Origin of the sequence: Streptomyces sp. LMG1-1-1.1, assembly GCF_040815545.1 — a bacterium.
Classification (GTDB): domain Bacteria; phylum Actinomycetota; class Actinomycetes; order Streptomycetales; family Streptomycetaceae; genus Streptomyces.
On the sequence record NZ_JBFPNH010000048.1, the window covers coordinates 1 to 45,239 of the forward strand.

A 45,239-nucleotide genomic window follows, 5' to 3' on the forward strand; every position below is an offset into this window, starting at 1 on the left:
CCTACCCGCCACAAGGGCCGGCAGGACTTTCAAAGGAACCTCGCCATCCGAAGATGGACGGGGTATCAACTAATCTGGCGTTGATTTTTGGCACGCTGTTGAGTTCTCAAGGTGCGGACGCTTCCTTTGTTCCTGTTTCCAGGCCCTCCGGGCGCTTCCTTCGTTTCCGACTCTATCAGATCTTTCCGATCCGATTTCCTCGGTGCTTTCCGGTCCCTTTTGTTTTCACTCCGGGGGCCTTTCGGCGTTTCCGACTTTATCAGAAGATCTGAGTCGGATTTCCCGCCTCCTGAAGAACCGTTAAGGCGCACGGCGGCGCCGGTGGTTCCCGATCTGGCGGAGCCGTAAACGTACTGGAGCGGGGCGCCCCGATGCAAATCGAGGGGCCCCGCTCCGGTGCGGCGCTGGTCAGACCTCCACGACGACCGGGAGGATCATCGGCCGGCGGCGGTAGGTGTCGGAGACCCACTTGCCGACGGTGCGGCGGATCAGCTGCTGGAGCTGGTGGGGTTCGACGACGCCGTCCTGGGCCGACTTGTTCAGGACCTGGTCGACCTTCGGGATGACGGCGTCGAACGCCGAGTCCTCGATGCCGGAGCCCCGGGCGTGGATGTTCGGACCGCTGACGATCTTGCCGGTCGAGGAGTCCACGACCACGAAGACCGAGATGATGCCCTCGTCGCCGAGGATGCGGCGGTCCTTGAGGTGGGACTCGGTGACGTCGCCGACCGAGAGGCCGTCCACGTACACGTAACCCGCCTGGACCTTGCCGGTGATGCGGGCGCGGCCGTCGATCAGGTCGACGACGACGCCGTCCTCGGCGATGACGATGTGGTCCTTGGGGATACCCGTCATGGCGCCGAGCTCGGCGTTGGCGCGCAGGTGGCGCCATTCGCCGTGGACCGGCATGAGGTTCTTCGGACGGCAGATGTTGTAGAAGTACAGCAGCTCGCCGGCCGAGGCGTGGCCCGAGACGTGGACCTTGGCGTTGCCCTTGTGGACGACGTTCGCGCCCCAGCGGGTCAGGCCGTTGATCACGCGGTAGACCGCGTTCTCGTTGCCGGGGATGAGGGAGGACGCCAGGATCACGGTGTCGCCGGGGACGATCCGGATCTGGTGGTCGCGGTTGGCCATCCGGGACAGGGCGGCCATGGGCTCGCCCTGGGAGCCGGTGCAGACCAGCACGACCTCGTCGTCCGGCAGGTCGTCGAGGGTCTTCACGTCGACGACGAGGCCGGCCGGGACCCGGAGGTAGCCCAGGTCGCGGGCGATGCCCATGTTGCGGACCATCGAGCGGCCGACGAAGGCGACCCGGCGGCCGTACTCGTGGGCGGCGTCGAGGATCTGCTGGATGCGGTGCACGTGGCTGGCGAAGCTGGCCACGATGATGCGCTTCTGGGCGTTGGCGAAGACGTTCCGCAGGACGTTGGAGATGTCCTTCTCCGGCGGGACGAACCCGGGGACCTCGGCGTTCGTCGAGTCGGACAGCAGGAGGTCGATGCCCTCCTCGCTGAGCCGCGCGAACGCGTGGAGGTCGGTGAGCCGGCCGTCCATCGGGAGCTGGTCCATCTTGAAGTCGCCGGTGGCGACCGCCATGCCCGCCGGGGTGCGGATGGCGACGGCCAGGGCGTCCGGGATGGAGTGGTTGACCGCGATGAACTCGCAGTCGAAGGGGCCCAGCGCCTCGCGGTCGCCTTCCTTCACCTCGAGGGTGTAGGGGCGGATGCGGTGCTCCTGGAGCTTGGCCTCGATCAGGGCGAGGGTCAGCTTGGAGCCGATGAGCGGGATGTCCGGCTTGAGCCGGAGGAGGTAGGGGACGGCGCCGATGTGGTCCTCGTGGCCGTGCGTGAGCACGATGCCTTCGACGTCGTCGAGACGGTCCCGGATGATGGTGAAGTCGGGAAGGATCAGGTCGACGCCCGGCTGCTCCTCTTCGGGGAAGAGGACGCCGCAGTCGACGATGAGCAGACGGCCGTCGAACTCGAAGACCGTCATGTTGCGGCCGATCTCGCCGAGCCCGCCGAGCGGGGTGACGCGCAGGGCGCCCTTCGGGAGCTTCGGCGGCGCGCCGAGTTCAGGATGCGGATGACTCAAAAGACTCTCCTCACCACGCACGCCACGTGCCGGTGGCACGTGGCGAGCATGACATTCGTGCACTTGCTGTTGTCAGTGTTCAGTTGTGAAGTCCGATGTCAGAGTTCTACCCCGCCGGCGGCCAGGTCGACCTTGAGCTGGTCCGTCTCCTGCGGGGAGAGCTCCACGAGCGGCGGCCGCAGGGGGCCGGCCGGGAGGCCCTGGAGGGCGAGGGCGGCCTTGGTGGTCATGACGCCCTGGGTGCGGAACATGCCGGTGTAGACCGGGAGCAGCTTCTGGTGGATCTCGGTGGCCTTCTGGACCTCGCCGCCCAGGTGGGCGTCGAGGAGGGCGCGGAGTTCCGGGGTGACGAGGTGGCCCACGACGGAGACGAAGCCGCAGGCGCCGACGGAGAGCAGCGGCAGGTTGAGCATGTCGTCGCCGGAGTACCAGGCGAGGCCGGAGCGGGCGATGGCCCAGCTGGCGCGGCCGAGGTCGCCCTTGGCGTCCTTGTTGGCGACGATGCGCGGGTGCTCGGCGAGACGGACGATCGTCTCGGTGTCGATCGGGACGCCGCTGCGGCCCGGGATGTCGTAGAGCATGACCGGCAGGCCGGTGGCGTCGGCGATGGCCGAGAAGTGCCGGTACAGGCCCTCCTGCGGGGGCTTGTTGTAGTACGGCGTGACGGCGAGGAGGCCGTGGGCGCCGTCACGCTCGGCGGTGCGGGCGAGCTCGATGGAGTGCCGGGTGTCGTTGGTGCCGATGCCGGCGACGACGTGGGCGCGGTCGCCGACCGCCTCCAGTACCGCTCGTACGAGCTCCGATTTCTCCGCGTCGCTGGTGGTGGGGGACTCGCCGGTGGTGCCGTTGACGACGAGGCCGTCGTTGCCTGCGTCCACCAGGTGGGTGGCCAGTCGCCGGGCACCGTCGAGGTCGAGTGCGCCGTCCGCCGTGAAGGGCGTGACCATGGCGGTGAGGACCCGCCCGAAGGGGGTCTGCGGAGTGGAGATCGGAGCCATGGGTAACACGCTACTCGCTGCTCAGCGCCGGGTGTCCCCTAGGGGGACACGATAAAGGGAGCCCGGCGCTGCCTGCTCGGGGGTTCAGGCAGCGCCGGGTCCGTTTGATCAGCCTAGATGAACTTCGTGAAACGCCGCAATACGGACACTTCGCACGAGGTGTTCGGACATGTGTGCGTTACGGGGCCACGCGGCCGTTCTTGTTGAAGGCGTCATAGGTCAGCGGCATCAGCCGGGCCCAGTGCGCCTCCATCTTCTCGCCGACCATCTCGATCTCCCGCTGGGGGAAGGACGGGACCGCGGCGAGCTCGTGCTGGGTGCGCAGACCGAGGAAGTGCATGAGCGAGCGGGCGTTGCACGTGGCGTACATCGAGGAGAAGAGACCGACCGGGAGGACGGCGCGGGCGACCTCGCGGGCGACGCCGGCGGCCAGCATCTCCTGGTAGGTGGCGTACGCCTGACGGTACGAGTCCTCCATCGTGCGGCCGACGAGCTCGTGCTGCTCGGGGGTGCCCTCGACGAAGACGTACTTGCCCGGGCGGCCCTGCTGGACCAGCTTGCGGGAGGCGTCGGGGACGTAGAAGACCGGCTCCAACTGCCTGTAGCGGCCCGACTCCTCGTTGTACGACCAGCCGACGCGGTGCCGCATGAACTCGCGGAACACGAAGATCGGCGCGCTGATGAAGAAGGTCATCGAGTTGTGCTCGAAGGGGCTGCCGTGGCGGTCCCGCATCAGGTAGTTGATGAGGCCCTTGGACCGCTCCGGGTCCTTCTGGAGCTCTTCGAGGGACTGCTCGCCCGCCGTGGAGACCCGGGCCGCCCAGAGGACGTCGGAGTCGGCCGCCGCGCTCTTGACCAGCTCGACGGTGACGTCGCTCCGGAAGTCGATCTTCACGTTCTCGATGGTGCTGTCGCTCACCAGCGGTCCTTCCAGTCGGGGTGCAGTCGCCCACTCTAACGACGTCCTACCGGAGGATGAGATTCGGCTGCTTTGGTGAAATAGGGCACCAAACCACCGCTTCTGTCGTCTCTCTCTGTGAAGCACGTCGACGACCGAGGAGAGTGGACCTGATGTTCAGCCGGAAAGAGGCCGTACCGTTCGCGTTCGTCGCGGAGGCCGACCACTTCCGCAGTAACGTCACTCCCCCGCCACGGGAGCGTCCCGGCGCGGCGGAGATCATGGGCCGTACGCTGATCGGACTGACCGTCGTGGCCGGACTCGTCGGAGCGCTGATCTTCGGCATGCCGTCCCTCCAGTCGGGGGACTCGGCCACTCGTCAGCAGCAGTCCGAGGCCTCCGACAACCGCTGAGGTAGCCTCACCGGGCACTGCCCCTTCGAGCGTGCTTGTGAGTGAGGACCTGTCGTGCCCCTGCCCTTCCTGACGGCCGACCGTGCTTTTGACACGACCGACCACGTCGCCCTGCCGTTCGACGATCACGATCAGTGGCGTCGTCCCTACCGGCCGGGGTCATGGCGGGTCGGATCGGCGGCGCTGGCCCTGCTGCTCGCCTCGTTCGTGCTGCTCGCCGCGGTGATCATCGCCGCCGCCGGAGCCGTCGGCGGGTCGCTCGCCACCTTCGGCATCGCCGTGCTCGTCATCGTCGCCGCCCTGCGCATGCTGCGCATGGGGACATGGGTGAGCCGCGCCGGGGTGCGGCGCGTGGGCTTCCTCTCGACCGTCACCGTGCGGTGGGCCCAGGTGATCTCCGTGCGGACCGTCCAGCAGCCGGTGCGCTGGCTGGGACTCCCCCGCACGGTCCAGGGCCAGGCCCTGGTGCTCGACCGGCAGGGCGGTGAGCAGCTGCTGCTGCTCACCGACCACAACGCCGACTTCCTCTCCCGTGTCGAGGCCTTCGACCGGGCGGCCGACACGGTCGAGGCGTGGAACGCCGAGTACGGCGTGGACCCGGCCGCTACGCGCTGACCGGACGCCCCTCGTGGAGCGCGATGGCCCGCTGCATCGCCTTGCGGGCCCGGGGGGTGTCGCGGGCGTCGTGATAGGCGACCGCGAGCCGGAACCAGCAGCGCCAGTCCTCGGGTGAGTCCTCCGTCTCGGCCTTGCGCCGGGCGAAGACCTCGTCGGCCGAGTCCCGGTCGATCCGGCCGCCCTCGGAGCGCTTCAGCTCGTCGACGGGCAGGCCGCCCTCCGCCTCCAGTTCGGTGGCGAGGCGGCCGGCCCGGCGCGCGAACCGGGTGTTGTGCCAGAGGAACCAGCCGCCGACGCCGGGCAGCAGGAACGCCACCGCGCCCATGCCCATGGCGGCCGGCTCGCCCGTGAGGAGCAGCAGGACGCCCTCCATCGCCACCACGCCGAAGACGAGCACGAGGACGGTGGCCAGGAAGACGTACGTGATCTTTCCGCCCATGGCCGTCAGCCCAGGTCCAGGAAGTGCTCCAGGCCGAAGGTGAGGCCCGGAGCGGTGGTCACGCGGCGGGCGCCCAGGAGGATGCCCGGCATGAAGCTGGAGTGGTGCAGCGAGTCGTGGCGGACGGTGAGGGTCTCGCCCTCGCCGCCGAGCAGCACCTCCTGGTGGGCCAGCAGGCCCCGGAGGCGTACCGCGTGCACGGGCACGCCGTCGACGTCCGCCCCGCGCGCACCGGCGAGGGCGGTGGTCGTGGCGTCGGGCTGCGGGGCGCAGCCTGCCTTCGACCGGGCCTCGGCGATGAGCTGGGCGGTGCGGGTCGCCGTGCCGGAGGGCGCGTCGACCTTGTTCGGGTGGTGCAGTTCGACAACCTCGACCGACTCGAAGTACGGGGCCGCGATCTGCGCGAACTTCATGGTGAGGACCGCGCCGATGGAGAAGTTCGGCGCGATCAGGACGCCGGTCCCCGGGGAGGCGGCGAGCCAGCCGTTCAGCTGCGCGAGGCGCTCCTCGGTCCAGCCGGTGGTGCCGACGACCGCGTGGATACCGTGGCGCACGCAGAAGTCGAGGTTCTCCATGACCGAGGCCGGGGTGGTCAGCTCGACGACGACCTGGGCGCCCGCCTCGGTGAGCGCGTCCAGCTCGTCACCGCGGCCGAGGGCCGCGACCAGTTCCATGTCCTCGGCGGCCTCGACGGCCTTGACCGCCTCCGAGCCGATACGGCCCTTGGCTCCGAGGACCGCCACGCGCAGCTTGCTCATTGCAATTCCTTAGGGAACTTGTGGGTCAGGAGACCGCTTGGTGGAGGCGGTCCGCCTGCTTGTCCTTCAGCGGGCCGATCACCGAGAGCGAGGGCCGCTGCTCCAGTACATCGCGGGCGACCTCGCGGACCTCGTCCGGGGTGACCGCCGCGATGCGGGTGAGCATGTCGTCGACCGACATCTGGGTGCCCCAGCAGAGCTCGCTCTTGCCGATGCGGTTCATCAGCGCGCCGGTGTCCTCCAGGCCGAGGACGGTCGATCCGGAGAGCTGGCCGACCGCGCGGGTGATCTCCTCGTCGGTGAGACCGTCGGAGGCGACCTTGTCGAGCTCGTCCCGGCAGATCTTGAGGACGTCGTGGACCTGGCTGGGTCGGCAGCCCGCGTACACGCCGAAGAGGCCGCAGTCGGCGAAGCCCGAGGTGTACGAGTACACGCTGTAGGCCAGGCCGCGCTTCTCGCGGACCTCCTGGAAGAGGCGGGAGGACATGCCGCCGCCGAGGGCGGTGTTCAGCACGCCGAGGGCCCAGCGGCGCTCGTCGGTGCGGGCCAGGCCCGGCATGCCGAGGACCACGTGGGCCTGCTCGGTCTTGCGGTTCAGGAGCTCGACGCGGCCCGCGGTGCGCAGGGTGCGCCGGCCGTCGCGGGGGGCGACGGGGACGGCGTCGGTACGGCCGAGCGCGCCGGCCTTCTCGAAGGCGCGGCGGACCTGGCGTACGACCGTGGCGTGGTCGACGTTGCCGGCGGCGGCGACGACCAGGTGTGTCGGGTCGTAGTGCTTCTTGTAGAAGCGGGCGATCTGGCCGCGGGTGAGCGCGTTGATGGTGTCGACGGTGCCGAGGACCGGGCGGCCCAGCGGGGTGTCGCCGAACATCGTCTGCGCGAACAGCTCGTGCACGACGTCGCCGGGGTCGTCCTCGGTCATCGCGATCTCTTCGAGGATGACACCGCGCTCGGCGTCCACGTCCTCTTCGAGGACGAGGGAGCCGGTGAGCATGTCGCAGACGACGTCGATCGCCAGCGGCAGGTCGGTGTCGAGGACCCGCGCGTAGTAGCAGGTGTACTCCTTCGCCGTGAAGGCGTTCATCTCGCCGCCGACCGCGTCGATCGCGGCGGAGATGTCGAGGGCGGACCGCTTGCGGGTGCCCTTGAAGAGGAGGTGCTCCAAGTAGTGGGTCGCGCCGTTGAGCGTCGGGGTCTCGTCGCGGGAGCCGACGTGCGCCCAGATGCCGAAGGTGGCGGAGCGCACGGAGGGAAGGGTCTCGGTGACGATCCGGAGGCCGCCGGGGAGGGTCGTACGGCGGACCGTGCCGATGCCGTCCCTGCCCGGGAGAAGCGTTTGGGTACGGGCGACGGCCCGCCCCTCCGAAGAGGGGCGGGCCGTCGCGCGGGAACTACGGGACGTCACTTGGCAGCGTCGTCCTTGTCACCCTCGGCAGCGTCCTCGTCCGCGATCACGGGGATCAGGGACAGCTTGCCGCGCTGGTCGATCTCGGCGATCTCGACCTGGACCTTGGAGCCGATCGCCAGCACGTCCTCGACGTTCTCCACGCGCTTGCCACCGGCGAGCTTGCGGATCTGCGAGATGTGCAGCAGGCCGTCCTTGCCGGGCATGAGGGAGACGAAGGCACCGAAGGTGGTGGTCTTGACGACCGTACCCAGGTAGCGCTCGCCGACCTCCGGCATGGTCGGGTTGGCGATGGAGTTGATCGTGGCGCGGGCGGCCTCGGCCTGCGAACCCTGCTGGGCACCGATGTAGATGGTGCCGTCGTCCTCGATCGTGATCTCGGCGCCGGTGTCCTCCTGGATCTGGTTGATCATCTTGCCCTTGGGGCCGATGACCTCACCGATCTTGTCCACCGGGATCTTGACGGTGATGATGCGCGGCGCGTTCGGGGACATCTCGTCCGGAACGTCGATCGCCTCGTTCATCACGTCGAGGATGTGCAGACGCGCGTCGCGGGCCTGCTTCAGCGCGGCGGCCAGGACCGAGGCGGGGATGCCGTCGAGCTTGGTGTCGAGCTGGAGCGCGGTCACGAACTGCTTCGTGCCGGCGACCTTGAAGTCCATGTCGCCGAAGGCGTCCTCCGCACCGAGGATGTCGGTGAGGGCGACGTAGTGCGTCTGGCCGTCAATCTCCTCGGAGATCAGGCCCATGGCGATACCGGCGACGGCGGCCTTGAGCGGCACACCGGCGTTCAGCAGCGACATGGTGGAGGCGCAGACCGAGCCCATCGACGTCGAGCCGTTGGAGCCGAGGGCCTCGGACACCTGACGGATCGCGTAGGGGAACTCCTCGCGGGTCGGGAGGACCGGCACGATGGCGCGCTCGGCGAGGGCGCCGTGGCCGATCTCGCGGCGCTTGGGCGAGCCCACGCGGCCGGTCTCGCCGACGGAGTACGGCGGGAAGTTGTAGTTGTGCATGTAGCGCTTGCGGGTCACCGGGGAGAGGGTGTCCAGCTGCTGCTCCATGCGGAGCATGTTGAGGGTGGTGACGCCCAGGATCTGGGTCTCGCCACGCTCGAACAGCGCCGAGCCGTGCACGCGCGGGATGGCCTCGACCTCGGCCGCGAGCGTACGGATGTCCGTGAGGCCACGGCCGTCGATGCGGACCTTGTCCTTGATGACGCGCTCGCGGACCAGCTTCTTGGTCAGCGCGCGGTAGGCGCCACCGATCTCCTTCTCGCGGCCCTCGAAGGCCGGGAGGAGCTTCTCGGCGGCGAGCTCCTTGATGCGGTCGAGCTCGGCCTCGCGCTCCTGCTTGCCGGCGATGGTGAGCGCCTTGGTGAGCTCGCCCTTGACGGCGGCGGTGAGCGCCTCCAGGACGTCGTCCTGGTAGTCCAGGAAGACCGGGAACTCGCCGGTGGGCTTGGCGGCCTTGGCGGCGAGGTCCGACTGGGCCTTGCAGAGGACCTTGATGAAGGGCTTCGCGGCCTCGAGACCGGCGGCGACGACCTCCTCGGTCGGCGCCTCGGCGCCGCCCTTGACGAGCTCGATCGTCCGCTCGGTGGCCTCGGCCTCGACCATCATGATCGCGACGTCGCCGTCCTCAAGGACGCGCCCGGCGACGACCATGTCGAAGACGGCGTCCTCGAGCTCGGTGTGCGTCGGGAAGGCGACCCACTGGCCCTTGATCAGGGCGACGCGGGTGGCGCCGATGGGGCCGGAGAAGGGCAGGCCCGCCAGGATCGTCGACGCGGAGGCGGCGTTGATCGCGACCACGTCGTACAGGTGGTCGGGGTTGAGCGCCATGATCGTCTCGACGATCTGGATCTCGTTGCGCAGGCCCTTCTTGAAGGAGGGGCGCAGCGGCCGGTCGATCAGGCGGCAGGTGAGGATCGCGTCCTCGGAGGGGCGGCCCTCCCGGCGGAAGAAGGAGCCGGGGATCTTGCCGGCCGCGTACTGCCGCTCCTCGACGTCCACCGTGAGGGGGAAGAAGTCGAGCTGGTCCTTGGGGCGCTTCGAGGCGGTGGTCGCAGAGAGGACCATCGTGTCGTCGTCCAGGTAGGCGACGGCGGAGCCGGCGGCCTGCTTGGCGAGGCGGCCGGTCTCGAAGCGGATGGTGCGGGTGCCGAAGGTGCCGTTGTCGATGACGGCCTCGGCGTAGTGGGTCTCGTTCTCCACTAGTGGTTTCTCCTACGTGTTCGTCTTTGCGTCCTTCGGCCCGTGTGGCCGGGGACGGTGTGCGACGGTGGCGGAGAAGCTCGCCTCGGATGCGGGCCGGTCTTCGATCGAAGCACCCGGGGGTTCGTCCCGGGGGCCACTACCGAGGACCGGCGGCCGGCGCCGGCGGCTTCTCGCTCGTCGTATGGGGTTGTGCGACCAGACTATGCCGGTGCGCACACTTTGCGCACGTACAGCAAAGGGAGCGGCCCCCTGAAAGTGGGAACCGCTCCCTCAACGGCGTGTTACTTGGCGCCGCCGGCCGCACCGCGGCGGATGCCGAGGCGGTCGACCAGCGCACGGAAGCGCTGGATGTCCTTCTTGGCCAGGTACTGCAGCAGGCGGCGACGCTGGCCGACCAGGATCAGCAGACCACGACGGGAGTGGTGGTCGTGCTTGTGCTGCTTGAGGTGCTCGGTCAGGTCCGAGATGCGGCGGGAGAGCATCGCGACCTGGACCTCGGGAGAGCCGGTGTCGCCCTCCTTCTGGCCGAACTCGGCGAAAATCTGCTTCTTCGTAGCGGCGTCGAGAGACACGCGGTACTCCTCGTTGGTCTTCGTGCGCCCACGAGTGCCCCTGGTCTGGTTCTCAGGGGAGCTTCCATGACTCGGAGGCGAAGGTCCGATGGGCGCAGCCTCCAGAGGCATCCGAGTGATCTCGGGGCATTCCGGGAGCGCGTACACAAACGGCCGTCACACAGCGTACCAGCTCGCCGGAGCTCCCCTGGTCGCGATTTCCGTTCGCAGCTATTTGCTGGTCAGCGCGCGGACCGAGGTGAAGACGTCGAGGACGGCGAGGCAGAGCGGCACGAGGGAGAGCAGGACGAAGCCCTCCGTCAGGTCGAGGAGGCGGCCCCAGAAGGGCGAGAGGCCCTTCCTCGGGATGATCAGGCCGATGGCGGTGATCAGCGCGGCTCCGGCGGCGACGGCCGCGGTGAGCCAGATCGTACGGATGTCGAGGCCGCCCCGGTCCCCGTACATGAGGAGGTCCTTGACCAGGTCGGCCGGCGGGTTGAGGGAGAGGCCGAGGACGAGCAGCGCGATGGCGGCGATGCCGGCGACCAGGACGCAGGCGACCTGCGAGGTGTAGCGGAAGAGGCGGGCGCGCAGCAGCATCGCCAGGCCGGCGCCGAGGGCGAGGAGCTGGCCCCAGACGTTTCCGGCGAAGCCGAGCACGGCGGCGGAGCCGACGACGACGGCCGCGCAGCCGCCGACCAGGCCGAGGAGCATCTCGTGGCCGCGGCGGGCCTGGAGGGCGATGCGCTCGCCGTCGACGGGCTGCGCCTCCTCGCCGGGCTGCTGGGCGTCGCCGAGGAACTCGTCGTCGGCGGCGCTGCGCGGGGCCGCGTAACCGATCGGGAGGCGGGCGAAGCGGGCGGAGAGGCCGGGCAGGAAGGCGACCAGGCCGATGGCGACGGGGGCGCAGACGGCGGCCGTCTCGGTGGCGGTGGTCTCGGTGAGGATCGCCAGGAAGGTGGCGAGGGTGCCGACGCCGGCGAGGAAGGTGGCGGCGACGAAGGGCGCGTCCCCGCTGGGGGTGAGCGCGACGAGGGCCACCGCGGCGACGAGCACGGTGACGCAGCCGAGGAGGAACTGGAGGCGTCCGGGGCCCTCGCCGGCGTCGGGGCCGATGATGCCGGAGCCGGCGATGAGCAGCAGCGGCAGGGCTCCGAGGCCGAGGGCGACGGCGGTGGCCCGGTCGCCGTAGACGCGGGCGCGGACGCCGGCGAACGCGGTGAGGAGGAGGCCGGCGGCGCCCGCGATGATCCCCGGGAGGCTGTGCATGTCGTGGCGGACCGGGTCGGCGAACCAGAGGACGAAGCCCATGAGGACGAGGAGCAGCACGCCGCCGAGGAGGCCGGCGCCGCGCAGCAGTTCGTCGCTCCACAGGTGCCGGTCGCGGGTGACGGCGGAGGCGACGGCGTCGGACACGTCGTCGTAGACGGCCGGCGGCAGCGACTGCGCGAAGGGGCGCAGGGAGAGCACCTCGCCGTCGAGGACCTGCTGGGCGGCGAGCGTGCGGGCGCCGTCGAGGACGGATCCGTCGCGGCGGACCAGGTGGTATCCGGTGGGGGTGCCGGCGGCCTGGGTCTGCCCGGTGAGCCGCAGGATCTCCGGGTAGACGTCGGCGACGGCGATGTCCTCGGGGAGCGCGACGTCGATGCGGCTGTCCGGCGCCACGACGGTGACGCGGCAGAAGCCGGTCGCTGCGGTCGTACTCACGTGTGTGGACCCCCTGATTCGCGGATGCGCCCGTCGGATGCGCGGTTGCGCCCGGTCTGATTCGCGGTTGCGCACGATGCGCGCGCCACCCTACCGGGGACGGCCGGTGGGGGCTGCAAGTAGGATCGCCGTCCCATGGGGGAAGTCCGCGCGCTCGGCCGCCGACTGGGGTGCCGGTGCGGATGCTCCCGCCACGAGCCCGCCTCCAACGAGGGATTGATGCGCCGGTGAGCCAGATCGTCGTCAAACGCCCGCCGAGGGCGCTTCCACCGGAAGTGCCCGGCGAGGCACTGGTCCTGGAGTCCCCGCCGGAACTTCCGCGGGGGCAGCAGGAGTCGGCGCTGATGCAGCTTCTGCCGATGCTGGGCATGGGTTCCTCGGTGGTCTTCTTCTTCATGACGCCGTCGCCGATCATGCGGATCATGGGCACACTGATGCTGGCGTCGACGGTCGCGATGGCCGTCGCCCAGTTCGTCAGATTCCGTCGCGGTACGCAGGGGCAAATGTCCGATGTCCGCCGCGACTACCTCAAATACCTCGCCCAGACCCGGCGTACGGTCCGGCGCACGGCGCGCGCGCAGCGGGACGCCCAGCTGTATCTGCACCCCTCCCCCGAGCAGTTGTGGTCGGTGGTGGCCGAGGGGTCGCGGGTGTGGGAGCGCCGGGTCGGCGACCACGACTTCGGGCAGGCGCGCATAGGGCTCGGGGCGCAGCAGTTGTCGACGCCGCTGGTGGCACCCGACACGGCGCCGGTGGACGAGCTCGAGCCGTTGTGCGCGGGTGCGATGCAGCAGTTCCTCGCGGTGCACGGGACGCTGGACGGGCTGCCGATGGCGGTCTCGATGCGGGCGTTCTACCACGTGACGGTGTCGGGTGAGCCGGAGTCGGCGCAGGCCGTGGCGCGTGCGCTGGTGGCGCAGCTGGTGACGCTGCACTCCCCCGACGACCTGATGCTCGCGGTGGTGGCGGCGCGGGCCTCGCAGGAGCGGTGGGACTGGACGAAGTGGCTGCCGCACACGCAGGTGCCCGGCCAGGTCGACGGGGCCGGTACGAAGCGGCTGTTCGGTGACGACCTCGGCGAGCTGGAGAACCTGGTCCGTTCGAGGCTGGACGGGCGGCCGCGGTTCTCGCGGGAGAACCAGCCGGTGCTCGACCAGCCGCACGTGGTCGTCGTCCTGGACGGCGGCATGGTGCCGCCGGACTCGCTGCTCGCGGCGGCCGAGGGCCTCCAGGGCGTGACGATCGTGGAGGTGGTCTCCGGCGACCTCGACGAACCGCGCGGTGGACTGTCGGTGGTGGTACGGCCGGGCCGGCTGCGTCTGGAGTCGGGCGGCGGATTCGCGTACGAGGGGCTGCCGGACGGGATCTCGCTGCCGGCGGCCGAGGCGCTGGCCCGGCAGTTGGCGCCGCTGCGGATGGGTGGCGGGGACGACGACGAGCCGCTGCTCGCCAATCTGGACTTCACGGATCTGCTGAACCTCGGGGACGCCGAGTCGGTGGACGTGGCGCGGACCTGGCGGCCGCGGTCGGTGGCCGAGCGGCTCCGGGTGCCGATCGGTGTCGGCGAGGACGGCCAGCCGGTCATGCTGGACCTGAAGGAGGCCGCGCAGGAGGGCATGGGCCCGCACGGCCTGTGCGTGGGCGCGACGGGTTCCGGCAAGTCGGAGCTGCTGCGGACGCTGGTGCTCGGTCTGGCGGTGACGCACTCCTCGGAGACGCTGAACTTCGTCCTCGCGGACTTCAAGGGCGGCGCGACCTTCGCGGGCATGTCGCAGATGCCGCACGTGGCGGCGGTCATCACCAACCTGTCGGACGACCTGACGCTGGTCGACCGCATGGGCGACGCGATCCGCGGCGAGCTCCAGCGCCGTCAGGAGCTGCTGCGTTCGGCGGGCAACTACGCCAACATCCACGACTACGAGAAGGCGCGGGCGGCGGGCGCTCCGCTGGAGCCGCTGGCCTCGCTGGTCCTCGTGATCGACGAGTTCTCCGAACTCCTCACCGCCAAGCCCGACTTCATCGACATGTTCATCCAGATCGGCCGCATCGGCCGGTCGCTCGGCGTGCATCTGCTGCTGGCCTCGCAGCGCCTCGAGGAGGGCAAGCTGCGCGGCCTCGACACGTACCTGTCGTACCGGATCGGTCTGCGGACCTTCTCGGCGGCGGAGTCGCGGACGGCGATCGGCGTACCGGACGCCTACCACCTGCCCTCGGTGCCGGGTTCGGGCTATCTGAAGTTCGGCACGGACGAGATGACCCGCTTCAAGGCGGCGTACGTGTCGGGGACGTACCGCACCGGCGGGCCGCGGCTGGAGATCGGGCAGCTGCCGGTGGAGCGGCGACCCGCGCTGTTCACGGCGTCGCCGGTGCCGGTGGTGTACGCGGCGCCGGACCCGGCGTACCTGACGGCGCTGCGCGCCGACGAGGACGACGCGCTCGCGGACACCGTCCTCGACGTGATCGTGCGCCGCCTGGAGGGGCAGGGCGTGCCGGCCCACCAGGTGTGGCTGCCGCCGCTCGACCAGGCGCCGTCGCTCGACCAGTTGCTCCCCGGGCTGGCGCAGACGGCGGACCGGGGACTCACGGCGACGGAGTACACGCGGCAGGGCGCGCTCACGGTGCCGCTCGGCCTCATCGACAAGCCGTTCGAGCAGCGGCGCGAGGTGCTCTACCGGGACTTCTCGGGCGCGGCCGGTCACATGATGGTGGTCGGCGGTCCGCAGTCCGGCAAGTCGACGATCATGCGGTCGCTGATCTCGTCGTTCGCGCTCACCCACACCCCGGCCGAGGTGCAGTTCTACTGCCTGGACTTCGGTGGCGGCGGCATGGTGTCGCTCGCGGACCTGCCGCACGTCGGCGGCGTCGCGTCGCGGCTCGACCCGGAGCGGGTGCGGCGGACGGTCGCCGAGGTGATGGGCGTGCTCAACCGGCGGGAGGAGTTCTTCCGTTCGCACTCCATCGACTCGATGGCGACCTACCGGCGCAAGCGGGCCGCGGGCGAGCTGCCGGGCGAGGCGTGGGGCGACGTGTTCCTGGTCGTGGACGGCTGGGGCGGCTTCCGCAACGACTACGACATGCTGGAGCCGATCGTCGCGGACATCGCGGCGCGCGGTCTGGGCTACGGCATCCACGTGGTGATCACCGCCTCCCGGTACATGGAGGTGCGGGCCGCGCTCAAGGACCAGATGCTGGGGCGGCTCGAACTGCGGCTCGGTGACGTCATGGACTCCGAGTTCGACCGCAAGGTCGCGGCGAACGTGCCGACCGGGGTGCCGGGGCGCGGCCAGGTGCCGGAGAAGCTGCACTTCATGGGGGCGCTGCCGCGGATCGACGGGTCGAGCTCCTCCGCCGACCTGTCGGACGGCACGGCGGCGTTCGTGCGGGCGGTGAAGGCGAGCTGGACCGGTGCGCCGGCCCCGGCGGTGCGGCTGCTGCCGCGCAAGCTGCCGGCGGAGCAGCTGCCGAAGGGCTTCGAGTACCCGCAGCACGGCATCGCGATCGGCATCGACGAGACGAACCTGGAGCCGGTGTTCGTCGACTTCGAGGCGGATCCGTTCCTGCTGGTCTTCGGTGAGAGCGAGTCCGGCAAGACGGCGCTGCTGCGGCTCATCGCCAAGCAGCTGTGCGAGCGGTACACGCCGGAGCAGGCGCGGATCGTGGTGGGCGACTACCGGCGGACGATGCTGGAGGCCGTGGCGCCTTCGCACCTGCTGGAGTACGCGCCGATGGCGTCGGCCATGCAGATGCACATGGACGCGATCAACACGGTGATGACGAAGCGGGCGCCGAAGCCCGACATCACGCCGCAGCAGCTGCGCGACCGCAGCTGGTGGACGGGGCCCCAGCTCTTCGTGCTCGTCGACGACTTCGAGCTGGTGGCCACCAACTCGGGGAACCCGCTGGCGGTCCTCGTGGAGAACCTGCCGTTCGCGCGGGACGTCGGCATCCGCTTCATCGTGGCGCGCAGCCAGGCGGGTGCGTCGCGGGCGATGTACGAGCCGTTCATGCAGCGGATGCGGGAGTTGGGCGCGCAGGGCGTGATCCTCTCCGGCGATCCGCAGGAGGGCGACGTCCTGGGCGGTGTCCGGGCGCGGCCGATGCCGCCGGGTCGGGGCACGTTCGTGTCGCGGAAGCGCGGGACGCCGCTGGTGCAGCTGGGCTGGCTGCCCGAACAGCACTGAGGGGAGGGGTCCCTCCCACTACTGTGGGAGGGACCGCCGTACCACCGCGAAGGGAAAGCGCCGATGACCGACGCCCACGAGACCACCGCCGAGAGCGCGGACGCCGCCCGGGCCGCGGAGAAGCAGCGGCAGAAGGACGAGTTGTACGCGCTGGACATCTCCGGCGTCGAGTGGCAGGGGGCTCCGGGGACGAACCCGGACGAGGAGCGGGTGGAGATCGCGCGCCTTCCCGAGGGAGGGGTGGCGATGCGCTCGTCCCTCGACAAGGACACCGTGCTGCGGTACACGAAGGCCGAGTGGGACGCGTTCGTCCTGGGCGCCAGGGACGGCGAGTTCGACCTGCGCTAGGGCGTGTCGTCAAACTCCCGTCGTCGCCCGCAGGGCAGACGGGAGTTTGACGACAGGCCCTCGGGCCTGTCCGGCGGATCGGCGCCGGTACGCGTGAGGGGGCGGCCCGTCGGACGGGCCGCCCCCTCAGGTGTGCGCGGGGTGTCACATCATGCGGAACCGGGCCGCGTTGCCCTTGTCGGTGTCCTGGTAGCCGGCGACCGACTCGTCGAGGAGCTGGGCGATGCGCGCCAGGTCCTGGTTCATGCCGGCCATGTCGCGGGTGAGGCGGTCCTGGCTCTCGCGGTACGCGATCTTCGCCTCGCCCTCCCAGTTGGAGGCGACCCGGTTGACCTCGACCATGAGGTCGTCGAGCTTCTGGGTGAGGGTGCTGGACGTCAGGCGGGTGTCGGCCGCCGCCTGCGTCACGGTGTCGTAATTGACCGCAGTGGTCATGGTATTGACTCCTGAAGTGAGTGTGGCGCGGAGGACTGGTCTGGTCGTGACTCAGATGCCGAGGATGGCGCTCTGGTTGCCGCCGCCGCCGGAGCCGTCGCCGTCCATCGTGCGGAAGGAGCGCAGACGGTCCTCCTCCTCGCGCGTGAACCCGTCGGCGCTCATGCGCATGATCTCCTCGAGCTTGGAGAGCTCGGCGCGCATGCTGCGCAGACGCTGGTTCAGGTCGTTCTGGACCCGGTCGTACTCCTTGCTCGCAGCGCCCTGCCAGCCCGCCTGGACGCGGTCCACCACGCCGTTGAGGGAGGTGATGCGGGCCTGGAGCTCGTCGGAGAAGTCCTGGATCCGGCCGGCGAGCTTGACTTGTTCGGCACTGGTTACGTTCAGGTCTTTCGACATCTTGCCCCTTCTTCCTTCGGCGGCGTCGACGGCCGGGCCGTCGGGCCATCCGGTCGTGATGCGGACGGGAATCTTCTGATGCCGCCCCCGTGCTGGGTTCGCACTGCCGTGCCCCCAGCGGTCACTGTAGCCATTGACGGCGACAGTTCCAACTGCAAAGGAAGGTCCGGATACTTGGCCGGGAGACGGCTCATCGGACCCTCCTTCCGCGGCGGCCGTCGCGGATCACGACGGCCGTTCCGGCGACCACGGCCACCAGAACGCCGCCGATCCCCAACGCGTAGGTGGCGAGCCGTTCGGAGCGCTCCTGGGGCGTCTCCGACAGCGCCAGACGGGCCGCCTCGGGCGCCGGCGGCCGGGGCGGGCCCGGGTCGGGCGTGGGTGAGGCCGGCGGCGCCCCGGGGCCGACGTCGGCGAGCGCCCGCACGGGATCGACGACGCCCCAACCGATGTAGTCGTCACGCCCGTTGACGGGGCGGACGGCGGTCTGCTCGATCCGGGCGACGATCTGGGCCGCGCTCCACTTCGGGTACTTCGCGCGGAGCAGGACGGCGACGCCGGCGACGTACGGGGCGGAGAAGCTGGTGCCGTTGTCGACGCACTGGCCGCCGCCGGGGACCGTGGAGACGATGTCGACGCCGGGGGCGGCGACGCCCACGAAGGTGCCGGCCTGGGAGAACTCGGCGCGCTCGTTGTTCCGGTCGGAGGAGGCGACGGCGAGGACCCCGGGGAAGGCGGCGGGGTAGGTGTTCCTGCGGTTGCCGTCCATGCCGTCGTTGCCCGCGGAGGCGACGACGACGACGTCCGCGCCGATCGCCCGGGCGACGGCCTTGCCCATCGGCGAGTCGGGGCTCAGCGGCTGCGTGGTGTCCTGCGAGATGTTGATGACCTTCGCGCCCTTGGCGACGGCGTGGTCGATCGCCTTGGCCATGGTGTCGGACTTGCCGCTGTTCTTCTCGTCGTTCTGCCGGATCGGGATGACGGTCGCCTCGGGGGCGAGGCCGACGAAGCCGGTGCCCTTGCGGGGTCGGGCGGCGATGATGCCGGCGACCTTGGTGCCGTGGCCGACGTCGTCGACGGTGCCGTCGGTCTTGCCGCGCTTCTCGTCGCCGAAGCCGGGGTTCTCCTTGTCGGGCGTGAGGTAGTCCTTGCCCGCCTTGGCGTCGACGGCGTCGCTCAGCTGCGGGTTGACGTCGTCGACGCCGGTGTCGATGACCGCGACCCGGACGCCCTTGCCCTTGGTGTCCTGCCACAGCTCGTCGAGGAGGACCCGCTGGAGCGGCCAGGGGGTGCCCTCGATCTGCTTCTTCATGGGGAAGGTGCACTCGCCGCTGCCATCGAGGCCGGGGCCGTCAGGGCGCGGCGCGGCGGTCGCCGCGGGCGCGGCGAGCAGGGCGGTGAGGGTGCCCGCGGCGAGCAGGGCCGCCGCGCGGTACGTCGTCGTCACCGGTGCCACCCCTCAGGAACCCTGCGGCTGACGCGCGCTGTTGGTGTCGAGTCGCGGCCCCTTCGACAGGAACTCCGACCATTCGATCGGGACGCGGGCCGGCTTGACCTTCTCGTACCCGAGACGCTTCTGGGCGTCGCTGGGTTCCGGGCGTCCGGTCTCCTTCTGCTCGCCGGCGCCGATCTCGGAGCGGGCGGAGTCACTGTCGCCGTTGGCCTGGACGGCGTACCGCAGTCCGGTGTCGGTGACGAGGAAGAGCGAGCCTTCGGGCGCCTTCTGCTTCCCCTGGACCTGGGTGTAGAGCAGCCCGCTGCCCGGGGTGACGTACGTGCTGGTGCCGCCGGCGGTGATGTCGGCGGGGTACTCGGGGCCGGCCCAGGTGGTGAGGGTGGTGTTGCCCGCCTCGTCGACGCCGGTGAGGACGCTGCACACGGTGTCCCGGGCGCCCGCGGCGCCGGTGACGTCGTTGGCCTGTTCGGACTTCTTCGCCGGCCAGTGCGCGCGCGGCTGGAAGACGGCGGAGTCCGGTTCGAAGTCGGAGGCGTTGACGCTGGTCGGCTTGCCGTCCATGTCGAGCGGGCGGGTCTGCGGGGCGCTGATGAGGAGCCAGGCGGTGAAGTCGCTGACCGGCCGGACCTTGCCGGGCAGCACGACGTACTGCTGGGGGCCCGAGCCGGTCTGGGCGAGGAGGACCATGCCGACCCGGTTCTCGGTCGCGGTCAGGCCGCCGCCGGGGACGCCGGCGGGGGCGCCGACCTCGCCGTCGACGTGCGGGAAGTCGATCTCGTCGCCGGTCTTCAGGGTGGCGAGCCAGTCGTCGGTGACAGGCTGCGGCACCTTGTTGAGCCCGACGAGGGCGGTGAGCAGTCCGGTGGAGTCGGCCTTCACCGGGTACTTGGTGCCGGTGTGGTCGACCAGGAAGCTGGCCTTCCCCGTCTGTCCCTGGACGTACAGGACCTGCCCGTCCTTCAGCTGCCCCTTCCCCTCGGTGCGTTCCCGGTCGCGCTTGGCGAAGAGGAAGGTCGCCTTCTGGACGCTGGCGCCCTTGCCGCCGCCGGGCTGCTCGCAGACGGCCCAGCGCTTGGGCGTGCCCGCGTCGTCCGCGGCGGGCAGGCGGTCGGGGGCGTACGGGATGCCGAGGATGGGGCCGCGCGGCGGTTTGCCGAGGTCGAGGGTCTTGTCGTCGACCTGGACGACCTGGAACTGGTCGGGGTTGAGCAGGAGTCGGGCCGAGGCGAGGTTGAGGACGGGGTGGAGCAGGGTCTTGGCGTCCTTGCCCTTGCCGGTCTGCAGGACGACGTACCGGCTCGTCGACTGCTTGCCGACGATCACCCGGGTGCCCGGGGTGTCCCAGCCCTTGGGTGCGGCCGGGCTGAACATGCCCCACGCGCCGAATCCGGCGAGCACGAGGGCGGCGACGATCACACCGGGGACGATCGCGCGCAGCGGCTTCGGCGCCCCCTCCTCCGTGCCGGAGGGCGAGGGTTGGAGGAATGCCGCCACCGTGCGCTTCTTCGCAAAGGTGTACGCGTTGAGCTCGTCCCGGCGCGATGCCATGAGTCCCCATTCTCGTCAGGCGCAGTCTTCGCGCGGGGATCGGAGGGGTGGCAACCGGGCCCCGGCTGTCGGACCGGACCCCTACTATGCCTGCTGTCCCGTGGGGTTCGTGGGGCGGGTAGGGTGATCCGGCCGCCAAAGCCCTGGCGGGCCAGGGTGATCGGGACGAATTGAGGGGGATTCTCCATCATGGCTTCCGCGACGCGGACGCGGCCCGCCGCGGCCACCGCCTCAGCGCCCCCGTCCACCGGACCCGCCTCCTCGGTCTCGCCGAGGCTCCAGGCACGTCCCGGACACTTCGGGTCGTTCCGATTGCAACAGCTCGTACTGATCGAGGTGGCGGCCGCGTTGCTCGCCGTCGCCTGGGTCGTGGAGCCGATGCTGCTCGTGCCCGCGGGCGTGGTCGCGGTCGTGCTCGTCCTCCTGGCCCTGGTGCGCAGGCACCGGCGCTCCCTGCCGGAGTGGCTCGGCACCTTCCTCGCGCTGCGCGCCCGGTCGCGCCGGGCCGCCTCCTTCACGGTGCCGGCCGGCACCGAACCGGGACTCGCGCCGGTCGTGGAGTGCGATCCGGCGCTGCGGACCTACGCGTACAGCGACCGTGACCGCCGTCCGGTCGGGATGATCGGCGACGGCACCTTCCTCACCGCCGTCCTGCGGGTCGAGTCGGACGGCACGGCGCTGCGTCCGGACCGCGCGGCGCGGCCGCTGCCCGTCGGGCTCGTCCGGGACGTCCTCGTGGTGGACGGCATCCGTCTCGAGTCGGCGCAGATCGTGCAGCACACCCAGCCGGCGCCCGCGCCGCACCTGCCCCCGCAGTCGATGGCGGCGCGCAACTACGGGCCGCTCCAGGCGCAGACGGGTTCGCCCGCGGTGCGGATCACCTGGATCGCCCTCAAGCTCGACCCCGAACTGTGCCCGGAGGCGGTCGCCGCCCGCGGCGGCGGCATGACGGGCGCGCAGAAGTGCGTGGTGCGGGCGGCCGACCAGCTGGCGAGCCGGCTGGCGGGCGCGGGCTTCCGGGCGGACGTGCTGACCGAGCAGGAGCTGACGTCGGCCCTCGCCACCTCGACCTGCGCGAGCCCGATGGCCATCGCGCAGGCGGGCCGGGGCCAGGCGCAGACGCGGCGCACGCAGGAGACCGCGCGGACCTGGCGGGTGGACGACCGGCGGCACACGACGTACTGGGTGGGGCGCTGGCCCCAGCTGGGCGGCCGGAGCGGTGGCGCGGGAGCGTCGATGCCGCAGCTGGTGGCCCTGCTGACGTCGCTGCCCGCGCTCGCGACGACGTTCAGTCTGACGCTGAGCGGCGGGGACCGGCAGGAGGTGACCGTGACCGGGCACGTGCGGATCACCGGGCGCAGTGACGAGGAGCTCGTGGCCGCGCGGCACGAACTGGAGCGCGCGGCGCGCGGGGTGAGGACGGGTCTGGTGCGTCTCGACCGGGAACAGGTGCCGGGCATGCTCGCGACGCTGCCGCTGGGGGGTGCGCGCTGATGTCCACCGCCTCCTTCGGTACGCAGCCGTCCTCCGGCGCTTCCGGCTCGTTCGGTACGCAGCCCGGCTCCGGTGCTTCCGGTTCGTTCGGTACGCAGCCCGGCTCCGGTGCTTCCGGTTCGTTCGGTACGCAGCCCGGCTCCGGCTCCTCCGCTTCCCCGCGTACGGGCCGGGGGACGCGGCCCCGGTTCGGTTTCGGGCTCGTCGGGCCGCGCCGCGACCGGCATTCGGTTCCCCTCGAGCAGCTGGACGCGCTGGCCCTGCCGGTGGGCGACGACGGCATGGTGATCGGTGTGGACGCCGAGAACCGGCCCGCCGTGCTCGGCATCAACCGGCCCGTGCCGTACGACGTCACCCTCATCGGCGGCCTGTGGACCGCGCAGGTCCTCGCGCTGCGGGCCGCCGCGACGGGGGCCCGGGTGGCCGTCGAGACCGGCCGCGCGCAGGCGTGGACGGCCCTGGCGCAGGCCGCCGGCGGCGGGCAGCCGTGCATCGCGCTGCACGACGTCGGCCGGGTGCCGCCGCAGGGCGCGTCGGCGGGCAGCCCGGTGGTCGTGGTCCGGGACTGCGGCATGCGGCCCCCGCGCGGCCGTGTGGTGTCGGCGCCCTGGCAGTCGGTGGTGACGCTGCTCCCCTATCTGAGCCCTGTCGCGCCCCGGCTCCTGGAGAAGTCCTCGCTCGTCGGGATCCAGCGGGTGTCCCCGGACGAGGCGGCGCAGATCGGTCGGATCATGGGCCTCCCCCGTCACGAGTACGAGGCGCTGTCCACGCTCGCGGACGGGGTGACCCTCTGGTGCACGCAGAACGACCGCCAGTTCGTGATGACGCAGGCGACGGACGCCGAGACCGGATTGTTGGGCGGCGCGCGCCGCATGGACTGAGCGGCGACGAAACGGAACGAAGTCGCTCAAATACGTCCGCTTCTGCGGCGTTTTGACATTGTTTTGAACGGTGGGGGTTCTCACTCTGCGGCGCAACCGGGTCACTTGGGGACGTGGACGGGCCGTGGAGACCCGCGGGGAGCGCCCGTCGGGCCTGCCCGGCGGATGCCCGCGCCGATTAGGCTGGACGAGCCCCGCCCACCACGGCACAAGGGTGCTCGACCACACCAGGAGGCAAAGTGAACGGCGATCGCGACGAGGTCCACGGGGGTTGGAACCCGCCCGCCGACGATCAGTCCGACGCGGATCCCGCCGAGATGACGGGTGAGTTCACCATCGACTACACCCCGCCCGCCTGGTACACGCAGAACGCGTCGGGCGGCACGGGGACGGGCGGTGCCACTCCCCCGCCCCCGAGCGGTACGCCGGTCCCGGTGCCCGGGCTCCCTCCCGTCCCCGGAGTCCCCGTCCCCGGAGCCCCCGTCCCCGGCCTTCCGGCGGGCAGCGGCTTCGAACCCGGCTGGAACCAGGCCCCGGCGGCGCCGGTCGCCGTGCCGCCGACCGTCGAGCCGCCGGCCACGCCCGTCGCGCCTTTCGCTCCTGCCGCTCCCGCTGTCGGGCCGCACGGGGGCGCGCCTTCCGCGCCCTTCGGTGGCGGAGAGGTGGAGAGCGGGGCGACCATGCGCTTCTCCCCCGCCGCGCTGAAGCGCGAGATGGCCGAGCGCGCGGGCGAGACCTCCACCGGCGGGACCGACGGTGCGGACGCGCCCGCCGGCACGGGACCCGTCCCGATCACCTCGGCGCCGGAGCCCGGCGAGCCGATCCGGCTCACCTCCGAGGCATCGCTGCCGAACGAAGCCGCCGGCGAGGGCGCCGGCCCCGGCGTCACCCCCGGCACCTCCGCCAACGTCGACAGCGCGTCGGCGAAGGGCGTGGCGGGCGAGCCGGCCACCGGCTCGACCGGCGAGGACATCGCGGCGGAGGGAGTGGCCGACGACGTGGCCGATGGCGACGCCGGTTCGGGCCCCGCTTCGGACTCGGACTCGGACTCGGACTCGGACTCAGGCTCGGGATTCGGGTCTGACGACACCGACCTCACGAGCAACGCCGAAGCGGCCGGCGCTTCCACGGACTCCGCACTCTCCGCAGACTCCGCGGACTCCACGGCGGACGCCGCCGTCGAGTCCGTCACCGACTCCGGGGTCGAGGCGGACGCCGCCGCGGACTCCGACTCCCTCACGGACGCGCCCGACGCCCCCGCTGGTCCGACCGCTCCCGCTGGTCCGACCGCTCCCGCCGCCCCCGGCACGGAGAGCGCGGCGGTACCGGAGGCGGCGGCCGAGACGGCCGTTCCCGCGCCCTTCCCCGTCGCCGAGCCCGTCGACGGTGTTCCGGGCGCACCCGGGGCGTACCCGATCGCCGCGCCGCAGGCCGGTACCCCCGGTGCGGCTCCGGCCCCGGGGCCGTACCCGGCCGCGGCGTCGCACGACGCTCCCCCGCCGCAGGGCTTCGGTCCCGGTGCGGGCCAGGCGCCCTATCCGGGCGGGGCCGCGCCGCAGGGCTTCGGCCCTGGTGCGGGTCAGATGCCGTATCCGGCCGCCGGTCCGCAGGCGGGTCAGGCGGGACAGCCCGGAGGTCACGGTGTGGCGCCCGGGCCGTTCCCGGCTCCCGGGTATCCGGCGGCGCCGGGCGCCGAGGGCAACGCGCCCGGGGCGTACCCGGGTTCCGGCCAGCAGGGCCAGCAGGGGCCACAGGCTCCGCACGTTCCGCAGGGCGGGGCGGGGCTGCCGCCGCTGCCGCCGTCGTTCCAGCCGGCGGCTCCCGGGCCCGCGCAGCAGTGGCCCGCGCAGCCGATGCCGGGCGGACAGCCGGGTCAGGGCGGACAGCCGATGCCGGGCGGACAGCCGGTGCCGCCGGCCGCGCCGCTGCCGCCGACCGCTGGATGGCCGGCGCAGGCGGGTCCCGCCGCGCCCGTCGCACCCACGGCGGCCGCGCCCGCTCCCGTACCGCCGCAGGCGCAGCCGCAGCCGGAGGCGCAGGGTGGGTACGGGTTCCCGCACCCGGGGACGCCGCCGCAGCAGGCGGGTTACGGCTATCCGCAGCAGCAGGCGGGCGGGGACGTACCGCCGCAGGGTGGCTACGGGTTCCCGCACCCCGGGACGCCGCAGCAGGCGGGTTACGGCTATCCGCAGCAGCCCGGGGCCGGTGGGGGCGTGCCGCCGCAGGCTCAGGCGCAGGGTGGGTACGGGTACCCGCAGCCCGGGGCCGTGGCGCCGGGGGCACCGCAGCCGCCGCGGGAGGGGCAGCAGGCCGTCGATCCGCGGACGGGTGCGGCGTGGCCGTCGCCCGTGACGCACGACCAGCGGGAGCGGTCCGTGCCGGGGGCGCCGCTGGGGTACAACGCGGCCGTCGAGCTGTCGTCCGACCGTCTGCTCCGGAACAACAAGCAGAAGCCGAAGTCGAGCCGGACGCCGGGCAGCGCGGCTCGCTTCAAGCTGGGCGGCAAGAAGGAGGAGGCGGAGCGGCAGCGGAAGCTGGACCTGATCCGGACGCCGGTGCTCTCCTGCTACCGGATCGCGGTCATCTCGCTCAAGGGCGGTGTCGGCAAGACCACGACGACGACCGCGCTCGGGGCGACCCTGGCGACCGAGCGGCAGGACAAGATCCTGGCGATCGACGCGAACCCGGACGCCGGCACCCTCGGCCGCCGGGTGCGGCGCGAGACCGGGGCGACCATCCGCGACCTGGTGCAGGCGATCCCGTACCTCAACTCGTACATGGACATCCGCCGGTTCACCTCGCAGGCGCCGTCCGGCCTGGAGATCCTCGCCAACGACGTGGACCCGGCCGTCTCGACGACCTTCAACGACGAGGACTACCGGCGGGCGATCGACGTCCTCGGCAAGCAGTACCCGATCATCCTGACCGACTCGGGCACGGGTCTGCTGTACAGCGCCATGCGCGGGGTGCTCGACCTGGCCGACCAGCTGATCATCATCTCGACGCCGTCGGTGGACGGCGCGTCGAGCGCGTCGACGACGCTGGACTGGCTGTCCGCGCACGGCTACGCGGACCTGGTGCAGCGGTCCATCACGGTCATCTCGGGGGTCCGCGAGACCGGCAAGATGATCAAGGTCGAGGACATCGTGCAGCACTTCCAGACCCGCTGCCGCGGCGTCGTGGTCGTGCCCTTCGACGAGCACCTCTCGGCCGGCGCCGAGGTGGACCTCGACATGATGCGGCCGAAGACCCGGGAGGCGTACTTCCACCTCTCGGCGATGGTGGCCGAGGACTTCGTGCGCGCGCAGCAGGCACAGGGCCTGTGGACCGGCGACGGCCAAGGGGCGCTGCCCCCGCACATGGCCCCGCCGATGCCGGGCCATCCGATGCACGGACAGCCCATGCACGGACAGCCCATGCACGGACAGCCGACGCCCGGACAGCCGATGCCGGGTCAGTACGCGCCGCCCGGGCAGCCCGTACCCGGTCAGCCGTACGCGCCCCAGGCGCCGCAGCCCGGTCAGCCGTACCCGCAGCAGCCGGGGCAGCCCTATCCGCCGCAGGCGCACCCGCAGGCGTACCCGCAGCCGGGACAGCCGATGCCGGGTCAGGCGATGCCCGGTCAGCCGATGCCGGGTCAGTACGCGCCGGGGCAGCCCGCTCCCGGGCAGCCGTATCCGGCGCAGGCGCCCCAGCCCTCTCCGCAGCAGCCGGGTCAGTCGGGTGTGCCCCAGGCCTGGCAGCAGCAGCCGGCACCGTCTCAGCCGGGTCAGCCGCTGCCTCCGCAGGCGGACCCGGAGACGCCTCCGCAGGCGCCGCCAGCCCCTCAACAGTAAGGCGTCACAGGCATAGACCAATGAGGCTCCGTATCGGCTCCCCGATACGGAGCCTCTTGGCGTTCCCGCAGTCCACACGGGGTTTGAGTGGTCGTTGACGACGGCAGACCACCGCTGATACACCTGCGCTTCACCCATCGTCAGCCCAAGATCGACGACAGTAACTCCGACGCGAGGTCACGTCCCATGGTCATGGTCACGAAGGTTCCACCCCGCCCCGCCTCCGCCCGCGGAGCCCTCCGGCTGGCGCTCGCCGCCGGCCTCGCCGCCGGCTCGCTCGCCGCCGTCCCCGGCACCGCGCAGGCGGAGGACGAGAAGTCCGGCGGCACCACCCTCACGGTGGCCGTCTCGCAGAGCATCGACTCGCTGAGCCCGTTCCTCGCCCAGAAGCTCACCTCGACCAGCATCCACCGGCTGGCGTACGAGTACCTCACCAACTACGACCCGAAGGACGCGCGTACGGTGCCGGGTCTGGCGACGGCCTGGTCGGCGTCGGCGGACAAGCTGACGTGGACGTACACGATCCGCAAGGACTCGACCTGGTCCGACGGCAAGCCGGTCACCGCCGAGGACGCGGCCTGGACCTTCGACAAGATGATGACCGACCCGAACGCCGCCACGGCGAACGGCAGCTTCACGGCCAACTTCGCGCAGGTCACCGCCACCGACCCGCAGACGCTGGTGATCCGGCTGAAGAAGCCGCAGGCGACGATGACGGCGCTCGACGTGCCGATCGTGCCGAAGCACGTCTGGGAGAAGGTCGGCGACTTCTCGAAGTTCAACAACGACAAGCAGTTCCCCATCGTGGGCAACGGCCCGTTCGTCATCACGGACTTCAAGGTCGACCAGTACATCAAGCTCAAGCCGAACAAGAAGTTCTGGCGGGGCGCGCCCAAGTTCGACGAGCTGGTCTTCAAGTACTACAAGGACGGGGACGCCGCCGTCGCCGCCCTGCAGAAGGGCGAGGTGTCCTTCGTACCGAACCTGACGCCCGCCCAGGCCGCCGCCCTGAAGACCCAGAAGGACATCAAGGTCAACGACGCCCCCGGTCGCCGCTTCTACGCGCTGGCGACCAACCCGGGCGCGAAGGCCAGGGACGGCAAGACCTTCGGCAACGGCCACCCGGCGCTCCTCGACCCGGCCGTGCGCAAGGCGCTCTTCCTCGCTGTCGACCGCGCCACCATCGTCGACACGGTCTTCCAGGGCCACGCCGTCGAGGGCCAGGGCTACATCCCGCCGCGCTTCGGCTCGTACTTCTGGGAGCCGCCGGCCACGCAGAAGCGGGGGTACGACCCGGCCGCCGCGGAGAAGGTCCTCGACGCCGCCGGCTACCGGAAGAACGCCGACGGCAAGCGCGTCGGCAAGGACGGCAGACCGCTCGACTTCCGCATCCTGTGCCACGCCACCGACCCCAACGACAAGGCGGTCGGCAAGTACCTCCAGGAGTGGTGGGGCAAGATCGGCATCGGGCTGAAGGTCGAATGCCTGGACAGCGTCTCCGACCCCTGGGTCAAGGGCGACTACGACCTCGCCTTCGACGGCTGGTCGGTCAACCCCGACCCCGACTACGTCCTGTCGATCCACACCTGCGGCACGCTCCCGGCGACGCCGAAGGACAGCGGGGCCACCGACAACTTCATCTGCGACAAGGAGTTCGACGGGCTCTACGCGCAGCAGGCGGTGGAGTACGACGCCGCCAAGCGGGCGGATCTGGTGAAGCGGATGCAGTCCCGGCTGTACGACACGGGGTACATGAACGTCATGGCCTACCCGAACGCCCTGGAGGCGTACCGCACGGACCAGATCCGTTCCATCACGACCATGCCGGAGGCCGCCGGCAACCTGTGGGGGCAGGACGGCTACTGGAGCTGGTGGTCCGCCGTGCCCACCGCACAGGCCGAGGACGACCAGGGCGGCTCGTCCACCGGGGTGATCGTCGGCATCGGCGCGGCCGTGGTGGTCGTGCTGGGCGTCGGCCTCTTCCTCGGCCTGCGCCGCCGCTCCACCGCCGACGACCGCGAGTAGGACGTGACGACGGCAAGCACTCCCGCCGACGTGGCGCGGGCCGATGAGGCCCGCGCCACGGACGGCGCGTCCCGCACCGGTTCCTCCGCCGGGTACCTCCGCCACGCGGCGGGGAAGCTCGGCGGCGCACTCGTCTCGCTCTTCGCCGTACTGGTCACCAGCTTCTTCCTCTTCCGGATCATCCCCGGCGACCCGGTCAAGGCGATGACCCACGGCGTGCCCACCTCGGCCGAACAACTGGCCACGCTGCGACGCCAGTTCGGCCTCGATCTGCCGCTGTGGCAGCAGTTCACCGACTACTGCGCCAAGGCGCTGAGCGGCGACCTCGGCACCTCGTTCCAGTTCCGCGCCCCCGTGGGCGACCTGATCGCCGAGAAGCTGCCCGCCACCCTGCTGCTGACCGGCGTCGCCGTGGTGATCTACTCGGCGCTCGGGCTGTGGCTCGGCACCCGCTCGGCCTGGCGGCACGGCGGCCTCGGCGACAAGCTGAACACCGGCATCGCGCTGACGCTGTGGTCGGTGCCGTCCTTCTGGCTCGGCCTGCTGCTCATCATCGTCTTCTCGGTCGGCATGGGACCCATCCCGGGACTCTTCCCCACCGGCGGCATGGAGTCCGGCGCGGGCGAGACCGGCTTCGGATACGTCCTCGACGTCGCCCACCACCTGGTCCTGCCGGTGGTCACCCTGGTGGCGGTCGGATACGCGCAGACGCTGCTCGTGATGCGCTCCTCGCTCCTCGACGAGATGGGCGGCGACTACCTGACGACGGCCCGCGCGAAGGGTCTGCGGGACGACGTGGTGCGGCGGCGGCACGCCGTGCCGAACGCCCTGCTCCCGACCGTCACCATGATCTTCATCAACCTGGGCCACGTGGCGGCCGGGTCGATCCTGGTGGAGACGGTGTTCTCCTGGCCGGGGCTCGGCGGGCTGTTCTACCAGGCGCTGAGCGTGCCCGATCTGCCGCTCGTGCAAGGCCTGTTCGTGGTCTTCGCCGGGGCGATGATCCTGATGAACCTGATCGCCGACCTGCTCTATCCGCTGCTCGATCCCCGGGTGGGACGATGACCACGACGGACACGACGACCACGAAGGACACACCCCCGGCGAGGACGTCGCTGGCGTGGGCGCGCCGCCGCGCGACGGTGGCCCGCTTCTGGAAGCGGTACCGCACCCACCGCGCCGGACTCGCCGGGCTGGCCGGTCTCACGCTGATCGCCCTGATCGCCCTCGCCGCACCGCTCCTCGTCGGCGCCGACGTGCAGTCGGTGACCGAGGCCCCGGGCACCGCGCTGGAACCGCCCAGCGCCGAATTCCCGCTCGGGACCGACCAGTTCGGGCGGTCGCTGCTCGGCCTGCTGATCTGGGGGGCGCGGATCTCGCTGCTCGTCGGCCTGCTCGCGGCGACCCTGTCGGTGGCGATCGGCACACTGGTCGGGATCATCGCCGGGCACTACGGCGGCTGGTTCTCGACCGTCGTCATGCGGATCACCGACTGGTTCCTGGTGATGCCGACGCTGGTCCTGGCGATCGTGCTCGCCACCGTCATGTCCCGGTCGATGTGGACGGTGGTCCTGGCCATCGGGGTGACCTCGTGGCCGACCACCGCACGCCTGGTGCGGGCGCAGACGATCGCCGTGGAGTCCCGCCCGTATATCGAGCGGGCGACCGCGCTCGGCGGGGGCCACGGCCACGTCATGAGCCGGCACGTGCTGCCGAACGTGATGCCGCTGGTGCTCGCGCAGACCACGCTCGGGATCTCCACGGCCATCCTCACGGAGGCGACCCTCGCGTTCCTCGGGCTCGGCGACCCGACGGTGGTCTCCTGGGGCGGGATGCTCCAGGACGCCCGAGAGGCGGGCGCCGTCTCCTCCGGGCACTGGTGGTACCTGGCCCCGCCCGGGATCGCCATCGCGCTGGTCGCCCTGGCGTTCACCCTGTGCGGCCGGGCCGTCGAGTCCGTGCTCAACCCGAAGCTGGGGGTGGGGCGTTGAGCCTCCTCGAAGTACGGAATCTGAAGGTGACGTACGGGTCGGGCGCGGACGCCGTGCCCGCCGTACGCGGGGTCGACCTGTCCCTGGAGGCGGGGAGCAAGCTGGGCGTGGCGGGCGAGTCCGGCTGCGGCAAGTCCACCCTCGCGCTCGCGCTGCTGCGGCTGCTCCCGGCCTCGGCACGGATCGAGGGCGAGGTCCTCCTCGACGGGGAGGACGTCCTCGCCATGAAGTGGGGCCGGCTGCGGGCCGTGCGCTGGGCGGGCGCGTCGATCGTCTTCCAGGGCGCGATGCACTCGCTGAACGCCGTGCACCGGATCGGCGACCAGATCGCCGAGCCGCTGCTCGTGCACGGCCGGGCGACCCCCGCGGCGGCGCGCAAGCGGGTCGGGGAGCTGCTCGACCACGTCGGCCTGCCCGCCGCGCGGGCCGCCGCGTACCCGCACGAGCTGTCCGGCGGGCAGCGCCAGCGCGTGATGATCGCGATGGCGCTGGCCTGCGCCCCCCGGCTGATCGTGGCGGACGAGCCGACGACGGCGCTCGACGTGATGATCCAGGCGCAGATCCTGCGGCTGATCGAGGGGCTCGTCGCCGAGCAGTCCATCAGTCTCCTGATGATCAGCCACGACCTGGCCGTCCTCGCCGACACCTGCGACCGGCTCGCCGTGATGTACGCGGGCCGGGTCGTCGAGGAAGGGCCCGCGCGGGCCGTGTACGAGGCCGCCGAGCACCCTTACGGGCGGGCGCTGTCCTCGGCCTTCCCCCGCATCGGCGATCCCGCGTCCCGGCGGGCGCCGCGCGGACTGCCGGGCGACCCGCCCGACCCGGCCGACCTGCCGGGCGGCTGCGCCTTCCGGCCGCGCTGCCCGGTGGCGCTCGACGCCTGCGCCGCGGAGGACCAGGAACTGCGGGAGGCGGGCGCGGGGCGCCGGGCCGCCTGCGTACACGTGGGGAGTACGGCATGACGGACACCGTGAGCGACGCCGTGGACGACTCCGCGGGCCCCGGCGGCGCCGGGCGCGCGGGGACCTCCGCGGGGCCGCTGCTGTCGGCGCGCGGGCTGCACGTCACCTTCCCCGGTCGGCGGGGCGCGCCGCCCGCGCGCGCGGTGGACGGGGTGGACCTGGACATCGGCACCGGCGAGATCGTGGCCCTCGTCGGGGAGTCGGGCTGCGGCAAGACGACGCTGGCCCGCTCGCTCCTCGGCCTCGTCCGTCCCACGTCGGGCACGGTCGCCTTCGACGGCACACCGCTGTCGTACGCCTCCGGGGCCCTGAAGTCCTACCGGAAGCGGGCGCAGCTGGTCCTCCAGGACCCGAGCGGCTCGCTGAACCCCCGCCACACCGTGTACGACGCGGTCGCGGAGGGACTCCGGATCCACGGGTACGCGGGGGACGAGCGGGCCGCGGTCGGCGGCGCCCTCGCCCGGGCCGGCCTGCGGCCCCCGGAGCGCTTCTTCCTCCGCTACCCGCACGAGCTGTCCGGCGGGCAGCGCCAGCGCGTCGTCATCGCGGGCGCGCTCGTCCTGGAGCCCGAGCTGATCGTCGCCGACGAGCCGGTGGCCTCGCTCGACGCGTCCGTACGCGGCGAGATCCTGGCGCTGCTGCTGCGCCTGCGCGACGAACTCGGGCTCTCCGCCCTGGTCGTGACGCACGACCTCGGGCTCGCGTGGAACATCGCCGACCGGGTGGCGGTGATGTACCTGGGCCGGGTCGTGGAGACCGGCACGGTGGAGTCCGTCCTCACCCGCCCCCGACACCCGTACACCCAGGCCCTGTTGTCGGTCCTTCCGGAGTCGGGCGCCGCGCCGGTCGTGCTGACCGGCGAGCCCCCGGACCCCTCCCGCATCCCGTCCGGCTGCCGCTTCCACGCCCGCTGCCAGATCCTCGCCTCGGGCGAGGCGGCGGCCGTCGCGCACAGCTGCCGCGAGGAACTCCTGCCGATCCTGGGCGGCGGCGGGGAGCAGGCGGTGGCCTGCCACTGGGCCGGGCGGGAGGGGGCGCGGGGCTGATCCGCGGCTCGGAGGAGCCCCTGGTCACCCGGTGGCCCGCCCGCTGCGGGCCGCCTTCGGGCGGAGCCTTACGGGGCGGGGTTCTCCCGGTCGTACGTCTCGGTCAGCTCCCGGCAGCGCTTCACGTCGCCCGCCATCGCCAGGAGCAGGTCGTCCAGGGTGTCGAACTTGAGCATGCCGCGCACGTACGCGAGGAAGTCCACGGACACGTGCAGCCCGTACAGGTCGAGCCCCTCGCGGTCGATCGCGTACGCCTCGACGGTCCGCTCCGTGCCGTCGAACTGGGGGTTGGTGCCGACCGAGATGGCCGCCGGCATCCGCTCCCCCGCCGCCGTCAGCCAGCCGGCGTAGACGCCGTCCGCCGGGATCGCCGTGTGCGGGAGCGTCTCGACGTTGGCCGTCGGGAAGCCGAGCTCGCGGCCGCGCTGCGCGCCGCGGACGACGATGCCCTCGACCCGGTGCGGCCGTCCGAGGATCTCGCCGGCTCCGGTCATGTCGCCCTCGGCGACGAGCCGGCGGGTGAGCGTCGACGAGAACGGCTGGCCGCCGCCCGCCTCCCCGCTGACGTACAGGTCGATGACCTCGACCTCGTAGTCGTACGTCTCGCCGAGCTCGGCGAGGAACGCGACGTTGCCCGCGGCCCGGTGCCCGAAGCGGAAGTTGGGGCCCTCGATGACGGCCTTGGCGTGCAGCTTGTCGACCAGCACCTTGACGATGAAGTCCGCCGGGGACAGCTGGGAGAACTCGGCGGTGAACGGCAGCACGAGCACCGCGTCCACGCCGAGTTCCGCGATCAGCTCGGCACGCCGGTGGTGCGGGGCGAGCAGCGGCGGATGGCTGCCGGGCCGCACGACCTCGGAGGGGTGCGGGTCGAACGTCACGACGACGGTGGGGACGCCGAGCTCCCGGGCGCGCTCGACGGCCCGCCCGATGATCAGCTGGTGTCCGCGGTGCACCCCGTCGTAGGAGCCGATGGTGACGACGCTGCGTCCCCAGTCCTGGGGAATGTCCTCCAAGCCACGCCAGCGCTGCACTGTGACCGCTCCTCGTCCGCCTGTTCGCCGATTACGCCGGTCTAAGACTGCCATGCCCACGGCCTTCGGTTGGCATCGGCATGGAGGTGCCGCGGCGCCGCAGCGTCCTGAGGGTCTCCGGGCCGAGCAGCGGGGCCCAGTCGCCGGGGGCCGCGGCCGTCCAGCCGGCGAGCAGCGCGGCGACACCGGGCAGCGCGCGGCAGTGCCCGGCGAGGGCCCGGTCGAACCGCCGGACCCCCTCGGGCGTACGGGCGCACAGCACGCCGACCCGGTGCACGAGGTCCCGGGTGCGCGGCTCGCTGCGCCGCCCCGCGCCCTCGGCCGCGGCCCGCAGAAGCGCCTCCAGGACCGTGAACTCCCCCGTCTCCGCCTCGTACCGCTCGTGCTCGACGAGTACGTCGAGCAGCTCGGCCCGCAGATGGCGGGAGGCGCCGGTGCCGGGCGCGGCGAGGACGGGCGCCAGGGCGCGGCGGAGGGGGGCGGGGCGGCCCCTGATCAGGCCAGCGACCAGCGGGTGGAGGACCGCCCTGGCCGCCGGGCCGTCCTCGAACCGCCGGTCGACGAAGGCGGCCACGTGCCCGGCGCCCTCGGGGTGGCGGCCCGCGTAGTCGCGCACCAGGGCCGCCACCCGGCGGGCCAGGGCGGGCGTGTCGACCTCGGCGAGCGCCCGCAGCACGGCGGCCGGGGCCTCCCCGTCGCCCCGCAGCCGGGTCCGGAGCGCGCCGAGGACCAGCTCGGGATGGCTCCCCAGCGCCTCGGCGAGCGCGGTCGCGGGCACCTGCGGCTCGGCCAGCGCCCGGGGCAGATGGCGGGCGCGGGTGTGCGGGTCTCGGATCAGCAGGCCCAGGGCCGCTCCGTGGAGCGCCCGGTCGCCGGGGCGGGCGAGCAGGGCGAGCGCGGCGTAGCGCAGCAGCTCCCGGTCGGCGGAGGTAACCGCGCGCCCGGCGACCAGCTGGCCGTACGCGGCGGCGGCCACCCGCCGCTCCGGGCGCCCGTCGTCGTGGGCCCACCGGTCGACCGCCCGGCACACGGCCGACGGCTCGTCGTCGGCGAGCGCGGCGAGCAGCCCCTCGGCCAGCGGGTGCGCCGTCGCCACCAGGGCCTCGCACAGGTCGTCGACGGCGAGCCCCCTGCGGGCGTGCAGCAGCGCCTGCGCCGCCGTCGCCACCGTCTCGTGCGGCGCCGTGGGCAACGGCCGCTCGTCTCCGAACCAGCGGCAGAGCAGCGGCTGCACTCCCCGGGGGTCCGCCGCGAGCATGCCCGCGACGACGTCGAGGGCCCGCTCCTCGCCGCGCACCCGGCGGGGCGACGCGTCCCAGGCGGCGCCCGCAGGCGCGTCTTCGGCGTCGACCGGCGGCGGATCGGCCGGGACGAGGCGCCGCAGCAGGTCGATGCGCTCGTCATCGCCGAGCGGCAGGGCCTGCCAGAAGCCCGGCCCGAAGGGGGCGAGGGCCGGGGGCCGGCCGGGCCGTGCGCCGACGCGGTCGGCGAGCAGCCGCAGGACGGGCAGGTAGGGGCGGGGGTCGGCCAGCCTCCGGACGCTCTCGCCGAGCAGGCGCGCGGCCCACCAGGGCCCGTCCCCGCCGGGGTCCGCGTCCGCGAAGCGGGCGAGCGACTCGACGAGTGCGGCGAGGCGCGGGGCGAGTCCGGCCGGCCCCCGCTCCCGGTGGAGCAGCAGCAGGGCCTGGAGGACGGGACCGATGCGGTGCGGCGGCACGGGTAGGTGCTCGGCCGCCGCCGGGGGGACGCCGTCCCGCTGCGGAACGCCGTCCCGCTGCCGGGGTACGCCGGCGGTCTGCGCGGGGGCGTCGGGGAGGCCGGGAGCGCCGGGAGCACCGGCGAGGCCAGGGACGCCGGGGACGCCGGGAGCACCGGCCAGGCCAGGGGCACCAGGGACCCCGGGAGCGCCGGAGGGGCCAGGGACCCCGGGAGCGCCGGAGGGGCCAGGGACGTCGGGCGCACCGGAGGGGCCAGGGACGTCGGGCGCACCGGCGACGCCGGGCGCCGCCGCCTCCGGTGCGGGGTGTCGTTCGGGGTGGTCGGTGCCGGGTCGGGACGGTTCGCCGTGGTGGCGGTGGACCAGGGAGTGGAGGGCGGTGTCGAGGTCGAGGTGGGCGGCCTGGACCCAGTCGGCGAGTTCCTCGTGGGCGAAGCGGTAGCCGGAGCCGGCGGGGACGAGGAGGCCTTCGGTGAGGACGGCGGAGGCCCACCCTTCGCGCCAGGGGAAGAGCTCCTCGAAGGAGGCGCGGTCGAGGAGGCCGTGTCCGGGCCCGAGGCAGCGGCGGGCCGCCTCGTGGACCTGGCCGGTCACGCGCGCGGCGAGCCGGCGTACGGCGGTGCCGCGGAGGAGGGGCCGGGCGCCCGCGGCGATCCGGACGGCGACGCGGAGGCACATGAGGTCCAGATGGGCGGTGAAGATCTCCTCGCGGCCGGGCCGTCCGGGGACGCCGTCCGGCAGGGCCGCGCGGACCTCGGCGAGCAGCCGGAGGGCGAGCGGGTGCCGGGCGTCGGCCTCGGCGAGGTCCGTCTCGCCGATCCCGTACCTCTGGCGTACGGCTCTGGCCTCCGCCTCGGAGTACGGGCCGAGGGTGACGGCGGCGGGCGGCGCGTCCCCGGGGTCTCCCGACGGCCGGTGGAGGGCGCCGGGGCCGTAGAGGGCGCCGGCCTGTTCCCAGTGCTCCGGGCGGCAGGCGGTGACGAGGCGGGCGTCGTGGGTGCGGAGCCAGCGCTCGGTGGCGGCGGTCCAGTCGGCGAGGCGGTGGGCGAGGCGGGGCGGCATCTCCTCGGGGCCGTCGAGGACGACGAGGAGCGGGCGGCCGGCCTCCCGGGCGAGCGCGGCGGCCCGTTCCGGGGTGGCGGTCGTGGTGTCGCCCAGGGCTCCGGAGGCGGCGACGATGCGGCCCGCCTGGTGGAGGGCCCGGCCGACGGCGTCGGCGAGGGAGCGGTCCTCGGCGCGCAGGTCGGCGCCGCGCAGCCACACGGTGGGGGCGGGTGCCTCGCCGCGGGCCCGGTGGGCGCAGAGCGAGGCGAGGGCGGTGGTGCGGCCGCTGCCGGGGCCGCCGACCAGGGCGAGCACGGGTGCGCCGCCGGCGGTGAAGCGGGCGAACTCGCGGGCGCAGTCGGGTCGTTCGACGGGTTCGGGCCAGGGTCCCGGTTCGGGTGCGGGTCCGTTGGAGGTGGCGCTGAGTTCGAGGACGCCGGCGAGGTTGAGGTCGGGCCCGTAGGCGGGGACGGTGGCCGCGTTGCGGCGCAGCAGGGCGGTGAGGGGACCGTCGGGCCGGAGCGGCACCGCGTATCCGGCGGCCTGGCGGTCGCCGTGCAGGGCGGTGCCGAGGACGGCGAGGACGGTGCCGGTGGCGGTGTCGAGGACGGGCCCGCCGGCGGCCTGGCCGCCGAGCCTGAGCGCCTCGGCGCCCTCGGTGCCGATGGCGAGTTCGAGGGCGTCGTCTAGGGCGTGGAAGCGGTCGGTGGCGGTGTACGTGACGGCGGCGGGGCCGAGGACGCGCGCCTCGCGCCAGCCGTGGGCGGCGATCCGCACGTACGTGCCGGGTTCGATCTCGGCGCGGGTCGCGAGCGGCAGCGGGCGCCCGCCGAGCCCTTCGGTCCGTACGAGGGCGAGGCCGCTCTCCGGCAGGGGCGTGACGGCTTCGGCCTCGGCGAGCCAGGTGCGGTCGCCGGGGGCGTGCAGGACGACGCGGCTGAGCCCGTCGACGGCTTCGTGACTGGTGACGACCGTTCCGTGGTGGTCGGCGAGGAAACCGGTGCCGCGTGGCCGGCCCGCCAGATCGCAGATCCGCACCAGCGTCGCCAGGTCCCCGCGTCCCATGGTGACGACGGTAGGTCGCCGGTGATCACATCACGGCGCTCGCCGGTGAACGCGCCCCCTGACACTCCCCCGTTCACTCCGAGCGCCTCCCCGATGGGGTGAATTTGCGGCGCTCAGACGGACAGAGACCTCCTGGGGGAACCCGGGGGAACGCCGTGGGGCGGACACGCGCACGCGTGTCCGCCCCACGAGGGCCCTGCGAGGGTCCTCAGCCGAAGACGGCGAGGCTCTTCGCCTTGCCCCGCTGGTCCTCGACCAGCGCGAGCAGCCTGCCCTCCGGCCCGAAGACCGCGACGGGACCCTTCGGGTAGTCCGGCATCTCCAGGCGGACGCCGTTGAGCAGCAGCTTGGCCCGCTTCTCGTCGACGTCCCAGCGCGGGAACGCCGCCGCGGCCGCGTCGGCGACCGGCATGACCGTGAGCTCCTCCTGGAGCTGGTCCAGGGTCCTGGCCGAGTCCAGCTTGTACGGCCCGACACGGGTGCGGCGCAGCGCGGTCAGGTGACCGCCCACCCCGAGCCCGGCACCGAGGTCCCGGGCGAGCGCGCGGATGTACGTACCGGAGGAGCAGACGACCGAGACGACGAGGTCGACGACGGGCGTGCCGTCCTCGGCCACGGCCTCCCGCACGTCGTACACCCGGAAGGAGGAGACGGTGACCGGGCGGGCCGGGATCTCGAACTCCTCGCCGCCGCGCACGCGCGCGTACGACCGCTTGCCGTCGATCTTGATCGCGGAGACCTTCGACGGCACCTGCATGATCGCGCCGGTGAGTTCGGCGACGCCCGCGTCGATGCCCTCGCGGGTCACCTTGGAGGCGTCCACGGACGCGGTGATCTCGCCCTCGGCGTCGTCGGTGACCGTCGTCTGGCCCAGCCGGATGGTGCCCAGGTACTCCTTCTCGGTCAGCGCGAGGTGACCGAGAAGCTTGGTCGCCCGCTCCACGCCGAGGACGAGGACGCCGGTGGCCATGGGGTCGAGCGTGCCGGCGTGGCCGACGCGGCGGGTCCTGGCGATCCCCCGCATCTTGGCCACGACGTCGTGCGAGGTGAAGCCCGACGGCTTGTCGACGATGACGAGCCCGTCCTGGGGGTCCCTCCCGGCGGTGGCCGGGGGAGTCGTTTCCGAGGTGCTCATTCGGCGGCTTCGTCCTCGCCCGGCTTCTTGTAGGGGTCGGCTTCGCCCGCGAAGGAGGCGCCCGAGGAGGCCTCCCGCACCTGGGCGTCGATGGCCCGCGCCTTGTCGAGGAGGTTCTCGATCGTCTTGGCGTTCTCCGGGAGGGCGTCGGCCACGAAGGTCAGCGTCGGGGTGAACTTGGTCCCCGCCGCCCGGCCCACGGCCGAACGGAGGATGCCCTTGGCGCTCTCCAGACCGGCCGCGGCGCTCGCCCGCTCCTCGTCGTCCCCGTAGACCGTGTAGAAGACCGTGGCCTCCCGCAGGTCACCGGTGACGCGGGTGTCCGTGATGGTCACGTGCGTACCCAGGCGGGGGTCCTTGATGCCGCGCTGCAGCTTCTCGGCGACCACCTCCCGGATGAGGTCCGCCAGCTTCTTCGCCCGCGCGTTGTCGGCCACTGGTCCTTCTCCTTCTTTGCCTTGCTCAATCAGTCTTCATCAGTGTGGAGCCTGCGGCGCACCGACAGCAGCTCCACTTCGGGACGCGCGGCGACGAGCCGCTCGCAGCGGTCGAGCACGTCCGACAGGAATCCGTGGTCCCCGGACACCAGCGCGACGCCCAGCCGGGCCCTGCGATGGAGGTCCTGGTCGCCCACCTCGGCCGCGCTCACGGAGAACTTGCGCTGGAGCTCGGCGACGATGGGCCGGACGACGGAGCGTTTCTCCTTCAACGAATGAACGTCGCCGAGGAGCAGATCGAAGGACAGAGTCCCCACGTACATGTGGTGCCGGATGTCCCGCCGGTTCGGGTTCGGTGGCCTGCCGGGCCGTCGCTCGGCAGGGACACCAGAACCGTACACGCAACGGCCGGGGCCGATCGACGGAATAACTTCCGCCGACCGGCCCCGACTCACCTGCATGATCGGACGCGATCAGGCGCGCGGCTTCTCGCGCATCTCGTACGTCGCGATGACGTCGTCGATCTTGATGTCGTTGAAGTTTCCGAGGTTGATACCGCCCTCGAAGCCTTCGCGGATCTCGGTGACGTCGTCCTTGAAGCGGCGCAGACCGTGGATCGTGAGGTCCTCGGCGATGACCTTGCCGTCGCGGACGAGGCGCGCCTTGGTGTTGCGCTTGACCTCGCCGGAGCGGATGAGGACACCGGCGATGTTGCCCAGCTTGGACGAGCGGAAGACCTCGCGGATCTCCGCCGTGCCGAGCTCGACCTCTTCGTACTCCGGCTTGAGGAGGCCCTTGAGCGCCGCCTCGATCTCCTCGATCGCCTGGTAGATGACCGAGTAGTACCGGACGTCGACGCCCTCGCGCTCCGCCATCTGCGCGGCACGGCCGGCCGCACGGACGTTGTAGCCGATGACGATGGCGTCGGAGCCCATGGCCAGGTCGATGTCCGACTCCGTGACCGCACCCACACCGCGGTGCAGGACGCGGATGTCGACCTCTTCGCCGACGTCGAGCTGGAGCAGCGAAGCCTCCAGGGCCTCGACCGCACCGGACGCGTCGCCCTTGATGATGAGGTTGAGTTCCTGGACGAGACCGGCCTTGAGCACCTTGTCGAGGTCCTCGAGGGACACCCGGCGGACGCGCTTGGCGAAGGCGGCGTTGCGCTCACGCGCAGCGCGCTTCTCGGCGATCTGACGCGCCGTGCGGTCCTCGTCGACCACCAGGAGGTTGTCGCCGGCACCCGGGACGTTGGTGAGACCGAGCACCAGGACGGGAGTCGACGGGGTCGCCTCCTCGACGTTGTTGCCCTTGTCGTCGAGCATCGCCCGGACGCGGCCGTACGCGTCGCCGACCACCACGGTGTCGCCGATGCGCAGCGTTCCGCGCTGGACCAGGACGGTCGAGACGGCACCGCGACCGCGGTCGAGGTGGGACTCGATCGCAATACCCTGCGCGTCCTGATCCGGGTTGGCCCGGAGGTCGAGCGAGGCGTCCGCGGTGAGGACCACGGCCTCCAGCAGGGAGTCGATGTGCAGACCCTGCTTGGCGGAGATGTCGACGAACATCGTGTCGCCGCCGTACTCCTCGGCCACCAGACCGAACTCGGTCAGCTGACCGCGGACCTTGGTCGGGTCGGCACCCTCGACGTCGATCTTGTTGACCGCGACGACGATCGGGACGCCGGCGGCCTTGGCGTGGTTGAGCGCCTCGATCGTCTGCGGCATGACGCCGTCGTTGGCCGCGACCACGAGGATCGCGATGTCGGTCGACTTCGCACCACGGGCACGCATGGCGGTGAACGCCTCGTGACCCGGGGTGTCGATGAAGGTGATGCGACGCTCTTCGCCGTTGACCTCGGTACCCACCTGGTAGGCACCGATGTGCTGGGTGATGCCACCGGCCTCGCCCGCGACGACGTTCGTCTTGCGGATCGCGTCGAGAAGTCGGGTCTTACCGTGGTCGACGTGACCCATGACGGTGACGACCGGCGGACGGGAGACCAGAGCCTCTTCGCCGCCCTCGTCCTCGCCGAACTCGATGTCGAAGGACTCGAGGAGCTCGCGGTCCTCTTCCTCCGGCGAGACGATCTGAACGGTGTAGTTCATCTCCTCGCCGAGCATCGTCAGCGTGTCGTCGGAGACCGACTGCGTCGCCGTGACCATCTCGCCGAGGTTCATCATCACCGCGACGAGCGACGCCGGGTTGGCGCCGATCTTCTCGGCGAAGTCGGTGAGGGACGCACCGCGCGACAGGCGAATGACCTCGCCGCCACCGCGGGGAAGCATCACGCCGCCCACGGACGGGGCCTGCATGGCCTCGTACTCCTGGCGCCTCTGACGCTTCGACTTGCGACCACGACGCGCGGGACCGCCGGGGCGACCGAAGGCGCCCTGCGTGCCACCACGGCCACCCGGACCGCCGGGACGGCCACCGAAGCCGCCGGGACGACCGCCGAAGCCGCCGCCACCGCCGCCGGGACCACCCGGACGACCGCCGCCGCCACCACCGGGACCACCGGGACGGCCGGCGAAGCCGCCGCCACCGCCGCCGGGACCGGCCGGACGACCGGCGAAGCCGGGACGACCGCCGCCGCCACCGCCGGGACCACCCGGACGGCCGCCGGGGCCACCGGGACCACGACCGCCAGGACCGGGACGCGGGCCGGCAGCGGGACGCTGCGGCATCATGCCCGGGTTCGGACGGTTACCGCCGGGCGCGCCGCCCGGACGGGGAGCCTGCGGGCGCGGCATGCCACCGGGGGTGGGACGCGCGCCTCCCTGACCCTGCGGACGCGGGGCGCCACCGGGGCCGCCCTGCGGACGCGGAGCGCCCGGAACGGCGCCGGGGCCGCCCTGCGGACGCGGGGCGCCGCCACCGGGGCGGGGCGACTGCGGTCGCGCCATGCCGGTGGAGCCACCCGAGGTGAACGGGTTGTTGCCCGGACGCGGGCCGGCCGGACGGGCACCGCCCGGACGGGGGGCCTGCTGACCGCCGGGACGGGGAGCACCCTGACCCTGCGGGCGGGGAGCCTGCTGCCCCGGACGGGCGGGACGCTCGCCGGTGGGGCGGGGTCCCTGCGCGGCGCCACCGGGACGCTGACCGGCGGCGGGAGCCGACGGAGGCGCGGTGAACTCGGGGGCGGCCGGAGCCGGCGTGACCGGCTTGGGGGCGGGCTTCGGGCCCGGGCGGGGGCCCGAGGCGGCCGGAGCCGGAGAGGGGGTGCTGCTCGCGGGCGCGGCCGGAGTGACCGGAGCCGGCGCCGCAGGCGCGGCGGGGGCCGGCTTGGGGGCCGGGGCGCCGGGCTTCGGAGCAGCGGGACGTGCCGCGGCGGCCGGAGACGGCGCCGCGGGGGAGGGCGCCGCCTTGCGGGGCGCGCCGGGCTTGGCAGCGGTCTTGCCGGCGTTGCCGCCGGGACCCTGCAAAGCGTCAGTCAACTTGCGCACGACCGGCGCCTCGATTGTCGAGGACGCAGATCGGACGAATTCACCGAGTTCTTGGAGCTTGGCCATGACGACCTTGCTCTCCACACCGAACTCCTTGGCGAGTTCGTATACCCGGACCTTAGCCACATCGCTCCTTTTAGGTCCGGTTACCGCCGGACCGTTGCTACTTCATGGGCGTACTCATCGCGTACTCATCGAGTGCTCATCGCAATCTCGACCTACTTCCAACTCGCGAGGTACCTGACCGCACGGTGATCCGTGCCGTACTTCTTCACTGCGGTGCCGACCGCTCGACGTGGTGACGCAGTTCCGCCGTGTCGAGCGGGCCCTGGACCTTGAAGGCTCTGGGGAACGCCCGGCGGCGGACCGCGAGGTCGAGACAGACCACGGCGGGGTGCACGTACGCACCCCGGCCGGGCAGCGTACCGCGATCATCCGGAACACACTCGTCCTTGATCACCACGATCCGCAGCAGATCGCTCTTGGCCGCTCGCTCCCGACATCCCACACAGGTTCGTTCAGGGCATACGCGGGCTTGCGTCCGGCCAGACACGATTAAGTCTACCTCCCCGTACCGACCCCGCCCGTTTGGGGCAAGAATCGAACAGTTGTTGGCCAAAAACGGTCTCAGTCCTGGGGACCGGCCGGCTCCGTGTCCGGACGGATGTCGATCCGCCAGCCGGTGAGGCGCGCGGCGAGGCGGGCGTTCTGGCCCTCCTTGCCGATCGCCAGCGACAGCTGGTAGTCCGGCACCGTCACCCGGGCGGAACGGGCGGCCAGGTCGACGACCTCGACCTTGGAGACCCGCGCCGGGGAGAGCGCGTTCGCCACCATCTCGGCCGGGTCGTCCGACCAGTCGACGATGTCGATCTTCTCGCCGAGCAGCTCCGCCATCACGTTGCGGACGCGGCTGCCCATCGGGCCGATGCAGGCGCCCTTGGGGTTCAGGCCCGAACGGGTGGAACGGACGGCGATCTTGGTGCGGTGGCCGGCCTCACGGGCGATGGCGGCGATCTCGACGGAACCGTCGGCGATCTCCGGCACCTCCAGGGCGAACAGCTTCTTCACCAGATTGGGGTGGGTGCGCGAAAGGGTGACGGACGGACCGCGGACACCCTTGGCCACCCGGACGACGTACGTCCGCAGGCGCAGACCGTGCGTGTAGTCCTCGCCCGGCACCTGCTCCTGGACCGGGAGGATGGCCTCCAGCTTGTCGTCCAGACGGACCAGGACGTTCTTCGGGTCCTTGCCCTGCTGCACCACACCGGCGACGACATCGCCCTCGCGGCGCGCGTACTCGCCGAAGGTCACGTCGTTCTCGGCGTCCCGCAGCCGCTGCTGGATGACCTGGCGGGCGGTGCTCGCCGCGATCCGGCCGAAGTCCGACGGGGTGTCGTCGAAGTCCTTGGGCTCCTGGCCCTCCTCCAGCTCGGAGGGGTCTTCCTTCGCCCAGACCGTCACGTGACCGGTCTGCCGGTTCAGCTCCACGCGCGCGTGGCGGCGGGCGTCGGGGGTGCGGTGGTAGGCGATGAGGAGGGCCGACTCGATCGCCTCGACCAGCAGGTCGAAGGAGATCTCCTTCTCATGCGCCAAGCCCTTGAGAAGCTTCACGTCGATGTCCACGGCTACGCCTCCTCTTCCTTCTTGTCCTTGCGGTTGAACTCGATCTCGACACGCGCCTTGGCGATGTCGGCGAACGCGACCCGGCGGGCGGTGGGCTTGCGCCCCTTCACGCCCGGCACTTCGAGGTCGAGGCCGTCCTCGTCCACGGCGAGGACGCGGGCGACGAGGTCGCCCTCCTCGGCCAGCTGGAGCTTGACCAGGCGGCCGGTGGCCCGCACGTAGTGGCGGTGCTCGGTCAGGGGGCGGTCGGCGCCGGGGGAACTGACTTCGAGGACGTACTCGCCCTCGCCCATCGCGTCGGTCTCGTCGAGCTTCTCGGAGATCGCGCGGCTCAGCTCGGCACAGACGTCCAGCTCCACGCCCTCGTCCGAGTCGACGACGATCCGCAGCAGCCCGCGGCGGCCCGCCCGGGACACCTCGATCTCTTCCAGATCCAGGTCCTTCGCGGCGACGAGCGGCTCCACGAGTCCGCGCAGCCTGTCGCTCTGGGTGGTGCTCATCCGGGTGACTCCTCGGCCGCGTGTGCTGTTGTGGGTTCGTCGCGTGTCAGACCAAAGGGTATCCGGTCCCGGAGGGTGTTGCCGTCCACCGCCCCGGGGCCCGCGGGTACGCTCGCCTGCGGTGATCTCGACGATCTTCGACGACGGACGACAGCCGAGGGAGAAGGCGTGACGACGACGGGCAGGCGCGCGCTCCTGGTGGCGGGCGCGGCGGCGGGAGCGGCGGCCCTCGCCGGCTGCGGCTCCCCCTCCGACGGCGGCACGCCGCCGCCGCCGAGCGCCGCCGAACGGGAGGCCGAACGGGTGGCCCGCGCCGAGGCGGCGCTCCGACGACGCGCCGTCACCTCCGCACGCGGCCTGCTGGAACGTTACGACGCCACCCTCGCCGCGCACCCCGCCCTCGCACCCCGCCTCACCCCGCTGCGGCGCTCGGCGGCGGCCCACGCGACGGCCCTCGGCGAAGGCGGCACGACGGAGACCCCCGCGCCGGCCCCCGCGAAGGCCACCACCGCGCCGTCCGCCGGCCCGTCCACCAC

Annotated in this window: 35 protein-coding genes and 1 pseudogene; 14 read left to right on the top strand and 22 right to left on the bottom strand. The window is 72.3% G+C overall.

Features of this window, described 5'->3' with window-relative positions; all coding sequences use genetic code 11:
* A partial coding sequence (locus MRBLMG1_RS26910) for a hypothetical protein (RefSeq protein WP_367826708.1) occupies window positions 1-272 on the top strand: 272 nt, incomplete at its 5' end.
* Window positions 273-408: 136 nt separating this feature from the next.
* On the opposite strand, the gene MRBLMG1_RS26915 is transcribed toward MRBLMG1_RS26910, so the two are convergent.
* The 3 genes from MRBLMG1_RS26915 to thyX form a co-directional block, all read right to left on the bottom strand.
* Window positions 409-2,094 carry a ribonuclease J gene (locus MRBLMG1_RS26915; protein WP_367826709.1) on the bottom strand — a complete coding sequence of 562 codons (1,686 nt, stop codon included), beginning with the start codon at window positions 2,092-2,094 and terminating at the stop codon, window positions 409-411.
* Between the two features lie 98 nt (window positions 2,095-2,192).
* On the bottom strand, window positions 2,193-3,092 hold the full coding sequence (gene dapA, locus MRBLMG1_RS26920) for a 4-hydroxy-tetrahydrodipicolinate synthase (protein WP_367826710.1): 900 nt from the start codon (window positions 3,090-3,092) through the stop codon (window positions 2,193-2,195).
* Between the two features lie 178 nt (window positions 3,093-3,270).
* Window positions 3,271-4,011, bottom strand: a complete 741-nt coding sequence (thyX, locus tag MRBLMG1_RS26925) for an FAD-dependent thymidylate synthase (protein WP_367826711.1) — start codon at window positions 4,009-4,011, stop codon at window positions 3,271-3,273.
* A gap of 152 nt (window positions 4,012-4,163) precedes the next feature.
* On the opposite strand from thyX, the gene MRBLMG1_RS26930 reads away from it, so the two are divergent.
* Together MRBLMG1_RS26930 and MRBLMG1_RS26935 are read left to right on the top strand one after the other, a co-directional pair.
* Complete coding sequence (locus MRBLMG1_RS26930) at window positions 4,164-4,403, top strand: hypothetical protein (protein ID WP_367826712.1); 240 nt, start codon at window positions 4,164-4,166, stop codon at window positions 4,401-4,403.
* Between the two features lie 54 nt (window positions 4,404-4,457).
* Window positions 4,458-5,018 carry a hypothetical protein gene (locus MRBLMG1_RS26935; protein ID WP_367826713.1) on the top strand — a complete coding sequence of 187 codons (561 nt, stop codon included), beginning with the start codon at window positions 4,458-4,460 and terminating at the stop codon, window positions 5,016-5,018.
* On the opposite strand, the gene MRBLMG1_RS26940 is transcribed toward MRBLMG1_RS26935, so the two are convergent.
* From MRBLMG1_RS26940 to eccD, 6 genes are all read right to left on the bottom strand, one after another.
* Window positions 5,008-5,460, bottom strand: a complete 453-nt coding sequence (locus MRBLMG1_RS26940; protein ID WP_367826714.1) for a hypothetical protein — start codon at window positions 5,458-5,460, stop codon at window positions 5,008-5,010. The two genes, MRBLMG1_RS26935 and MRBLMG1_RS26940, sit on opposite strands and share 11 nt — an antisense overlap.
* Window positions 5,461-5,465: 5 nt before the next feature.
* On the bottom strand, window positions 5,466-6,218 hold the full coding sequence (gene dapB, locus MRBLMG1_RS26945) for a 4-hydroxy-tetrahydrodipicolinate reductase (protein ID WP_367826715.1): 753 nt from the start codon (window positions 6,216-6,218) through the stop codon (window positions 5,466-5,468).
* A gap of 25 nt (window positions 6,219-6,243) precedes the next feature.
* Window positions 6,244-7,623: a M16 family metallopeptidase gene (locus MRBLMG1_RS26950; RefSeq protein ID WP_367826716.1), complete on the bottom strand. Its 1,380-nt coding sequence runs from the start codon at window positions 7,621-7,623 to the stop codon at window positions 6,244-6,246.
* A complete protein-coding gene (locus MRBLMG1_RS26955; protein ID WP_367826717.1) occupies window positions 7,620-9,839 on the bottom strand; it encodes a polyribonucleotide nucleotidyltransferase in 2,220 nt (739 codons plus the stop codon). Before MRBLMG1_RS26955 ends, MRBLMG1_RS26950 begins: the two co-directional genes overlap by 4 nt.
* 284 nt (window positions 9,840-10,123) lie before the next feature.
* Window positions 10,124-10,414 carry a 30S ribosomal protein S15 gene (rpsO, locus tag MRBLMG1_RS26960; RefSeq protein ID WP_147979976.1) on the bottom strand — a complete coding sequence of 97 codons (291 nt, stop codon included), beginning with the start codon at window positions 10,412-10,414 and terminating at the stop codon, window positions 10,124-10,126.
* A 210-nt stretch (window positions 10,415-10,624) separates the two neighbouring features.
* Window positions 10,625-12,100 (bottom strand): type VII secretion integral membrane protein EccD, encoded by a 1,476-nt coding sequence (gene eccD / locus MRBLMG1_RS26965; RefSeq protein WP_367826718.1) that lies wholly within the window; start codon window positions 12,098-12,100, stop codon window positions 10,625-10,627.
* 227 nt (window positions 12,101-12,327) lie between these two features.
* Here eccD and eccCa point away from each other — a divergent pair, with 227 nt between their 5' ends.
* Window positions 12,328-16,281: a type VII secretion protein EccCa gene (gene eccCa, locus MRBLMG1_RS26970; RefSeq protein WP_367826719.1), complete on the top strand. Its 3,954-nt coding sequence runs from the start codon at window positions 12,328-12,330 to the stop codon at window positions 16,279-16,281.
* 63 nt (window positions 16,282-16,344) lie between these two features.
* Window positions 16,345-16,629, top strand: coding sequence for a DUF397 domain-containing protein (locus MRBLMG1_RS26975; RefSeq protein WP_367826720.1), 285 nt, complete (start codon window positions 16,345-16,347; stop codon window positions 16,627-16,629).
* 144 nt (window positions 16,630-16,773) lie between these two features.
* Here MRBLMG1_RS26975 and MRBLMG1_RS26980 read toward each other — a convergent pair whose 3' ends face one another.
* The 4 genes from MRBLMG1_RS26980 to eccB form a co-directional block, all read right to left on the bottom strand.
* Window positions 16,774-17,064: a WXG100 family type VII secretion target gene (locus tag MRBLMG1_RS26980; protein ID WP_367826721.1), complete on the bottom strand. Its 291-nt coding sequence runs from the start codon at window positions 17,062-17,064 to the stop codon at window positions 16,774-16,776.
* A gap of 51 nt (window positions 17,065-17,115) precedes the next feature.
* Window positions 17,116-17,463: a WXG100 family type VII secretion target gene (locus MRBLMG1_RS26985; RefSeq protein ID WP_367826722.1), complete on the bottom strand. Its 348-nt coding sequence runs from the start codon at window positions 17,461-17,463 to the stop codon at window positions 17,116-17,118.
* Between the two features lie 190 nt (window positions 17,464-17,653).
* Window positions 17,654-18,910, bottom strand: coding sequence for a type VII secretion-associated serine protease mycosin (mycP, locus tag MRBLMG1_RS26990; RefSeq protein WP_367826723.1), 1,257 nt, complete (start codon window positions 18,908-18,910; stop codon window positions 17,654-17,656).
* A gap of 12 nt (window positions 18,911-18,922) precedes the next feature.
* Window positions 18,923-20,467 (bottom strand): type VII secretion protein EccB, encoded by a 1,545-nt coding sequence (eccB, locus tag MRBLMG1_RS26995; RefSeq protein ID WP_367826724.1) that lies wholly within the window; start codon window positions 20,465-20,467, stop codon window positions 18,923-18,925.
* Window positions 20,468-20,656: 189 nt separating this feature from the next.
* Here eccB and eccE point away from each other — a divergent pair, with 189 nt between their 5' ends.
* The 8 genes from eccE to MRBLMG1_RS27035 all read left to right on the top strand — a co-directional run bounded on the left by eccE (window position 20,657) and on the right by MRBLMG1_RS27035 (window position 32,702).
* On the top strand, window positions 20,657-21,961 hold the full coding sequence (gene eccE, locus MRBLMG1_RS27000; protein ID WP_367826725.1) for a type VII secretion protein EccE: 1,305 nt from the start codon (window positions 20,657-20,659) through the stop codon (window positions 21,959-21,961).
* A complete protein-coding gene (locus MRBLMG1_RS27005) occupies window positions 21,961-22,842 on the top strand; it encodes a hypothetical protein (RefSeq protein ID WP_367826726.1) in 882 nt (293 codons plus the stop codon). Before eccE ends, MRBLMG1_RS27005 begins: the two co-directional genes overlap by 1 nt.
* A 239-nt stretch (window positions 22,843-23,081) precedes the next feature.
* Window positions 23,082-26,678 (top strand): SCO5717 family growth-regulating ATPase, encoded by a 3,597-nt coding sequence (locus MRBLMG1_RS27010; RefSeq protein WP_367826727.1) that lies wholly within the window; start codon window positions 23,082-23,084, stop codon window positions 26,676-26,678.
* A 192-nt stretch (window positions 26,679-26,870) separates the two neighbouring features.
* Window positions 26,871-28,703, top strand: a complete 1,833-nt coding sequence (locus tag MRBLMG1_RS27015) for an ABC transporter substrate-binding protein (RefSeq protein WP_367826740.1) — start codon at window positions 26,871-26,873, stop codon at window positions 28,701-28,703.
* 3 nt (window positions 28,704-28,706) lie between these two features.
* Entirely contained in the window at window positions 28,707-29,768 is a 1,062-nt protein-coding gene (locus MRBLMG1_RS27020) for an ABC transporter permease (protein WP_367826728.1), read from the top strand.
* Window positions 29,765-30,694, top strand: a complete 930-nt coding sequence (locus MRBLMG1_RS27025) for an ABC transporter permease (protein WP_367826729.1) — start codon at window positions 29,765-29,767, stop codon at window positions 30,692-30,694. Before MRBLMG1_RS27020 ends, MRBLMG1_RS27025 begins: the two co-directional genes overlap by 4 nt.
* Complete coding sequence (locus tag MRBLMG1_RS27030) at window positions 30,691-31,656, top strand: ABC transporter ATP-binding protein (protein ID WP_367826730.1); 966 nt, start codon at window positions 30,691-30,693, stop codon at window positions 31,654-31,656. The genes MRBLMG1_RS27025 and MRBLMG1_RS27030 overlap by 4 nt, the downstream gene beginning before the upstream one ends.
* Window positions 31,653-32,702 (top strand): ABC transporter ATP-binding protein, encoded by a 1,050-nt coding sequence (locus MRBLMG1_RS27035; RefSeq protein WP_367826731.1) that lies wholly within the window; start codon window positions 31,653-31,655, stop codon window positions 32,700-32,702. The genes MRBLMG1_RS27030 and MRBLMG1_RS27035 overlap by 4 nt, the downstream gene beginning before the upstream one ends.
* 68 nt (window positions 32,703-32,770) lie before the next feature.
* Here the strand turns inward: MRBLMG1_RS27035 and MRBLMG1_RS27040 are convergent, their stop codons facing one another.
* From MRBLMG1_RS27040 to rimP, 9 genes are all read right to left on the bottom strand, one after another.
* On the bottom strand, window positions 32,771-33,736 hold the full coding sequence (locus tag MRBLMG1_RS27040) for a bifunctional riboflavin kinase/FAD synthetase (RefSeq protein WP_367826732.1): 966 nt from the start codon (window positions 33,734-33,736) through the stop codon (window positions 32,771-32,773).
* Between the two features lie 31 nt (window positions 33,737-33,767).
* The gene (locus MRBLMG1_RS27045; protein ID WP_367826733.1) at window positions 33,768-37,562 is read right to left on the bottom strand and encodes a trypsin-like peptidase domain-containing protein; all 3,795 of its coding nucleotides are present in this window, start codon (window positions 37,560-37,562) and stop codon (window positions 33,768-33,770) included.
* A gap of 208 nt (window positions 37,563-37,770) precedes the next feature.
* A complete protein-coding gene (gene truB, locus MRBLMG1_RS27050) occupies window positions 37,771-38,697 on the bottom strand; it encodes a tRNA pseudouridine(55) synthase TruB (RefSeq protein ID WP_367826734.1) in 927 nt (308 codons plus the stop codon).
* Window positions 38,694-39,134, bottom strand: coding sequence for a 30S ribosome-binding factor RbfA (rbfA, locus tag MRBLMG1_RS27055; protein WP_367826735.1), 441 nt, complete (start codon window positions 39,132-39,134; stop codon window positions 38,694-38,696). Before rbfA ends, truB begins: the two co-directional genes overlap by 4 nt.
* Window positions 39,135-39,163: 29 nt before the next feature.
* On the bottom strand, window positions 39,164-39,457 hold the full coding sequence (locus tag MRBLMG1_RS27060; RefSeq protein WP_367826736.1) for a DUF503 domain-containing protein: 294 nt from the start codon (window positions 39,455-39,457) through the stop codon (window positions 39,164-39,166).
* 150 nt (window positions 39,458-39,607) lie between these two features.
* Window positions 39,608-42,706: a translation initiation factor IF-2 gene (gene infB / locus MRBLMG1_RS27065; RefSeq protein ID WP_367826737.1), complete on the bottom strand. Its 3,099-nt coding sequence runs from the start codon at window positions 42,704-42,706 to the stop codon at window positions 39,608-39,610.
* A 145-nt stretch (window positions 42,707-42,851) separates the two neighbouring features.
* Window positions 42,852-43,133: a YlxR family protein gene (locus MRBLMG1_RS27070; RefSeq protein WP_078905268.1), complete on the bottom strand. Its 282-nt coding sequence runs from the start codon at window positions 43,131-43,133 to the stop codon at window positions 42,852-42,854.
* 74 nt (window positions 43,134-43,207) lie between these two features.
* Entirely contained in the window at window positions 43,208-44,203 is a 996-nt protein-coding gene (gene nusA, locus MRBLMG1_RS27075) for a transcription termination factor NusA (protein WP_367826738.1), read from the bottom strand.
* A gap of 2 nt (window positions 44,204-44,205) precedes the next feature.
* Window positions 44,206-44,703 (bottom strand): ribosome maturation factor RimP, encoded by a 498-nt coding sequence (gene rimP / locus MRBLMG1_RS27080; RefSeq protein WP_367826739.1) that lies wholly within the window; start codon window positions 44,701-44,703, stop codon window positions 44,206-44,208.
* A 168-nt stretch (window positions 44,704-44,871) separates the two neighbouring features.
* On the opposite strand from rimP, the pseudogene MRBLMG1_RS27085 reads away from it, so the two are divergent.
* Window positions 44,872-45,239: pseudogene (locus tag MRBLMG1_RS27085) on the top strand (hypothetical protein); the annotation flags it as partial.

Coding starts and splice junctions, on each gene's coding strand:
- dapA (WP_367826710.1), bottom strand. CDS start 3,092: ATGGCTCCGATCTCCACTCCGCAGACCCCCTTCGGGCGGGTCCTCACC.
- MRBLMG1_RS26930 (WP_367826712.1), top strand. CDS start 4,164: ATGTTCAGCCGGAAAGAGGCCGTACCGTTCGCGTTCGTCGCGGAGGCC.
- MRBLMG1_RS26940 (WP_367826714.1), bottom strand. CDS start 5,460: ATGGGCGGAAAGATCACGTACGTCTTCCTGGCCACCGTCCTCGTGCTC.
- dapB (WP_367826715.1), bottom strand. CDS start 6,218: ATGAGCAAGCTGCGCGTGGCGGTCCTCGGAGCCAAGGGCCGTATCGGC.
- MRBLMG1_RS26975 (WP_367826720.1), top strand. CDS start 16,345: ATGACCGACGCCCACGAGACCACCGCCGAGAGCGCGGACGCCGCCCGG.
- MRBLMG1_RS26980 (WP_367826721.1), bottom strand. CDS start 17,064: ATGACCACTGCGGTCAATTACGACACCGTGACGCAGGCGGCGGCCGAC.
- MRBLMG1_RS26985 (WP_367826722.1), bottom strand. CDS start 17,463: ATGTCGAAAGACCTGAACGTAACCAGTGCCGAACAAGTCAAGCTCGCC.
- eccB (WP_367826724.1), bottom strand. CDS start 20,467: ATGGCATCGCGCCGGGACGAGCTCAACGCGTACACCTTTGCGAAGAAG.
- eccE (WP_367826725.1), top strand. CDS start 20,657: ATGGCTTCCGCGACGCGGACGCGGCCCGCCGCGGCCACCGCCTCAGCG.
- MRBLMG1_RS27005 (WP_367826726.1), top strand. CDS start 21,961: ATGTCCACCGCCTCCTTCGGTACGCAGCCGTCCTCCGGCGCTTCCGGC.
- MRBLMG1_RS27015 (WP_367826740.1), top strand. CDS start 26,871: ATGGTCACGAAGGTTCCACCCCGCCCCGCCTCCGCCCGCGGAGCCCTC.
- MRBLMG1_RS27025 (WP_367826729.1), top strand. CDS start 29,765: ATGACCACGACGGACACGACGACCACGAAGGACACACCCCCGGCGAGG.
- MRBLMG1_RS27035 (WP_367826731.1), top strand. CDS start 31,653: ATGACGGACACCGTGAGCGACGCCGTGGACGACTCCGCGGGCCCCGGC.
- MRBLMG1_RS27045 (WP_367826733.1), bottom strand. CDS start 37,562: ATGGGACGCGGGGACCTGGCGACGCTGGTGCGGATCTGCGATCTGGCG.
- truB (WP_367826734.1), bottom strand. CDS start 38,697: ATGAGCACCTCGGAAACGACTCCCCCGGCCACCGCCGGGAGGGACCCC.
- MRBLMG1_RS27060 (WP_367826736.1), bottom strand. CDS start 39,457: ATGTACGTGGGGACTCTGTCCTTCGATCTGCTCCTCGGCGACGTTCAT.
- rimP (WP_367826739.1), bottom strand. CDS start 44,703: ATGAGCACCACCCAGAGCGACAGGCTGCGCGGACTCGTGGAGCCGCTC.